Source organism: Alcaligenes sp. (genome assembly GCF_050255915.1).
In the GTDB taxonomy this organism is placed as follows: domain Bacteria; phylum Pseudomonadota; class Gammaproteobacteria; order Burkholderiales; family Burkholderiaceae_B; genus Alcaligenes; species Alcaligenes aquatilis.
Genome location: NZ_JBFWIQ010000015.1, coordinates 1 through 53664 on the forward strand (window position 1 = coordinate 1; position 53664 = coordinate 53664).

General features: G+C 57.3%; 61 protein-coding genes and 3 pseudogenes (1 of these 64 only partly in view). 20 read left to right on the forward strand and 44 right to left on the reverse strand.

Annotated elements, in window-relative coordinates; all coding sequences use genetic code 11:
* Positions 1-68: 68 nt before the first annotated feature.
* The 7 genes from AB7E06_RS16305 to AB7E06_RS16335 form a co-directional block, all read right to left on the reverse strand.
* On the reverse strand, positions 69-731 hold the full coding sequence (locus AB7E06_RS16305) for an AfsA-related hotdog domain-containing protein (protein WP_427957626.1): 663 nt from the start codon (positions 729-731) through the stop codon (positions 69-71).
* A gap of 29 nt (positions 732-760) precedes the next feature.
* On the reverse strand, positions 761-979 hold the full coding sequence (locus AB7E06_RS16310; protein WP_427957628.1) for a tautomerase family protein: 219 nt from the start codon (positions 977-979) through the stop codon (positions 761-763).
* A gap of 20 nt (positions 980-999) precedes the next feature.
* A complete protein-coding gene (locus AB7E06_RS16315) occupies positions 1000-1842 on the reverse strand; it encodes a hypothetical protein (protein ID WP_427957630.1) in 843 nt (280 codons plus the stop codon).
* Between the two features lie 67 nt (positions 1843-1909).
* Positions 1910-2527: a hypothetical protein gene (locus AB7E06_RS16320; RefSeq protein WP_427957632.1), complete on the reverse strand. Its 618-nt coding sequence runs from the start codon at positions 2525-2527 to the stop codon at positions 1910-1912.
* A gap of 57 nt (positions 2528-2584) precedes the next feature.
* Positions 2585-3760 carry an MFS transporter gene (locus AB7E06_RS16325; RefSeq protein WP_427957634.1) on the reverse strand — a complete coding sequence of 392 codons (1176 nt, stop codon included), beginning with the start codon at positions 3758-3760 and terminating at the stop codon, positions 2585-2587.
* Positions 3761-3807: 47 nt separating this feature from the next.
* Positions 3808-4197, reverse strand: coding sequence for a carboxymuconolactone decarboxylase family protein (locus AB7E06_RS16330; protein WP_427957636.1), 390 nt, complete (start codon positions 4195-4197; stop codon positions 3808-3810).
* Positions 4194-5177 carry an aldo/keto reductase gene (locus AB7E06_RS16335; protein ID WP_427957638.1) on the reverse strand — a complete coding sequence of 328 codons (984 nt, stop codon included), beginning with the start codon at positions 5175-5177 and terminating at the stop codon, positions 4194-4196. Before AB7E06_RS16335 ends, AB7E06_RS16330 begins: the two co-directional genes overlap by 4 nt.
* A 101-nt stretch (positions 5178-5278) precedes the next feature.
* On the opposite strand from AB7E06_RS16335, the gene AB7E06_RS16340 reads away from it, so the two are divergent.
* Entirely contained in the window at positions 5279-6166 is an 888-nt protein-coding gene (locus tag AB7E06_RS16340; protein WP_427957813.1) for a LysR family transcriptional regulator, read from the forward strand.
* Between the two features lie 431 nt (positions 6167-6597).
* On the opposite strand, the gene AB7E06_RS16345 is transcribed toward AB7E06_RS16340, so the two are convergent.
* On the reverse strand, positions 6598-6921 hold the full coding sequence (locus AB7E06_RS16345) for an H-NS family nucleoid-associated regulatory protein (RefSeq protein WP_427957640.1): 324 nt from the start codon (positions 6919-6921) through the stop codon (positions 6598-6600).
* Positions 6922-7263: 342 nt separating this feature from the next.
* Positions 7264-7935: a TetR/AcrR family transcriptional regulator gene (locus AB7E06_RS16350; protein ID WP_427957641.1), complete on the reverse strand. Its 672-nt coding sequence runs from the start codon at positions 7933-7935 to the stop codon at positions 7264-7266.
* A 288-nt stretch (positions 7936-8223) separates the two neighbouring features.
* On the opposite strand from AB7E06_RS16350, the gene AB7E06_RS16355 reads away from it, so the two are divergent.
* The 7 genes and pseudogenes from AB7E06_RS16355 (at position 8224) to AB7E06_RS16385 (ending at position 14065) form a co-directional block, all read left to right on the forward strand.
* A complete protein-coding gene (locus AB7E06_RS16355; RefSeq protein ID WP_427957643.1) occupies positions 8224-9549 on the forward strand; it encodes an NAD(P)/FAD-dependent oxidoreductase in 1326 nt (441 codons plus the stop codon).
* 59 nt (positions 9550-9608) lie between these two features.
* A complete protein-coding gene (locus AB7E06_RS16360) occupies positions 9609-9938 on the forward strand; it encodes a hypothetical protein (RefSeq protein ID WP_427957645.1) in 330 nt (109 codons plus the stop codon).
* Between the two features lie 17 nt (positions 9939-9955).
* Positions 9956-11353, forward strand: a complete 1398-nt coding sequence (locus AB7E06_RS16365; RefSeq protein WP_427957647.1) for an amino acid permease — start codon at positions 9956-9958, stop codon at positions 11351-11353.
* Positions 11354-11458: 105 nt separating this feature from the next.
* A pseudogene (kynA, locus tag AB7E06_RS16370) lies at positions 11459-12330 on the forward strand (tryptophan 2,3-dioxygenase).
* Positions 12331-12789: 459 nt separating this feature from the next.
* Positions 12790-13140 (forward strand): DMT family transporter, encoded by a 351-nt coding sequence (locus tag AB7E06_RS16375; RefSeq protein WP_427957649.1) that lies wholly within the window; start codon positions 12790-12792, stop codon positions 13138-13140.
* Positions 13137-13487 (forward strand): DMT family transporter, encoded by a 351-nt coding sequence (locus AB7E06_RS16380; RefSeq protein ID WP_427957651.1) that lies wholly within the window; start codon positions 13137-13139, stop codon positions 13485-13487. Before AB7E06_RS16375 ends, AB7E06_RS16380 begins: the two co-directional genes overlap by 4 nt.
* A gap of 5 nt (positions 13488-13492) precedes the next feature.
* Positions 13493-14065, forward strand: coding sequence for a TetR/AcrR family transcriptional regulator (locus tag AB7E06_RS16385; RefSeq protein ID WP_427957653.1), 573 nt, complete (start codon positions 13493-13495; stop codon positions 14063-14065).
* 255 nt (positions 14066-14320) lie between these two features.
* Here AB7E06_RS16385 and AB7E06_RS16390 read toward each other — a convergent pair whose 3' ends face one another.
* The 3 genes and pseudogenes from AB7E06_RS16390 to mobH form a co-directional block, all read right to left on the reverse strand.
* A complete protein-coding gene (locus AB7E06_RS16390) occupies positions 14321-14758 on the reverse strand; it encodes a PACE efflux transporter (protein ID WP_427957655.1) in 438 nt (145 codons plus the stop codon).
* Positions 14759-14999: 241 nt separating this feature from the next.
* Positions 15000-15230: pseudogene (locus AB7E06_RS16395) on the reverse strand (transposase); the annotation flags it as partial.
* Positions 15231-15506: 276 nt separating this feature from the next.
* Positions 15507-17360: a MobH family relaxase gene (mobH, locus tag AB7E06_RS16400; RefSeq protein ID WP_427957657.1), complete on the reverse strand. Its 1854-nt coding sequence runs from the start codon at positions 17358-17360 to the stop codon at positions 15507-15509.
* Between the two features lie 308 nt (positions 17361-17668).
* Between mobH and AB7E06_RS16405 the strand changes: the two genes are divergently transcribed.
* The 3 genes from AB7E06_RS16405 to AB7E06_RS16415 are packed head-to-tail and all read left to right on the forward strand — an operon-like array spanning position 17669 to position 18843.
* A complete protein-coding gene (locus tag AB7E06_RS16405) occupies positions 17669-17986 on the forward strand; it encodes a type II toxin-antitoxin system PrlF family antitoxin (protein WP_427957659.1) in 318 nt (105 codons plus the stop codon).
* Entirely contained in the window at positions 17986-18444 is a 459-nt protein-coding gene (locus AB7E06_RS16410; RefSeq protein WP_427957661.1) for a type II toxin-antitoxin system YhaV family toxin, read from the forward strand. Before AB7E06_RS16405 ends, AB7E06_RS16410 begins: the two co-directional genes overlap by 1 nt.
* A 27-nt stretch (positions 18445-18471) precedes the next feature.
* Positions 18472-18843: a DUF3742 family protein gene (locus tag AB7E06_RS16415; RefSeq protein WP_427957663.1), complete on the forward strand. Its 372-nt coding sequence runs from the start codon at positions 18472-18474 to the stop codon at positions 18841-18843.
* An 18-nt stretch (positions 18844-18861) separates the two neighbouring features.
* Here AB7E06_RS16415 and AB7E06_RS16420 read toward each other — a convergent pair whose 3' ends face one another.
* The 20 genes from AB7E06_RS16420 to AB7E06_RS16515 form a co-directional block, all read right to left on the reverse strand.
* Entirely contained in the window at positions 18862-20382 is a 1521-nt protein-coding gene (locus AB7E06_RS16420) for a conjugal transfer protein TraG N-terminal domain-containing protein (RefSeq protein WP_427957664.1), read from the reverse strand.
* A gap of 15 nt (positions 20383-20397) precedes the next feature.
* Positions 20398-20769, reverse strand: a complete 372-nt coding sequence (locus AB7E06_RS16425) for a hypothetical protein (RefSeq protein ID WP_427957665.1) — start codon at positions 20767-20769, stop codon at positions 20398-20400.
* Complete coding sequence (locus AB7E06_RS16430; RefSeq protein ID WP_427957667.1) at positions 20766-22163, reverse strand: integrating conjugative element protein; 1398 nt, start codon at positions 22161-22163, stop codon at positions 20766-20768. Before AB7E06_RS16430 ends, AB7E06_RS16425 begins: the two co-directional genes overlap by 4 nt.
* Before the next feature lie 10 nt (positions 22164-22173).
* Entirely contained in the window at positions 22174-23106 is a 933-nt protein-coding gene (locus tag AB7E06_RS16435; protein ID WP_427957668.1) for a TIGR03756 family integrating conjugative element protein, read from the reverse strand.
* The gene (locus tag AB7E06_RS16440; RefSeq protein WP_427957670.1) at positions 23103-23528 is read right to left on the reverse strand and encodes a TIGR03757 family integrating conjugative element protein; all 426 of its coding nucleotides are present in this window, start codon (positions 23526-23528) and stop codon (positions 23103-23105) included. The genes AB7E06_RS16435 and AB7E06_RS16440 overlap by 4 nt, the downstream gene beginning before the upstream one ends.
* A 239-nt stretch (positions 23529-23767) precedes the next feature.
* Entirely contained in the window at positions 23768-23980 is a 213-nt protein-coding gene (locus AB7E06_RS16445; protein ID WP_427957672.1) for a hypothetical protein, read from the reverse strand.
* Between the two features lie 155 nt (positions 23981-24135).
* Positions 24136-24627 carry a GNAT family N-acetyltransferase gene (locus tag AB7E06_RS16450; protein ID WP_427957674.1) on the reverse strand — a complete coding sequence of 164 codons (492 nt, stop codon included), beginning with the start codon at positions 24625-24627 and terminating at the stop codon, positions 24136-24138.
* The gene (locus AB7E06_RS16455) at positions 24627-24917 is read right to left on the reverse strand and encodes a DUF1778 domain-containing protein (protein ID WP_134587219.1); all 291 of its coding nucleotides are present in this window, start codon (positions 24915-24917) and stop codon (positions 24627-24629) included. Before AB7E06_RS16455 ends, AB7E06_RS16450 begins: the two co-directional genes overlap by 1 nt.
* Before the next feature lie 53 nt (positions 24918-24970).
* Positions 24971-25465, reverse strand: coding sequence for a hypothetical protein (locus AB7E06_RS16460; RefSeq protein ID WP_427957676.1), 495 nt, complete (start codon positions 25463-25465; stop codon positions 24971-24973).
* Positions 25466-25815: 350 nt separating this feature from the next.
* Complete coding sequence (gene radC / locus AB7E06_RS16465; protein ID WP_134587222.1) at positions 25816-26310, reverse strand: RadC family protein; 495 nt, start codon at positions 26308-26310, stop codon at positions 25816-25818.
* 164 nt (positions 26311-26474) lie between these two features.
* Positions 26475-27260: a DsbA family protein gene (locus AB7E06_RS16470; RefSeq protein WP_427957677.1), complete on the reverse strand. Its 786-nt coding sequence runs from the start codon at positions 27258-27260 to the stop codon at positions 26475-26477.
* A gap of 13 nt (positions 27261-27273) precedes the next feature.
* A complete protein-coding gene (locus AB7E06_RS16475) occupies positions 27274-30159 on the reverse strand; it encodes a conjugative transfer ATPase (RefSeq protein ID WP_427957679.1) in 2886 nt (961 codons plus the stop codon).
* A complete protein-coding gene (locus AB7E06_RS16480; RefSeq protein WP_427957681.1) occupies positions 30159-30599 on the reverse strand; it encodes a TIGR03751 family conjugal transfer lipoprotein in 441 nt (146 codons plus the stop codon). The genes AB7E06_RS16475 and AB7E06_RS16480 overlap by 1 nt, the downstream gene beginning before the upstream one ends.
* Positions 30580-31992 carry a TIGR03752 family integrating conjugative element protein gene (locus AB7E06_RS16485; RefSeq protein WP_427957683.1) on the reverse strand — a complete coding sequence of 471 codons (1413 nt, stop codon included), beginning with the start codon at positions 31990-31992 and terminating at the stop codon, positions 30580-30582. Before AB7E06_RS16485 ends, AB7E06_RS16480 begins: the two co-directional genes overlap by 20 nt.
* A complete protein-coding gene (locus tag AB7E06_RS16490) occupies positions 31982-32911 on the reverse strand; it encodes a TIGR03749 family integrating conjugative element protein (protein WP_427957685.1) in 930 nt (309 codons plus the stop codon). Before AB7E06_RS16490 ends, AB7E06_RS16485 begins: the two co-directional genes overlap by 11 nt.
* Complete coding sequence (locus tag AB7E06_RS16495) at positions 32908-33597, reverse strand: PFL_4703 family integrating conjugative element protein (RefSeq protein ID WP_427957687.1); 690 nt, start codon at positions 33595-33597, stop codon at positions 32908-32910. Before AB7E06_RS16495 ends, AB7E06_RS16490 begins: the two co-directional genes overlap by 4 nt.
* Entirely contained in the window at positions 33594-33992 is a 399-nt protein-coding gene (locus tag AB7E06_RS16500; protein WP_427957689.1) for a TIGR03750 family conjugal transfer protein, read from the reverse strand. The genes AB7E06_RS16495 and AB7E06_RS16500 overlap by 4 nt, the downstream gene beginning before the upstream one ends.
* A 13-nt stretch (positions 33993-34005) precedes the next feature.
* Positions 34006-34365 (reverse strand): TIGR03745 family integrating conjugative element membrane protein, encoded by a 360-nt coding sequence (locus AB7E06_RS16505; protein WP_427957691.1) that lies wholly within the window; start codon positions 34363-34365, stop codon positions 34006-34008.
* Positions 34366-34381: 16 nt separating this feature from the next.
* A complete protein-coding gene (locus AB7E06_RS16510; RefSeq protein WP_427957693.1) occupies positions 34382-34615 on the reverse strand; it encodes a TIGR03758 family integrating conjugative element protein in 234 nt (77 codons plus the stop codon).
* Positions 34612-34986, reverse strand: coding sequence for an RAQPRD family integrative conjugative element protein (locus tag AB7E06_RS16515; RefSeq protein ID WP_427957695.1), 375 nt, complete (start codon positions 34984-34986; stop codon positions 34612-34614). Before AB7E06_RS16515 ends, AB7E06_RS16510 begins: the two co-directional genes overlap by 4 nt.
* Positions 34987-35484: 498 nt before the next feature.
* Here AB7E06_RS16515 and AB7E06_RS16520 point away from each other — a divergent pair, with 498 nt between their 5' ends.
* A complete protein-coding gene (locus AB7E06_RS16520; RefSeq protein ID WP_427957697.1) occupies positions 35485-36774 on the forward strand; it encodes a Fic family protein in 1290 nt (429 codons plus the stop codon).
* A 63-nt stretch (positions 36775-36837) separates the two neighbouring features.
* Here AB7E06_RS16520 and AB7E06_RS16525 read toward each other — a convergent pair.
* Positions 36838-37320 (reverse strand): annotated as a pseudogene (locus AB7E06_RS16525) (TIGR03747 family integrating conjugative element membrane protein); the annotation flags it as partial.
* A gap of 235 nt (positions 37321-37555) precedes the next feature.
* Here AB7E06_RS16525 and AB7E06_RS16530 point away from each other — a divergent pair.
* The 8 genes from AB7E06_RS16530 (at position 37556) to AB7E06_RS16565 (ending at position 43404) form a co-directional block, all read left to right on the forward strand.
* Positions 37556-38023, forward strand: a complete 468-nt coding sequence (locus tag AB7E06_RS16530; RefSeq protein ID WP_427957699.1) for a helix-turn-helix domain-containing protein — start codon at positions 37556-37558, stop codon at positions 38021-38023.
* Complete coding sequence (locus tag AB7E06_RS16535) at positions 38020-38595, forward strand: PIN domain-containing protein (RefSeq protein ID WP_427957700.1); 576 nt, start codon at positions 38020-38022, stop codon at positions 38593-38595. The genes AB7E06_RS16530 and AB7E06_RS16535 overlap by 4 nt, the downstream gene beginning before the upstream one ends.
* A gap of 17 nt (positions 38596-38612) precedes the next feature.
* Positions 38613-39527 carry an AAA family ATPase gene (locus AB7E06_RS16540; RefSeq protein WP_427957702.1) on the forward strand — a complete coding sequence of 305 codons (915 nt, stop codon included), beginning with the start codon at positions 38613-38615 and terminating at the stop codon, positions 39525-39527.
* Positions 39524-39994, forward strand: coding sequence for a hypothetical protein (locus AB7E06_RS16545; protein ID WP_427957704.1), 471 nt, complete (start codon positions 39524-39526; stop codon positions 39992-39994). The genes AB7E06_RS16540 and AB7E06_RS16545 overlap by 4 nt, the downstream gene beginning before the upstream one ends.
* Complete coding sequence (locus AB7E06_RS16550) at positions 39991-40491, forward strand: HORMA domain containing protein (RefSeq protein WP_427957706.1); 501 nt, start codon at positions 39991-39993, stop codon at positions 40489-40491. Before AB7E06_RS16545 ends, AB7E06_RS16550 begins: the two co-directional genes overlap by 4 nt.
* A complete protein-coding gene (locus AB7E06_RS16555) occupies positions 40491-41393 on the forward strand; it encodes a CBASS oligonucleotide cyclase (protein WP_427957707.1) in 903 nt (300 codons plus the stop codon). Before AB7E06_RS16550 ends, AB7E06_RS16555 begins: the two co-directional genes overlap by 1 nt.
* Before the next feature lie 34 nt (positions 41394-41427).
* Positions 41428-42153 carry a CBASS effector endonuclease NucC gene (nucC, locus tag AB7E06_RS16560; protein ID WP_427957709.1) on the forward strand — a complete coding sequence of 242 codons (726 nt, stop codon included), beginning with the start codon at positions 41428-41430 and terminating at the stop codon, positions 42151-42153.
* 201 nt (positions 42154-42354) lie between these two features.
* On the forward strand, positions 42355-43404 hold the full coding sequence (locus AB7E06_RS16565) for a DUF3800 domain-containing protein (protein WP_427957711.1): 1050 nt from the start codon (positions 42355-42357) through the stop codon (positions 43402-43404).
* 159 nt (positions 43405-43563) lie between these two features.
* Here AB7E06_RS16565 and AB7E06_RS16570 read toward each other — a convergent pair whose 3' ends face one another.
* From AB7E06_RS16570 to AB7E06_RS16620, 11 genes are all read right to left on the reverse strand, one after another.
* Entirely contained in the window at positions 43564-44313 is a 750-nt protein-coding gene (locus tag AB7E06_RS16570; protein ID WP_427957713.1) for a TIGR03747 family integrating conjugative element membrane protein, read from the reverse strand.
* Entirely contained in the window at positions 44310-46502 is a 2193-nt protein-coding gene (gene traD / locus AB7E06_RS16575) for a type IV conjugative transfer system coupling protein TraD (RefSeq protein WP_427957715.1), read from the reverse strand. The genes AB7E06_RS16570 and traD overlap by 4 nt, the downstream gene beginning before the upstream one ends.
* 4 nt (positions 46503-46506) lie before the next feature.
* The gene (locus tag AB7E06_RS16580) at positions 46507-47049 is read right to left on the reverse strand and encodes an integrating conjugative element protein (RefSeq protein ID WP_427957717.1); all 543 of its coding nucleotides are present in this window, start codon (positions 47047-47049) and stop codon (positions 46507-46509) included.
* Positions 47046-47636 (reverse strand): lytic transglycosylase domain-containing protein, encoded by a 591-nt coding sequence (locus AB7E06_RS16585; RefSeq protein WP_427957719.1) that lies wholly within the window; start codon positions 47634-47636, stop codon positions 47046-47048. Before AB7E06_RS16585 ends, AB7E06_RS16580 begins: the two co-directional genes overlap by 4 nt.
* The gene (locus AB7E06_RS16590) at positions 47618-48343 is read right to left on the reverse strand and encodes a TIGR03759 family integrating conjugative element protein (RefSeq protein WP_427957721.1); all 726 of its coding nucleotides are present in this window, start codon (positions 48341-48343) and stop codon (positions 47618-47620) included. The genes AB7E06_RS16585 and AB7E06_RS16590 overlap by 19 nt, the downstream gene beginning before the upstream one ends.
* A 10-nt stretch (positions 48344-48353) precedes the next feature.
* On the reverse strand, positions 48354-49004 hold the full coding sequence (locus tag AB7E06_RS16595; protein ID WP_427957723.1) for a hypothetical protein: 651 nt from the start codon (positions 49002-49004) through the stop codon (positions 48354-48356).
* Complete coding sequence (locus AB7E06_RS16600; protein WP_427957725.1) at positions 49001-49576, reverse strand: PilL N-terminal domain-containing protein; 576 nt, start codon at positions 49574-49576, stop codon at positions 49001-49003. Before AB7E06_RS16600 ends, AB7E06_RS16595 begins: the two co-directional genes overlap by 4 nt.
* Positions 49577-49700: 124 nt before the next feature.
* Positions 49701-50714 (reverse strand): DUF6710 family protein, encoded by a 1014-nt coding sequence (locus tag AB7E06_RS16605; RefSeq protein ID WP_427957727.1) that lies wholly within the window; start codon positions 50712-50714, stop codon positions 49701-49703.
* Positions 50715-50811: 97 nt separating this feature from the next.
* Positions 50812-53094, reverse strand: a complete 2283-nt coding sequence (locus AB7E06_RS16610) for a helicase-related protein (protein ID WP_427957728.1) — start codon at positions 53092-53094, stop codon at positions 50812-50814.
* A gap of 100 nt (positions 53095-53194) precedes the next feature.
* Positions 53195-53506 (reverse strand): hypothetical protein, encoded by a 312-nt coding sequence (locus AB7E06_RS16615; protein WP_427957730.1) that lies wholly within the window; start codon positions 53504-53506, stop codon positions 53195-53197.
* Between the two features lie 78 nt (positions 53507-53584).
* On the reverse strand, positions 53585-53664 hold the end of the coding sequence (locus tag AB7E06_RS16620; protein ID WP_427957732.1) for a methyltransferase. It continues 247 nt past the right edge of the window; the window shows 80 of its 327 coding nt (coding positions 248-327); the start codon falls outside the window, past its right edge; its stop codon occupies positions 53585-53587.

Consider the following 53664-nt stretch of genomic DNA (forward strand, 5'->3'; position numbering starts at 1 on the left):
CACACGCGTGACTGGAACCCGATTGGCGAGGTGTGGTTAAACCCGCCGAAAGAAAGTGCCGCCGACGATCACAAACTCAGCCGCGCGGCATGAAGAAAACGGACATCATTGTTGACAAACACCGCGTGAAAACCTCGCTTATGAGCTTTTCTTGAGTCCTTATTAATTACCTTGTATTCGATATGTGCTGGAAGCGGGAAAGCAAACGAACTAAATCGCATTGCCATTGTCTCAATAACAAAATAGCGTTTCTTTGTCTTGTAGTCTTGGAGGAAAAACTCCTCGGTCACGGCCAAGAACATCTGACGGCATGCCTCAGTTAAGACCATCCCTTGCACATGCTGACCTGTTAAATGGTCCAGCATCAATTCGTTGTTTGAATTTAGATGCAAATCCGCTGAGTACAGTGTCTCCGATTCCTTACGCGGCCTGGAGATGAGAACATTCTCAGGAACATGCTTATGGCATAAGGCGCGATCAGCAGTAGTACTTACCTGCCACTCCCGCCAATGCTTAAACTCATGCTTCAAGCCTCGCCTGGCTGCCAAGCATTCAATGTGATCGATCTGTAATTCACCTAACCCCAACCCTGCAATAAACATGCATCCTTGCATTGGAATAAGCGCTGCTTCATCACCCTTGAGCAGGCTTAGGGCTTCCGAATATGAAATGCAGTTTTCATTTTTCGAGAAGTTCTCAAATGCTTCAGGCACAACGATTACTACACGCATAACGGCACCTTTGATCTATATTGATTGTGTTACTTAGATGTTCGACAGCTCAATGACGCAAATTCCGCGTTGGTTGCCATAACCCCAGCTTCCCCCCACCTTGCTTGAGGCACTTCGTGAATTACGACTGCTATCTTGTTCAGTGGGGCTCCAGTGGTTTTTGCAACCACGTCAGTCACGGCTTCAATAAGTGCGGTGGCCTTTTCGTCAGACGGCAATGGCCATGTTGTGATCGATATGAACGGCATGATTTACTCCATTAAGACAATTAAGAAACAGTGACGAACTCTGAAAAAGAGGCTCCTTTGAGCTTCAGCTGAGCATGAATGTCGCCTCCCAATCCAAACATGCCAATCGCACCACCATGGCTCATCTGGTAACTCATCCACAGGACTACTACATTAATTATTCTGTTGCTGAGTGGGTCTTCTTCAGAAGGGAAAGGGTTGGGTAGAACTGCCCGATAGCTACCATTTCCATCACTATCCGTTATGAAGACGTTAGGAATCCCAAGAGGCCCAGGCCTGGTAGGATTAGACGGGCTTAAATCTTGCTTACGCAGGGACATTACGGTGTAGAGGCTATTGGGTATCATTGACGAAAACACAAATTCAAACGTTGCATTACGTCGGTCAGCAGATACACTAACCAGCAGTTTTCCCTTAGCCTCACACCATTTTCCTAAAGTGATAGGATCTGTAATTTTTAGGCCATCCTCGAGCCTGGCGTCTGGTATGGGTACCGCATGAAACGGGTAGCTTGGAATCTTGGCCTCATGCGCTCCTGGGTATTGCTTAGGAGCAAACAACATGTTGTAGTTGTTGCAAGGCAATGGGATCGGCAACGTATATAGTTCGATCTTTCGGTCTGTATCTGGTAGTGATTCAGCTAATTCACGCAAGATCGTATACGGAGCCTGTTGCCCAAACTTAGGTACTGGACTTTCTGCTGAGACAATCGCACGACCCCAGGAGGCTTTAGTTACTCCTTCAAGGTCAGTACGGTTTATCTGGCCAATGACAATAAAATTTCCGTCGGCGTCCATCACCTCACTGGGTGGGTATGTCGGTCCCTGAGTGGTAATGCTAAGTTCATACGACTTGGTCTTCATCAATTTGACCTCCACATCCAAAACGCGATTCCACGGGATGATGCATTCGTAGGCACGAATTCCTTCGTTAAGAGATCAATTGATAAAGACGTGTGTACAGGCCTTTTTCGCCACCCGTTATGTATTGATTTCCGGCTTGTTGGACGATGTCCTTATACCGGTCGGAGTTGAATACCTTCATGTAGGAATCCACATCACCATTGAACCCTGATAAAAACATCACGCCAGGCTCTGTGCTGATCGCTGAGTGATATGCGAGAAATAACTCAATAACTTCAGCATTCCGTACTACATCGAAGATAGTTTCCTCTCTCCAATGACGATAAGCCTTATACATAGGGGGAAGAACTTCTACATGTCGCAGTTGGAGAAATTGCGTACTGGGCAGAAGTCCGTCAGTTTTTCTGGGTGCCTCAACAAATGATAATAGCTGCCGCCTAAAGTCACTCTTTAAAAATTCCCTTACTGCTTCTGTTGTTGTGTCAAAATACGATAGCAGTGATCCTTGCACATTCAATGAATTGAGCGCTACTATTTCTAAGACTGTCTCATCATCAGTGCTGCGATAAAAAACGCGCTGAAGGACATCCTCTGCAGGCGTTATAGAACGCCACTTCTCGACTACTTCTTGCGTTGTTCCTGAAGTGACGTCGATCTCAGTAATCATGATGAATTGTGCAGACATGATATGCCCTCCGTGAAAAGAGAAAAGTTGGTGTTGTGTGATGAGGTGTGAAGAGAATTAATTAATGGTTTGCTTTAAAGTGAGTACGGGGACAAGGCTTAAGGCCAACGCAATGGCGACACAGATCATCAGGCCGCTTAATGTTGTAATACCTAAAATTGACGAACCGATAAAAGCACCTGCTCCAATCGCGGCATTAAATATCGCTACATATATCGCTGAAGCAGGCAAAGCCATCGGCCCAGCCTGTTTAAGAATCCAGGTCTGAAATCCAACAAAAACAATGGCAACCCCTGCACCCCAGACTATTAGCAGGGCTCCAATCAGATAGACAGAAGCTTCTTTATTGCTCAAAGCCAAACCCAGCACGCCGATTGACATTGCCAAGAGCGCAATGGAAATCAGTGCTTTTAGATAACGATCAATTAATTTTCCAGTGATGATGTTGCCAAGGATGCCCGCAGCACCAAACGTAAACAGAAGTATGCTTAGTGTCTGACCTGTGACTTCTATGCTTGTTGAGAGCAACGGCTCAATGTATGTAAAGGCGGCAAAATGAGCAGTAATCGCGCAGGCGGTAGCACCATAGATTCTTATAAATAGCTTTTCTTTTAGCACTGCCCTTAATGCACCACTCTGTAAAGGCACCGGTGCCGGTAGTTTGGGGAGAAATATACCGATGGCGATCATACTGACAACGGCCAAAGCAGCGATGGCCAGGAACGCTGTGTCCCACACATATTCTCTTGCTAACGCATTTGTGATTGGTACGCCAATCACGCTGGCGACTGATACGCCACCGAAAATGATGGACGTGGCGACGCCAACATACCGTGCAGGAACAAGCTGAGCACCGACGGTTCCAATAATTGCCCAGAATGCGCCATGGGCGATTGCGCCGGCCATCCGGGCTCCCATCAGGGAAGAAAAATCTGGTGCAAATGCGGCTACGACATTAGACACGGCGAGGATGGTCATTAATGCGACAAGCAGACCTTTTCGCGGAAATCGACCGAAAAGGAAAACCGAAACGAGAGCGACTGCAGCTGCTAACCAAGCATAAACGGAGACAACCAATCCAGTTGTGGCCTCACTTTTTTGAAAGCTATCAGCAAGTTGGGAAAGAATGCCAATAGGTGCCAACTCTGTGGTCACAATAGTAAAGGTGCTCACACCTAATGCAATAACAGCTACCCATATTTGCCAGGGAACGGTTTCATTTGAAGCGTGCATACCTATCTTCTTGAATGTCAGTTGGATGTTGGACGATAGTGATTCTTTCAACTCTGTGCGTGTGCTGCGAAGGCCGCCTCGGCAGCAGTAATGCCGTTCATACACGCTGGAACACCGGCATAGACCGCAATCTGCAACAAGATCTCAATGACTTCCTCACGGGTGACGCCTACATTGAGTGCTGCACGGATATGGAACTCCAACTGTGAAGAGGCCGTACCCATCGCCATCAAGGCGGCAACTGTAAGCATCTCTCTGGTTTTCAGATCGATGCCTGGGCGAGCAACAATGTCTGCAAATGAAAAACCCAGGATTAGCTCAAGAAAGTCAGGGCTTAACCGATCAAGTCTCTTTGCCACTTTTTCAGGAGCATCCGGATCGAGCTTGCCTAGGAGCGCCAGTGCTTGTTCTCGTCGATCTACCGTACGATTAGTCATAGTCCTACTCCCTTCATGCCTTCTGGGGTATAACGCTCACCTGCCACACGAATATCTGAAATTTTGAGTGACAGCATGTCCAACTCGGCCTTTGTGAGTTTGACATTTACGGCATCGACGTTGTCGTGGAGATTTCGTAATGAGTTTGTGCCTGGAATTGGCACAATATCGTCTCCTTGAGCAAGTACCCAAGCAATGGCGATCTGCGCCGGGGTCACCTCTTTTTGTGCAGCCAGTTCAGAGATGACAGAGACAAATGATTCATTCTTTTTTGCATTTTCGGGTTGAAAGCGAGGCAAGGTAGCTCGGAAATCACTGGCTTCTATAGCGGTGCTACTTTGGAAGCGACCGGTCAAAAAACCTCGTCCTAAAGGTGAGTACGCTACAAAGCCGATACCGAGTTCGCGACATACTGGGAGCACGTCAGATTCCACATCTCTGGTCCAGAGAGAGTACTCGCTTTGCACCGCTGTGATTGGATGGACCGCATGGGCTCGACGTAGGGTGTCAGCATTAACCTCACTCAAACCAATATGTGCGATTTTTCCTTCTTGTTTTAAGTCCACAAGCCCTTGCATGGTTTCTTCAATGGGCCGACCAGGTTCAATGCGATGGACGTAATACAGGTCAATCTGCTCAATTCCAAGTCGTTTCAGCGAGCCTTCACATGACTGCCTAGCGTACTCGGGACTATTGTCAATAGCACGGCGCTGCTCACCGCCGTTTCGCACAATCCCGAACTTGGTGGCAATCTTTATATTTGGACGCTGAGACTTCAAGAACCGACCGATTAACTCTTCATTGTGATGAGACCCGTACATATCGGCTGTGTCTAGCATGGTCACACCCAGTTCAACGGCGCGTTGGAGTACCTGCATGGATGCTTCTTCATCACGAGGGCTGTAGAACTCACTCATGCCCATGCAACCCAAACCAATAGAAGACACACTTAGCCCATTGCCCAAAATACGGTGGTTCATATCAATTTCTCCGATAAAGACCAATGTAGTATCATCTTTCAAAAATGGAGTATCAATAGCAAATTACGGAAACTAGACTTCCGAAAACGGAATATATGGAGGTGGCCTTGAACTGGGATGACGCTCGAGTATTCTTAGCGATTGCTCGGACAGGTACGCTGACTCATGCGGCTGACAGGTTGAAACTGGGCGTGGCTACGGTGACCCGTCGCTTGGATAGATTGGAAACCGCACTAGGTGTCAAATTATTTTCAAGGCACCAAAGCGGTTACTTCATGACTGATGAGGGCGCAGCATTACTGAGTCGTGCCGAGACCCTTGAACAAGCAGGTCAAGCTTTTGAAACCACAGAAGTCAACCAGGTGATGGGGCATGTGAGGCTCGCAACGGCAGAGAACTTAGCAAATCCTTTGATCATTCCTGCATTGAATGAGTTTCTCAACACCCACCCAGACTTGACTCTCGAGTTCGTCACTGGATCAGACACGATCAATTTGCACCGTCGAGATGCTGATCTTGCGATTCGAATGGTTAAACCAACTCATGGCAATGTCACGCTTAGACGTATCGGTACACTAGGATTTGGACTCTATGGTTCGACGGAGTACCTTAATGGCCGCGTAGTCAGTACACAGGCTTCATCACTGGAATCAGATCATTTGATTGGTTGGATGGAAAACTATAGCCATCTACCTGCGGCACAGTGGATAGAACGTGCTTTATCAGGTCGGCCCGCCAGATTATTAACGAGCAGTCTAGCTAGCCAGCTTGCTGCAGCTACCGCACATCTTGGGCTGGCCGTATTACCCCATTTTCTGGCATGCCGGGCTGGCCTGAAATGTGTTCTTTCTGAACTAGGAATAGACCAAACCGTTTGGTTGGTCATCCACTCTGACTTAATACACTCACGTCGAGTCAGGGCAGTGGCTGATTTTATTATTGATTTGTTTGACCAGAAGGCTGATGAGCTGGCTTTTGCAAATGCCTGAGGGTTAGATGAGCACTGTATGTACTGCTACGACTTCAAGTTCTATTGTGTTCAGTACCAACCACTCTAAGACATGGTGGTGATGCGCACTATTACGTGGGTAACGATGAAGCGACTGCTTCAAGGCCGTCGTCAATGAGCTGATTCGAACAGGGTTCGTGCAGCGTCTATAACCGTCCATCCCGGCATGTGCATGGGGCTGACCATTACGCCTTTTGGAAGCAAAATCCTGTCACAGGCCACTCGCATTGTGGAGCGCCTGCGGACTGAAAATGAGGCACCTCTATCGCATCAGGAAGCCGAGGCCACCCAGCGGACTCTTAGTCGACTGCTCAATTCGTTGACCAACGAGGTGTAGACGGCGAATTCGCCAAGCATTTACGCGATGCGACATGCTCGCACCGCGCTATACATCGCCAATGGAACGGCAGGTTAAGCCAAAAGATCTTCGGCTTTTTTACCAGCCTCCAGCGCAGCCCGAAACCAATGAGGCCTGGGGCCTCGTCCGCTCCAAGTATTGCCCGTCCCGTCTGCGTACTTGACCGTCGGCTTTGCTTTCGCGCGACGTGTATTGACGGGTTTTTTTCGCTTGAGCGCTTGTTTGCCGAACAGATCTTCTACTGTGAAGCCGTAGGTGTCTATCGCTTCGCGAATCCGGGCAGCTACTTCGGCTGCTTCTTTGTCGCGAAGCTGTTGGGCTTCGCGTTGGAGGTGGTCAATTTCTTTCTGGATCTGAGCGTAGGTTCTTTTGGCCATTGCTGGAATGTACTTCTAATAGGGCTGTGCGGGGAAATTCATAGCATACAGGTGAAATGATCACTGTATCCCAAGTCCTTTTGATGACAGTCGGCATGGTGACATGGCGTGCGCCAGTTTAGGCGAATTCACGATAGTTGGCCAGGCGTGTACCAGGTCCGGCCAGTAGCTGGTGTCTGGCTCCTTGTACCGAGGCTTTGAACTCGCTGGTGTTGAACGAGAGCCTAGTAGCGTCGGCGGTTGAGTTGTGTTAAGGACTTTTGACTGCTTTTGTCTTCATACGCAGCGTGATTGTGGCAACTTTAAGGACGAGGTTGCCTAGCGATGATTGGCGCATAGGTGTCAGTTGGATCCCGCTCGTACGATCATTTGCGAGATTATTTGAAGGTCTTGCGCCGTCGCTTCTTCATCGATTTTGAACAGCCGCATCACTGCCAGGCCCCTCAATGCAGCAAACACGACCGCTGCAAAATGGTGGGGTTGTGGGTGCCGTTGAGATATTTCAGGGAAGACTTCGACAAACTGAGCAAAATACAGGGGGTCCTGTTCGGCTCGGTGTTGATCTATCCGCTTGAACAGCGGTGTAGCTTTACAGCCAAAGAAAAGACTCCAAGCCGCCACATAGCTAGGTGGCGCATAAACGCGCTCCCAAACCAGTCGCACAAATTCATTGGCGCGTTCCTCTAGCGGCAGATCCGCTGCATTTTTTGGCCATGCAGCGCCTACGGGCGCAAGAGGAGCCATTACTTCATCGACGATTCTTTCCATCAACACTTGCCGACTCCCAAAATGATGCTGCAAAGATCCAAGGGAGATTTTGGCCCCGCGGGCGATGTCGGTTAGAAGCGTGCGATGAAAGCCCACTCTTTGTAGCAAGCGTAGTGCGGAGGCAATGATCTTGCGCTGTGCTGCTTCGCTACGCTCGGCTTGGCTTCGGCGATGATGTGTTGATCGTTTATCGACACGAGGCAGATGGCTCATGTTCTGATCGTTTTGCATATTTTTATTAGCCATGAATTGCAAGAAGGGGCGTTATTGCATTGGAGAAGCATCGTTCACGCAGGGTGCGATGTCTAAGTAAAACATGGTAGATGCAGGGTCGCAAGATGGGTGTGTCGTTGTAGGAGAGCTGACAAAGAAGGTGCGTTGCACCTAGATTTGATTTCAACATCCTTCAATTTAGGGAAAACGATACGCAATAAACAATAATTGATTATTGTAAGTGTGGACCGTACCACCTAGAATTTGCTCAGTACCGATCAGGTTCCACCAATCCTGAGCATGCTTCTCCCTGGACTCGATATGCCTCGCTTCATAGACCGCCTTCCTGCTGACGACAACACCAATGGATGGAGCGCTTTGCTTCCCATGCGTCAGCCGCGCCTTTCTTTGCAGGGTGACCTTGCTGTTGATTGGGTCATTGTGGGAGCGGGGTATGCGGGTGTCGCCGCCGCACGGCAGTTGGCACGGCGGCATCCCGATAGTTCGATTGCTGTAGTAGAAGCGGGAGTCGTAGGGGAAAACGCTTCAGGCCGTAACTCGGGTTTTGCTATTGACCTGCCACATACACCGGGGGTGTCTCCCGAAGCAACGGAGTTGGGTCGACGCGCTATTCGTGTAGGACACTTTGCGCTCGATGAGCTTGATAGCTTGGTCCAGCAGCACAACATTGATTGTGACTGGGAGAGGCGAGGACGTTATCACGCTGCGGTGACGGATGAGGTGGCTAATCAAGCTCTGCGCACGTATGCCGTTAACCTCGATGCCTGGCAGGAACCCTATCAGTGGATGGACCGCAAACAATTACAGGATCGGTTGGGAACTGATTATTACAGCGCCGCCATTTATACCCCTGGAACCTATCTGCTGAATCCGGCGGGTTTGATTCGTGGCTTGGCTGACAGTCTGCCTGAGCAGGTAAAGCTCTATGAGAATTCCGCCGTTATCGAAGCTGAGCTGCATGGGGAGTCACCGTATATTTGTACCGACCAAGGCCGTATTTGTGCTCGCAAGGTGATCCTGGCCGTCAATGCGTTTTCGCAGTCGTTTGGTGTGTATCGCGAATGCCAAGTGCCAATCCTGTTGTTTGCCAGCCTGACCCCAGTGCTGAGTGACGCGCAACTGGCGCACCTAGGGTCGGACGCGACGTGGGGCGTGACACCGGCACAAAGTATTCCGGGGTCCACGCTGCGGTTGACCCGTGATAAGCGCTTGATGATTCGCCAAGGCTTTGAGTACTCACCGAAGCTTCGGACTACCGACGCTCGGCGTGCCAGGGCTAAGGCAATGAATAGGGAGTTATTGCTAAGTCGCTTCCCTCAACTTGGCGATATTGGGCTGGAACACTTCTGGATGGGCTGGCTCGCTATTTCGCGAAATCATGCACCTGCCTTTGGTCAGATTGCAGAAAACACGTATGCGGTGTCCTGTTGTAATGGCTCGGGCATCGTGCGACACACGGCTGCTGGGATGCTGATTGCGGACTTGGCACTGGGTTACCAGAACCCGCTTATAGACGACTTTCTGAGCCAAGGCATGGCCAGTTATATCCCCCCACGTCCACTTCGCGATATTGGCGCCCGCCTTTCGCTGATGTGGGAAATGTGGCGCGGTCGTACCGAACAATAAATCTTTAAAACGTGGGGGCAGGCCGCCCTCCATCCACCATCCTTGCGAGGAGACATAATATGAAAACCGTAAGACTCATTGCCGGCAGTGCCATCGATACTCAGGAGCGCGACGGCGTGTCCTCAGGAGCTGCCGCTAGTATTTCATGGGCTAAACGAGATGACGAGGGGGCTGTTTTGCCATGTGGTTTTGGGGGGTGCAATGGCGTGACACAGCCCAAGACGTTGGCTTATGACGAAGTCATTCTCGTGTTGGAAGGTACATTCGGCGTAGAAACCGATGAGGGTATGCGAGTCGAGGGCAAAGCGGGTGATGTAATTGAGTTACCCAAGGGGGTTACTGTCTCGTATTTTGGCAAGCAAGCGCGGCTGTTCTTCGTCACTAACTAGACTAAGTGAGGCAGAGCATGCATGCGTCTTCTTCTGGGTATCTGGAGCGCAAGCTCAAGAACCGTCATATTCAGCTGATTTCCCTCGGTGGCACGATTGGTACAGGCTTGTTTTTAGGGTCTGCTGGCATCATCGAGCTTGCCGGGCCGGGCATTGTGTTGGGTTATGCCATCGGTGGCTTAATTGTGTTTCTTATTATGCGTTTTTTAGGAGAGATGCTGACCGAGGAACCCACTGCGGGTTCGTTCAGTTATTTTGCTAATCGCTATCTGGGTCGTTTTGCTGGTTTTCTCTCGGGTTGGAATTACGTGGCCATGTGCGTGCTCGTGTGCATGCTTGAGTTGACGGCTGTCGGAAAACTTATCCAGTATTGGTGGCCGGATGTTCCGGTTTGGGTGACGGCAGCCGTTTGCTTTGTATTAATTAATGGGGTGAACTTTTTTAATGTCAAAGCGTTTGGTGAATTTGAGTTCTGGTTTGCACTGATCAAACTTGTCGCTGTAGTTGCAATGATTGTGATGGGCTCGTATCTGCTGATTACTACCGATGATCCTGGACAATCTGTGAGTAATCTGTGGTCACATGGAGGCTTATTGCCTAATGGTATAAGCGGGCTGGTAATGGCTTTCCCTTTTGTCATGTTCGCCTTTGGTGGAGTGGAGACTCTGAGCTTTGCTGCGGCCGAGACAGAGAACCCGCGCAGGGTCATTCCTAAAGCTATCAATCAGATTATTGTTCGTGTGCTGATGTTCTATGTGGGGGCATTGGTAGTTCTGCTCTCGCTCACACCTTGGGATGCCCTGGTGGCCCAGCTCAAATTAGGAGGGGGCACATATAGCAGTAGTCCGTTTGTTTTAGTCTTTTCAGGGCTGGGCGAGCATGTGGCCGCACATCTGCTCAATTTCGTGATTCTCACGGCTATGTTGTCGGTTTATAACAGCATGGTCTATTCGACCAGTCGAATGCTATATGGAATGGCCCAGGAAGGTAATGCTCCCAAGTCGCTGGCATTAGTCAACAAACGCGGGGTACCCGTGCGAGCTATTGCGTACCCAGCGCTTGTCACAGCGTTATGCGTGGTCTTGAACTATGTGGCTCCTTCAGGAGCATTGGAAATGCTCATGTCGCTGCTAGTGGCTGCATTAGTTATTACATGGACGATTATTATCGGAGTCCATTTAAGCTACCGTAAAAGACATGATGCAAAAGGTACCGTACGCTCTTTCCCTGCGCCGCTATCGCCACTGAGCAATTATTTGTGTTTGTTTGCTTTAGGTGTTTTGTTGGTCGTTATGCTGATTACGCCCTCTATTCGGCCATCAGTGTTTGCGATACCGGTCTGGATTGCCGTCGTCTATGGATTGTTTCGGTGCAGTCCCCAATCGAAGTTGCGGGTTGAACCGGCGCTTTTTTGAACTACCAGCATCCGACGCTCGCGATACGGATCGCGCTGTCAGGTTATCGCTAGAGAGAGCGTGATACGTGCTGGATGTTCTTATTAAAATACTAGGAGACAAAAAATGGGTGGGACTGAAGGACACACCCCGGATGCGCTCGGCGTAACGGAACGGATCGTTGTGGAGGAAAAGGCGCAGCTGGATTTTAGCCAATCCATGAGTTACGGTGACTATTTGCACCTTGATGAAATTCTGGGGGCTCAGCATCTGTTGTCGCCCACGCACGATGAGATGCTTTTATCGTCCAGCATCAGACCAGTGAGTTGTGGATGAAACTCATGCTCCATGAGTTGCAGGCAGCGCAGGACAGTATCGTCCAAGAGCAAGTGGCCGCCGCGTTCAAGATGTTGGCACGTGTGAGTCGCATTATGGAGCAGCTTGTTGCAGCCTGGAGCGTGCTCGCGACCATGACACCGACTGAGTACACCGCCATGCGGCCATATTTGGCTAGTTCCAGTGGCTTCCAGAGTGCGCAGTACCGCTGTATTGAGTTTGGTCTGGGCAACAAGAATGCCGCTATGCTCAAGCCTCATGCACACCGTCCCGAGTTGTTGGCGATGGTGGAGCAGGCTTATCGTGCCCCTTCGCTGTACGATGAGTCGCTGCGCCTGTTGGCTCGACATGGTTTGGCAATTCCTGACGATCACCTTGAGCGCGACTGGACGCAGCCTTATGTCGCCAGCCCTGAAGTCGAAGCCGCCTGGTTTGAGGTATATAGAGACCCTTATAAGTATTGGGATCTTTACCAGCTCGGTGAGAAGCTCGCCGATATTGAGGATGCCTTTCGCCTCTGGCGTTTCCGCCATGTCACGACGGTGGAGCGTGTTATTGGTTTCAAACGAGGGACGGGAGGCACGGGTGGTGTGAGCTATCTAAGAAAAATGCTTGATGTGGTGCTTTTCCCCGAGATATGGACGGTGAGGACCGCTCTGTGAGTGCGCCTGTTTTTATACCCTCTCTGGAGTGTTGCGAGCGTGAGTATTCGCCTAGTTCGTGTATTGGTGGCGATTATGAACCTTGTCTGGATGCGTATGTGCGCCATAGTTGGATGAGCGATAGTCAGCTAGTCGTGTACTTGGTGCGGCTAGTAGTAGGTAAGCATTAGCCGACGGCGCTTCCGAGAAACTTCACTGGCATGATCAAGCAGTCGCCATGCAGGCGCCGCGTCTTACGCGGCCCCGATACTTCGTATGCCCCGATGTTCGCCTAGCTGGGTGGCTTGCGATGCACCCAAGCCTTCTTCAAAGTACGTTTCCAATCATTGGTAGTGTGCGCAAGTTCTCTTGCGCTCTGCGTCACCCATCCTCGGGCTTGGTGACGAGCACTATTACCTGGACAACGATGATGCGATTGCTTCGAACTAATGATTCAAATCGACAGGCGACGGCAAAGATATGTACACTAGTACACTTATCTGTGTAGGAGGTATTGTGGTTGTACCGACGCTGGTCTTCGGGGCCCTTTGCAGCACCTTGGGTACGTTGGCCCTAAAGAGATCCAAGCAATTCAAGAAACCAGTGCCGACGGCATTGGCACTGCTGTGCTATGCCGGCTCGACGGTTATGTTGGCGCGCGCGATGACCTTGATGCCTGTTGCTCTTGCGCATGCGGTGTGGACAGGACTGGTTGCGCTCTCTTTGCTGGGAATCGACCGCTGGGTTTTCGGTTTATCTCTGTCTGGTAGTCGCATTGTGGGTTTTGTCTGCGTCCTGGCGGGTATCGCTGTGTTGGGGGCATGGGCATGACCAAATTCACTTCGCTGCGCACGACATGGATGTTGTTGCTGATGACAGTATTTGCCGAGGCGGGCGCGACTTCTCTATTGAAGTATTCTGATGGCTTCCAACGAGTAGTTCCCGGCCTAGTGTCCTTTGGCGTCTATGTATTGGTACTTTTTCTGTTCTCTCATGTGCTGACGAGGATTCCTGCCAGTGTGGCCTATACCGTGTGGGCTGGCTTGGGGACTTTGCTCCTCATCCTGTCTGGATGGTTGTTTTTCGGTGAAGTAATGACCTTGACTAGCTTGGCAGGCATTGCCTTGATCGTTGTCGGGGTGATTCTGATCAACCGGAAACAGGCACAACCATCGTGACTAGGATGCAGGTCAAGAGAGGCGCAGGCGATCCTGGGCGACGCGACCGTTTGGTCGAGGTTGCGCTGTCCATCATGCTCACCAGTGGCGTTCAAGGAGTCAGTCACCGTGCTGTTGCCACGAAAGCGGGTGTTCCCCTTGGCTCAACTACCTACTACTTTCGAGATCTCGATGCACTGTTGATTGCCTCCATAGAGCGGCTCACGCAACGTCGCCGGATGCAGATGGAGGCTTGGAGCACACCGATTGCGTCGCTGGATGAATTGGTTGGTCAGTTGGCTGAGCTGATCGTCATTCGCCTGACACGGGATAGGGCGGAAACCACGCTGTCCTACGAACTCTATTTTTTGGCGCTACGCCGCCCAGCTTTCAGTTTCTATAGCGAGGCATCTACTCAGGTATTGCGCGATACGATACGGAGATTCGCTGATGAGAGAACCACCAAAGCTCTCACTATGCTAGTTGATGGATTGGTTATCGACGGGCTTCTGTCCAGCCGCATTCCGACTCGTGAGGAGGTGCATGCCCCGATGCTTGCTCTGGTAAGAGGGACAGTGGCTGGAATGGCAGGTAGCTGAATCACCTGCGAGAGCCTCTCCACTGCCGCGCGTGGTCGGTGACCGGCGCGTCATGGCGGCCGTGCGCGTGCTGCCGCAATGGGATAAGCCGCTCCTTTGAAGCACAGCATCGTGCGTGCGCGAGGCGAACCCGTGCCGGCTGACATCGCTCAATGATTTTCTGTTCGAGCGCTGGTAGAGTGCGCCGCGGGATCGATGATAATGCAGACAATCATCGCGACCCCGGCTATGCTTTCATTGGTTTTAAAAACGTGGCTAGGCGCTTACTCTTTGATTGCCAGGGAGCGAAAAAACTAGGTCGAATAACCAAGTGAAAATGAAGGTATAGAGGAGAAAGAATGCCAAAATAGCTGCCTCCATTGTGAAGGCGCGCCATGGGCCAACCTCGTACCACCACATATAAAGAGGAACTGTAAAAAGAAATAGTCCGACTTCAAAGAGGGCTGCGTGGGCAACACGCGTATAAAAATTTCGGGCGGTTCTTCGGTTAAAGCGTTCCCAGAATTCAAACGCAGTGTTGAAAAGGTAATTCCAAATTACGGCGATCACTGACACGGCGACAGCAACAGGCAGCGATTCTTTGGCATCGCCATCACTAAGGAACATTAAGAGGAGTGTGGATAAGATGATCGCTATTGCTTCGAACAACGCAACATAAACGATGCGACGAACAACCGGACTTAGAAAAATCATTTGTCACTCGGCTCAATGAATAATTTCAAAGAACCGGTCCGTCCCGGTCGATCTTTTATTGTGCCACGAGGCAAGCCAAGCCACGGTTTCCGCTTGGAGTGTCTTATGAGAGGCTATCAAAATCCCGTGTTTACGTCAAACAGGGGTGGCCATCGCTTTACCACTGTCGCATGCCAGCTATGATCACGATGAGGGGCAGAGGTTTTGAAGCGTAGGGAGCTGGGGGCAGCGTTAGAGCGTGTTATGAACTTCCGCCCGGGAGCATGTTGGTCAGCATGAGCATGGCAAACACGACAAAGTGCAGGCCGGCGAGGGTTTCCGGCAGCCGCTCATAATCTCGGGTCAGTCGCCGAAAGCGGTTCAGCCAGCCAAAACTGCGCTCGACCACCCAGCGGCGCGGCAGCAGGACGAACCCTTTCTTTGCCTCGGGCAGCTTCACGATATGAAGATCAATGCCTTGTGCCTGCGCGGCCTGTGCCGGATCGGAGAACGTTCCGCCGATGTTGACCCCTGCTCTGCATTCAGGGCCTTGCTAGTTCATTGTTCGAATTTCACGAAATGTTTGTTGTTCCGATGCATGCGCAATCATCCGCAGGCCCCGCGGTTTTTACAACCAAGAAAAATTTAGAGGGAGGGTAAGGATGTCTTGCCCTGAAATGGTCAATCCGGGATTGGCAGTTCGTCTTTCACAGACAGACCGCACCACCGGCCTCTCTGTGCTCGATGCCCGCAGGGCTAGAGCGTCTTGTCATGACGGTCGCAATGCCAAGTATGGATTGTTCGGTGGACATTCCTCGAACAGGCCTGTTGGAGTGTGTAGCAGGTAACCATGTAGCCGGCGGGATTTACGAGGCCCGGTTACCTCACACGTCCAGATATTCAGGCCATTGGGCTGCTTGCGATGCAACTGCAGCTTCTCGAATCGCTTTTGTACCCATTGCCAATCTTGCTGTGTTTCATGTTTGGCCAATGCGCTGATTTGGGGATGTTCCTGCGCGTATCGCTGGAATATGCCAGGACTGACCAAGTACACGGTGTCATCCACGGTATGCAGCAGCGCTCTGGCGTCATTGATAATGAGCCGTCGCGAGAAGATACCCTGATGCAACCATGTCATGAAGTGCTCTGCAGTAGGCTGTGTGACCGTGGGTGCAGGTGTCGGTGACGGAGGTTGGGGTATAGCAGGAGAAGCTATAGGAGTTTCGGCTTCTTCCAAACGTGTTTCACCTGAGGCGTCTTCTGTTTCCGTTCGGGCAACAGGCAGGTCTCCTATCCCTACCATCGCGAGCATGTCTTCCATGACATCGGGCTTGACTTGGGCGGCCAGCGGGAGAACCGTTGCAGCGGTGCCGCCGCTGTCATCCCACGAAGGAGGGGGCTGATTCTCGACGGCTGAAGTTGCCGTGATCGTTGGTAATGGCGCAGCAACATCGCTCTCTTTGTCAGCCGGTGTGGTGTCGATCGCTACTGTTCCGGCGAACGGCTCTGGCCGCTCAGCTGGCTCCCAAATCAGCGCAGGTGCCAGCCGTAACAGAGTGAACGAATGGGACCAGCCGGTGGAGCTAGTTACCGTTGCGCGCCAGATCGCCTTACCGTCCTGTGTGGGTTGCAACATGCCGTGGTCCTGGAGCACGTTGAACACGGCTGTGTTGTTCGCAGGAATGCCGTCGATACCCTGCGACAGCAAGTGCGCACGGAGCTTATCGGAAACGGTCTTGCTCACCAGCCACAGGGCATCCTCGGTGACCCAGCCATCGGAGGCTTCGTTCTGGTTCAGCTTCAGTTCCTCCTTGAGGAGATAACGAAGCCCATCGAGCAGCTTGCGTTGCAGCGCGTGCTTGGGCGCGGCCATAGCGCGCGCCGGATCGCCGCCCAGTTCCTGGGCCACAGAAGCGCGGTCGGCCTGTACGACAAGTTCGCCCAGGACGCCAGCGTGTTCGTACTGTCCGGCTAGGACATAGAGCAACGATGCCCATAAGGACGGATAACCGCTGAGCCAATCCAGCATGTGGCAGTCAAGCAGTTGTCGGTAGACCAAGCCTGCCGCGGCACTGTGGAGCCGATACTCGCGGTCGGGATTGTAGCGAAAGCGATAAGGTTGGCGCAGTGGACCATGCCATGGGTGCCAGGTGCTGCCGTCAGCCAGTTCCACATGTAGGTCGACGGCAATCTTGCCAATGTCGTGCAAGAGGGCCGCATAGGCGACGGCTGCCGTCCAGGCCTCCGATTGTGCGGCTTGGTCTTCTGGGCTCGCGCCGATGGGCAACAGATGGGATTGCCGCAGTTTCAGGCTGAAGGCGACGATTTCCAAGCCGTGGTCGAGCATGCCGCCGGGGTAGGCATGGTGATGCGCTTCGGAGGCTGGGAACGCCTGAACCAGCTCGGCGTAGCGTTCCAATGGTGTGCGATACAGGGTGTCGAACTGCTTTCGCGAGAGCGATGTGCGCTGCCAGATGTGTTCCAGCAGCTTGCGTCGGCGCGGCGTGGACAGCAGCGATGTGGCCGACTCCGGCCGCATCAACCCTTTCGGGAGATCGACGGCGGGGGCTGGCGACGGCGCGGCAGCGACCGGGGGCCGTTTTCGCTGGAACAAGGAGAGCATGTCGGTGTCCTGATGGCGGGCTGGGCGGGAGGCCTTTTGGCCTTTTCAAGGTAGGGCCTTTCCCCTTGCACCCCATTCCCTTGGCCTTTCGGCCCTTTGCCCCTTTACAGCCTTTGGGTATAGGGCGACGAGGCTGTTGCCGTCCACCATCAATACGGGGCGCAGCAGGGCCGAATTGATGCGAGAAGGCAGGCTGTTCGGCCTCTACGATGAGCCGATTCCTAGACTCGGGAGGCACCATAGAGCTTCATATTGGCTTGGTAAGGGATTTTCCTTACAATGCAGACATCGCTTTCAGGAGAGCCGCCATGCCTGCCATTCATGAAATCGCCACACTGACGTCCAAAGGACAGATCACGCTGCCCAAGTCCATTCGGCAAGCGCTTGGTGCCGATACCGGCAGCAAGCTCGCGTTCGAGCTTCGTGGCAGTGAAGTCGTCGTGACGCGCGCCGACGCCGAGCACGAGGACCCTGCCATTACCGCGTTCCTGGCCCTGCTGGCCCGCGACATTGAAGCGGGTCGGAATGTTCGCGGCCTGCCCGAGGAACTGGTTCGCACGATGCTGGAGCATGCGGGCCACAACGTCACACTGGAAGACGACTTCGATGAGGATGTGCACATCTGATGCAACGGCATGGCTGGACACTGCTGTTTCATGACAACCTGATCGAACAGATGAAGGAGCTGCGCGCGGCGGTGCTGCGCGCGCAGGAGAACGACCCGGAAGGCTTCGGGTCAAACGCCAACGTCAAATTCTTCCGGGCCTTGGTCCAGTTGATACAAGACGGCGTACCGGGTGACCCGGCGTGCGACGAATATCGCCAAGGCAACACCATGGGGCCGGCCTATCGCCACTGGAGGCGTGCCAAGCTCGGAAGGGGCTACCGGCTGTTCTTCCGGTACGACTCGAAGGCGAAGGTCATCGTCTATGCTTGGGTAAATGACGAGCAGCCCCTGCGGTCATCGGGCAGCAGGTCAGACCCGTATGCCGTATTCGAGAAGATGCTTGGACGGGGAAACCCGCCAGATGAATGGAATGCCTTGGTACAGGCAAGCAAGAAGGATTGGATCAAACCGAGATAGGCATTCCTCATGTAGCAGGAGACGACCATGAACACCACGACCCGCACCAGCATCGCAGAACGCCTCGGCCGCGCCTTTGGCCGCGGATGGCGCGCCTATGTGCGCGGTGAACGGCGGGCGTCGAACTGGTTGGTATCCAAGAGGGTGCCGCGGGCTGGCGTTACCGTAGTTGTGTGGGGAGTCAAGCTGGTCGTGCTCGGGGTTCTGCTCTACGTCGCCTTCTGGTTCGCTCTCGTATTGTTGGGTGTGGTGGTGGCAGGATGGGCTATGAATCAGCACCATCCCGATGAAGAACGGTTTGAACTGCAGTACCCAACCATTGAGGAATTGCGGGCCACGCCTGGCTACGATCCCAACCTGTACAACGATACATCCCACGAGATGTATCAGGACGACTGACGCCGAAGGTCCATTCGATCATTTGAGCTTGCCGCCTGAGACAGCACCTGCTCCTTTGCCGCCTGCACTTCCTGCATCCTTTGTCGCAGTAGCGAAGGTGTTGGCGATCGCGCCGGCGCGTACACCGACCCAGGTGAGTGCACCAATCCAGAACGTAGGGAGGACCATGAACATGGAGCCCATGACGAACATCAGAAGCATGTCCCCGAAGGCGTTGTTCAAGCCTACCAGCGGATCGAAGTTGGTGTGCGGCCGATTCCACCCGAAGCCCCAGCCGTAAAGCGCGTCGAGGATGGTGCTGTCGATCCAGCGTGCGAGCTGGAACCAGAAGTCCGTGAAGAACAGCGCGAACTGCACGACGCTGACGGTGACGACCGTCTTCAGGTCATAGGTGCCGATGACCAGCACGAGTGGAATGCAGATGACCAGAGCCATCTTGAGCAAGGAGAGGACCATGGGCAGAGCTTGTCTTACAACATCGATGGCCGGAAACGCGGCAATTGCACCGACCGCCATTCCTACGTCGCCAGCAGCTCGCGTCACAACGTTAGGTAGCGTCTTGTCGATCTGCCCGCCGTAGTCCGTATAGACGCTCCCTTGATTCAGTTTCTGCTGCCTTGGTGATGCGACGGTGCGGATCACCGAGTCGTCCACCTCGGCCCGGCTCAGGAACCCAGCCCATCCCGCCAGGCGATTCAGCAGGGTCGGGTCCACTTGGCCCAGCAGCCGCGCGCGCAGTCCGTTGCTGCCGTCTGACCACCACTGCCTGCAGGTCGGGTAACCGCCACCGTTAGCAACCTGCGCGAGCCCCGCATCGCGGGTGTCGTCATAGGGCCATGCCTCGCGTGCCGTGCTGGAGCGGTAGCTGTCGTAGTAGCCACCGGTGTCCGTGAAAAAGCGCGACCCGATCCAGGTCACGTCGTGCATCTGCTGCTCATCAAGGTCTGGGCGCTGCATGAACAGTTTGGCGCGCGCAGGCCCATAGCAATCCCGCGAAAAGTCCGCGACCTCCTGGGCAAGCACCGGGTCGTCAATGCGGGTCGCGTCGATCTCCATCCTCATCTGCCGCAGGTCTGTGCCGCACGGGATCGCCGCTACCGAGGCGCTCGTGACGGCGCGCGAGAGCGTGTGCATGAAGGCCCACCAGACCGGCACCTTTGCCGACTGGTTGTTGATGGTGCTGAAGGACTGCGACCAGCCGGTATCTGTGGGCTGAGGCACGCTGACCTGGCATTGCGCCGAGCGCGAGCTGTCGTACTGGATGGTGTTGAGGTCCACGTCGATGAAGGGGATACCCGCGAACATCACGACCACGATGGCGACGAATACCCGATTCTCGATGCGCGCGGCGCTCAGAACGCCTTTATTGCCCTCGTCGGCACCTTCCGCACGGGCCTTCAGCCACTCTTGTACGATGATGGCGATGAAAGGCAGCGCGAACACCCCGCTGGACACCAGCACGGCCCAGATGCCGTTGTTGACGATCCAGGATACGAGGGTGAGGTAGTACTCCAGGTAGTCGGTCGTAAAAAGCGTCATGGCTTTGATCTCCCCTCAAGCGGCCTGCATCAACAGACTGGCTTCCAGTGCGACGATGGCGACGACGCCGGCGACCTCGGTGCGGATCAGCCGGCGCCGCGCCAGCCCATCTGTTGCGTTTTGGTCTTCGCGAGCCAGCAACCGACGGTGCATCCAGAGCCATCCATAAGCTGTTGCCGCGTACACGCACAGCCGCCAGATGAAGAAGTACGCTGCGGAGGCCGTCAGCCACCGCTCCCAGGCTGCAACACTGCCGACCAGGTAAATGCCGGCGACGTTGGCCCCCAAGGCGGCGGCAACAATCAGCACAAGCCACAGCAGGGTTTTCGCTGCGCGCCGACTGAACAACCAGCGTGATCGCAGCCGGTTTGAGCGTATCGGGTTCATGGGGTGCCTCCTGGATTGCCATTGTGCAATTGATTGAGGCGGTCGGGCACTGGGTCGCCCTCGTAGATGCCGCGGGAGCCCGCCGCTCGTACGCCATGGCGCTGGATGATCGCCATTGGCGAGTTGTTCGCCAGCTCGCGGCGCAGCTCCAATTCCGTTTTAAGGTTGCGGATCTCGTGATCGAGTGTGTCGCTCTCCTTGTTCACAGCGTCCACAGCCAGCTCGTTGGCCGCGACGTTGGGCTCCTTCTTACCCGTGAGCAGTGTGCGCTGCAGGAGTAGTGCCTTCTCCAGCACGGACGCCAGCGCGACCTCGGATGCCAGGCGCTGCGACAGCAGGTGCTGGTCGGGCTCGTCGCGCAGCGCCTCGATCACGCCGCGCGTGATCGGCAGCGATGCACTGCCGGCTTCGCGCAAGTTCTCCGGCGTCGTGTTCTTCGCCGTGGAGACGAGATCCTGAAGCGCCTGTAGCTTGGTTTCGTATTCTTCCTGGATCAGAGGGGTGAGGCCGACGCCAGGCACTGTCTCGGTTTTTGTGCAGGAATCGCATGTGCGCTGCTCTCGCTCTCCAAGCACTCGCGTGGCCCAATCGACCGCTTGTTGCGGCGAGGTCCAGGTCTGGCACGATAGACTCGCGCAACTGGCTGTCGAGATTGAGGATGTGTCAGTTACCCCACGCCCATTGACCAAGTTATAGCCTGCACGAGTGACGTCACCAACCACGCGGATGGCTGGCTGGCCCGCGCCACCGGCATTGTTGCCGCCCACCCAGGGTACACCGTCGTTGCCCCGGCGACTCTCGGCCTGTTCGATGGCTGATACTGCATCGGCGCTTGCAACCGCGTCGCGCAGTGCCATGCCTTCGGCCATCTGGCTCCATCCAAGCTGGCCACCCGCCACGTCGGCCATCTTCTCGGCCATGGCTCGGCAGGTCAGCTTGGAGCGGTCAAAATCCAGGCGAGCTTGCAGCACGCCATTGGTAAGCAGGTTGTAGAGGCCGGGATCAGCACGCTGGATGATGAGGGCAGGTAGAGACGCAACGGCGCTGGTGGCGCTTTGGATTACGTTGCTCATGATCTGCTGAAAGCCGTTGGTGATGCCGTTGAGTTGATTACGCAGTGTGGTCTGAATGCTCATGTCGCCGCAGATCAGATTGCTGTTCCAGCCCACGCCGACCCCGATTGAGCGCATCCCCGCTGCACGTCCCATTGACACCGCGCTGCCGCCGCCGATCGAGTACATCACGTCATCTCCTATCACGCTGCCACTTGACTGGAAACCGCCGCTCTGGGCCCAGGCCCAGCCACTGGTCATGGCAAGCGCACCGACCAATACGACGGCACGCAAGGAGCATTTGGCGAGATGTGGGTGATTGGAGCTGTCAGGACGCTTCATAATGGTGTTCTCAGTTGAAATCCACGCTGCCGAGGAAGGTCTGCCCGCGGCGCTGGCAGCAGCTGTACGGGCGCCAGAGCGCCCAGGCGTAATCACCCTGTTGCGCTTGTGGTAGTGACTCGGCATGTGGAAATACAGTGCAGGTATTTGAAAGGCGTGGCGTCAGTTGCTGCCACTTGCCCGAGTTGGCATCGCCCTCAATTAGCTCACCAGCCGGCCAGTAGCCATCGCGTGCATTAGCTAGCAGTGGCTGATACACATGCAGTTGTCCGCGGCGGGTTACGATGTCACCAGCTCGCTGCGCGATCACCGCCCCGGACTTGTAGTCGTCGGTCTGATGCAGGAAGCCGCCGCGCGGGTAGACGTTACCCCAGAGGTTCATTCCGGCGCGGGTGCCGATCTCGCGCATGCCGGGAATGAGTGATTCGGGATACACAGATTCGGGCACGTTGTAGCGCCAGGCCAGCGTGTCGAGCGTGCTGAGCAGGTTTGGAGTAAATGCGGTGCCCGCTCCTTCGCAGATGTAGCCGGATGCCGAAGCAAACTGACGGAACACCTGGCCGCCTGGATGGCCGATGACGTCGGCGTTCTTGAACTTCGCCAGGTTGTTCTCATGATCGTCGTTGGTTGTCCCGTCTCCGCCAGCCTGCGCTGTGGAGTTCGGTGTGCTCATTAGCCGCACCTCGACCCAGGGGTTTTGCCCTGTGTTGCTGTAGCTCGATACTACGGCGTCGGGAATGTAGTGGCGCACCTTAATCGACGTACGCACAGTACATCCGCCCCAGGAGCAGTACAGCCAGTAACAGATCCCCGTAACGCGGTATTCGAGGCAGTCCGGCGACAAGGTAGAGGAGATGATGGTTGCGGTGTTGAGGGCGAAGCTCGCCGTAGTGCCGCATAGCAGTGCAGCGGCGGCGCCGAGACGTAGGCAACGGGAGATCATGGCCGCCCCTCCCGGTGCTGCTCGATGCGAGCCAGCGCCCGGTTGAGCTCGTTTTCCCCATAGACGATGTAGCGTTGATCGACGATTACCGCCGGGATGCTGGTGATGCCGAGGCTCCAGGCATCGGTCACGCCTTGGTAGGCCTCACGCAGTTGCTGTTGCAGTGCGTGGCCGCGTTCGTTCAATCGGCGTTGGACGAGCACTGCGGCCTGTTGAGGATCGTCTGGCAATTGGGCTGACAGTTCTGCCTCAATGGTCTGTGCCGCATCAAGTTGAATGATGCGATCCGCCGCTTGGGCACCGGCCACAGGGTGGTGAGCGTCTGTCACGACCCAGATCTCCACAGCGGCCACGTTGCCGGTGATTAGCAGTAAGGCCGACAGGGCCAGCATTGGGCCAAGGTAGCTAAGGAAGGCAGGCATGGGGCTCGCGTCTCAGGATGAATGACCCTGATAGTCGAACCTAAGGTGCAGGCATGCACCACGAACAATGCGACTTTGCGTGATCCCTATTCTCGTGGTGCAATCCTTCGAGAGGCGTTGCGAGTGACGATCACGGTAACAACGCTAGGCCGCTTACACGACGGCCTAGAGGTTACCGGGCATGGTGACAGCGATGTGATGCTTGGCGAGACCCCTCGGGCGTCTATCTCGTGCCTTGCCTAGCGTGCGTCGAATTCAGTTGAGGCATCGCGCTCAAGCGCCGTCTTCATTGCGGCAAATAGTCCACCCACCGATGTGCTCAGATAGTCGAGATAGCTCTCGTTGGCCAGTGTCTTGGCGACGGTGATCGAGTCGATAAAGCGACTCATTTGCGCCATGAATTCCCGACTTTTTACGATTTCAGGTAGTTGTGCGATCGTCTGGTCAAGCAAGCCAGGATAGTTCCTCACTCCGTAGTCCCCGATCTTTGCAATCACCAATTCTGGGACAAGTTTGGCTCCGCGAGTGGCCAGCCAGGCTAGATCCCAAATATCGCGATGCCGAATCGTCGCCGAGTCAACCCCGACCGGCTTGTGACTTGGACCCGCTACAGGCTGGCTTTCAGGTCGGCCAGCGTGGTCATCAAGGTCATGGGGTCGAGCGCGGACGGCTCGAAGCCGATGCGTTCGTAGAACGCCTTGGCTTCTGGCGAGAGCGCGTGTACAAGCATGCCGCGAATGCCAATGGCGTCCGCAGCCTGGATGACACGGCGACCAGCGTCTTGCACCAGCGCTCTGCCAAAACCCTGGCCCTGCAGCGATTGATCGACGGCCAGCCTGCCAAGCACCACCACTGGGATCGGGTCTGGCATGTTGCGGCGAAAGCGACCGGAGGCCTCGGCACTGATGACCGCGCTCGATGCCAGTGCGTAGTAGGCCAGTACGCGCTTATCTTCGCAGACGACAAAGGTTCTGGATGCGCCCGTAGTCTGGTTCTTCAGGGCACGGCGCTTGAGCCACTGATCCAGGCTGTCAACGCCGGAAGAAAAGGACTGGATGTCGTGATGCGCGGCCAGCGGCTGCGGCGCTGAAAGCGGCATCACTTTTCCCAGGGAGCGGGTGTGCGCATGGTCTTGCGCAGACGCTCGTTCGGTTGCGGCGGCATGTCCAGACGGGCCAGGAAGGCAGCGTAAGCCTCCTGGTCAACAGCAATGATGGACTGGTCGAGCAACGCTTCCTCGGCCGCCGCACGCGCGGCTTCCAGCACGAAATCCGTGCGGTTTTTGCCCCGTACCTTGGCTGCGCGATCAATCAAGCTGCGTTCTTCAGGTTTGATACGCAGGTTCAGTGTTTCGCGCTTGCCTGGCGTGATGTTCAATGTAGTAGACATGGCCCAATCTCCTGTGATTGAGCACATTTTAGCACCGCGTACTGTCAATGTCATTACGCTTTCTGAGTGGGAATTGGCTGAGTGGCGTTGCGCATGGCACGCATGCGGCGCACCTCCCGCTGCTTCAAGACCTTGCCGGCCTCACCACGCCACAAGGGATCGACCAGTCGTCCGCTCAGGGCTTCTTCGCAATCGCACAACCGATCCAGTGCGCTGAAGGAGTCCAGATTGTCCTGACTCAGGATTTCATCACGAAGACGCACACACCGCGCATGCACCAGCTTGGCCTCACCAGGGGTTTGCACAGGCGGGCACCAGTCCACGACCCGGCTCAGTACCAGTCCACACAGAACTAAGCGGCCATCCTCGTCGCTGAGTTCAACAAAATGAGGAACGAACACGCTGGCGTCCGTCAACTGAGGCTGATCGACACATTGCCGGGCGAACTCTTCTACCAGTTCGATGCAGTCCTCGATCTTACGCGCACCGCGCAACGCAATATTGCGCCATGCCGGCTCGATTGGGTGGGGAACTGTATCGGTCTTCACCAGGATGCCGGTGCAGATCAACGAATGCAGGCGTGGCAGTTTTCCGAATTGTACAACGGCAGTGTTTTTGTGTTTCCTGGTGCGCTGGCGGCGTGATTGGATACTGGCACTCATCGTTGCGTACTCCCGAAAGTTGGTCAAAACCCATGGTCAACCACTGATGAGGACTTTCCCATCAACAATGCGCAACGCGATCACCCGCATATCTGTTTGCCAGCATGGTATGGAGTGGCCACAAACAACTCCTCGGAAAAGAAAACGCGCAGGACGCCCCCTGTGCCTGGGCACTCGGGACGATCCTGCGCGGGATGAGATAGCCGTGCTCGGATGGGCACGGCGGGGAAACGTCGCTACAACAGGCCGTATTCAGCAAACGAATACGGCTCGCCCTGGCCGACGATGATGTGATCCAGCACTCGTACGTCGATGAGCGCCAATGCATCTTTCAATCGCTGGGTCATGCTGCGATCCGCGCTCGATGGTTCAGTAGAGCCTGATGGGTGCTGGTGTGCCAAAACTGCAGCTGCGGCGTTCAGTTCCAAGGCACGCTGTACGACAACACGCGGATAGACCGCAGCCGAATCAATCGTGCCTCTGAACATAGGCTCATAGGCCAGGACTTCGTGACTGACATTCATGAACACGATGGCGAATACCTCGTTCGGCTCAGCGACGAGCTTCAGGCGTAAGTAATCCTTGACGGCTTGTGGCCGATCCATGCACGGACCACGTTTGAAAACCCGCTGCTCCAGCAGTGCGATAGCTTGTTGGATGATCCAGTCATCGGTTTGGGATGCAACGGCGGAAATCGACCCCAGGCAGGAATCGTTGACGACAAGAGACATGGCGAACCTCCAGAAGAAATCGGAAAGCACGCCCCCAGTGAGGGCGAGCCCTCCTGGGTTGGGAACGGAACAAGGTGCATCCACCACCGCGCTGCGGTGATTGTTCGCGGCCAGGATGCGAAGCGAACGGGTAACAGTCAGCACGGCAAGCCGTGCCGTAGCCTTTAAGACTGCGGGCTACCTGGGATGTCGCCAACATCGTCGGCAGGCATTTCGGGGATGGGTGCGTCTGGTGTCGTATCAGCTTCGCCTGCGGCCAGCATGTCCATGGCCGACAGCAACAAATCGCCTTCGATCGGCCCCTTCAGCAGGATGGACTGAGCGGTCTGGCGGTCGTGCAGACGCACTGAGGGCGTGCCGCTCACGCCGCTGCGCATGGCTTGCTCGGCCTGGGCGCGAATGACGGCATCGGGCCGCTCGCTTGCCAGGCACTGTTCGATGGCTGGTGTCAGGCCGGGATAGCGCAGGCCATCGGGCAGCCCCTGGCCGTCACCGCGTGTATTTGCATAGACCCACTCGACGGCTTGCCAGAATGCCGTGTGCCCAGCCGACTCAGCGGCGCATTCAGCCAGACGCGCCTCGGCGGACGCTGCTGGTTCGTGTGCGGTCAGTGGCAAGTGGTGCCAGTGCAGCGTTACATCCGTGTTATCGCCCACCCAGCGCTTGATCTGCGGGAAGTAGGCGCGGCAAAACGGACATTCGAGGTCGGCATAAAGGGTCAGCGTGAAACGGCTCTTTGGATTGCCCGTTTGCCAGGGCGGCCCATCCACCAGTACCTCGGCCGTCGGCACGGCTGGTCGTGGCGAAAACTCGCCAGGCGAGCGGGACATAAGCCAGATCAGCAGTAAAGTGACCAGTCCGACTGTCAGGACCCATAGCCAGCGCCGTTGGCGGTGTGGGCGGCGGCAGGTCTCGACCTGCAGTGGGATGGAAAGGCGCTTGTGCTTCATGCTGTTCTCCGGGCTACTGCGGCAGGTTTAGGATTGGCGTCTCGATGCCGCGTACCCGATCGATTTTCTCGGCTACCTTGAACGCCGCTTCCAGTTCGGTGCAGCCATGCTGTTGCATGAGTTGGTAGCGCTCGGCTTTCTCTTCCGGTTCCGTTTGTGCAAGTGCGAGATACAAACTCGGTGGCACAGCGCGGAAAAGGACTTCCATGCTTTTTGATAGGATGACCCCCTCGGTGAACTTTCCCGCCTCTTTGCGGGCTGAGAGCATCAGTGCCTTCTGCGCTGGACTTAGTTCTCGGAAACGTGCAATCTTCTCTACCTCATCTGGTGGCATGGACAGGCATATCCACCATTCGATCATATTGAGCATTGGCTCTGCTGCTCGTGGTAGATCGTCGATGTTCTGCGTCGCAAGCCAGAACCATGCGCCGAGTTTGCGCCACATCTTGGTGATCTTGACCACGTACGGTGCAAGCAGAGGGTTCTTCGTGATGATGTGACCTTCGTCGGTGACGTTAATGATCGGGCGCCCTAGAAACTGATCTCGCTCGGCGATATTATTCACGGTGCTGATCAAGCTGATGTAGGCGATCGAGAGCTGCGCGTTGTAGCCTTCGCGGGCGTATGTCGCCAGATCGACCAGAGTGATGTCAGCCTCGGGCCAAGGTGTGCCGTCACGGTCGAACATTTCGCCGTCTGTGCCTTGGCAGAACATGTCCATCGCGTCCGCCATCTCCAACAGCCGGACACGGCGCGTCTCGGGCAGAGTAGGGTCCTGGCCGCGGGTGCGCAGCGCGTTGCGCACGTCGCGTGTGAGCACTGTGCGTTTCTCGGCTACGCAGTGTTCGGCGGCATCTAGGATGCACTGACGGATCAGAGACCGGTCAGCTCGCGTCATGCGGGCTTCCTCTTTATCTTCGCCGCCTGTGATCATCAGGCGGGCTGTGATCTCCAGCTCTCCTAAAACGTCTCGTTGTTCATCAGCCTCCATGGCCGAAGCATCCGAAGACGGCTCCTCGTCCAACGCATCAGCATCAAGCGTTCGTACGTCGCTAGGGGTTTCGATCAGCCGGCGCGCGTCAGCAAATGGAGCCAGGCTGATGCCCGAGCCAGGAGATAGCCTGACACGGTTCACGGTCAGGCCTAAGCGCTTGGCGAAGTCGCTGAACAAACCGAAGCTGTTGCCGGCTTCCACGATGAAGAGCCGCGGGCGGTAGATTGCCGTGACTTGGTTCAAAAGGTTGTTGAGCGTGGCGGACTTGCCTGAGCCCGTGGGTCCGAACAGGAACAGATGGGCGTTCATCTGCCGGTCCAGACGATTAAGTGGGTCAAAAGTAATCACGCCGCCGCCGCGGTTGAACATCGTGATGCCGGGGTGTCCCGTACCCTGAGCGCGGCCCCACACCGGTGACACGTTCGCTGCATGCTGAGCAAACATCAGTTGGGTGTACCAGTTTCGCCGATCCTGCGCGGGGTTGTAGCAGCATGGCAACCAGCGCAGGTAGCTGTTGAGTGGAGCTACTTCATCTTCTTCTCGAACAGGCTGTAACCCAGCATTGAGCATCACGTTGGATAGATCAAGGCCACGCCGGTCAAGTTCAGCCTCGTCGCGTCCGCGCAGATAAAATGCCATCGTCCCACGGTATAGCTTGTGTGCGCTGCCGATGAGTGAGCGTGCTTCTTGGACGTCCTTGAGCGTTTGTTCTGATGCTAGCGTTTCGCCCACTGCCTTCTTCGCCAGATGGTTCAGGTGCGCTTCGAGCGTGTCCTGGGGTGTTACCACTAGCGTCAGACACATGGTTGTGTCCTCGGGCATCTGATCGAAAAGTGTATTGATCGCATCGCCCTTACGGGTTTCCCCGGTTAGATGGCCTGTGCTGGGCGGCGTACGAAGGCGGTCTGTGACAAGGACGCGGTGTGGCATGTCGTCAAAGTACCAGGCACCGTGCACAGCATCGGAGCGTGGCTGGCCGAAGAACAGTCTCTGGCTGAAATCTCGTCCGCTGGCCAGTTCAATTTCTCCGCCCTCTACCTCATCTGGGTAGCGCGTCAACGCATAGAAGCGTTCCCGGCTCTCAGCTCCGGGCCCAAGTAGTGTTGGTCGGGGGTTGAACCACCGCAGCAGCCAGTCATGAATGTCTGCTGCAACCATGCGCTGTGTCTGGATGCCAGCGTTTGCCAGGCCGCCGCACAAGCGGTCGCAGACGATGTTCAGCATCTGCTCGGGAGTCTGCCCGCGGCGGTTCGCCTGCCCGGCTGCACGGCGATAGACGACCATCCGCACACGTCGCATCTGGCCGCGCCAGCGTAGTCGTGTAACTACCGTGTCCTCGAACAGACCTCCAGGCTTGGCCACAGCACGTAGGTGGTGGTCGAAGAACCGAAGGTAGAACTCGGTGAAGGCGGTATCCCGGGCGCGTGCCTGCACGTATTCACGCAACTTCTGCATGTACTGGACAAAGCTGGTTTCGTCCTGGGCGTAGAGCTGAAGCACCCAGGGGTTTTCGTCAAGTTCGTCGAAGCTATCTTGCAGAGCGTTTTCCAAGGCGTCACGGGCTTGCGCAAGCCAGTCCGCCTCGCGGCCCTCGGTACCCAGCGGCACCAGCTCGAAAAACGCCGCTACCGATTGTCCGTCTTCCAGCAACATGGAATTTGACTGCGGCAGAAACTCAACCCATGGCAGTAACTCCACAAAGGACGGCGCGACGCGGTACAGCGCCTGCTCGTCGGCTAATGTCACCGGCGTGCGGACTTGGGCTGCCGTGCCAGGCTCTGGGATTCCGGCTTGGCGCAAGGTATCGACATGCTGTTGCCAGGCATCAGGTTGATCGTGAGTGCTGAAGTCGGATGGAGTCTGCTTTGACGCAGAGGCCTTCGACCATGGGAGTGTCCATCGCATCAATAGTCCTCCACGCGTTCACCCGGCATGGCGTACTGGATGCGCTGGTACAGGGGGAATACTGTTGTGTAGCCGGGTACAGGAACGGGGTCCGTGCCCGCCAAGTGCGGGTACACGTACATAACAAGATCGGGGTTCGGTAGTCTGTGGAACTGGCTATGGATCTCGTTGCGTGCGGTGCGCGTGTAACTTATCTGCTCGGCAGACGCGGCCTGCACGTCGGCCTCGGTCAGCGGCCGGCGCAGGCTCTGGCGGGCATCGAGCAACCGCTGGCGTGCCGCCTGGCCGGAGCTCCCACCGCCATCGCCGGCGTTCTGTTGCCAGATGTCCATCATTGTGCTATCGCCGTGGGGCAGCAGCTTTTCCTTGTTGGTGGCGCAGCCGCCGAGGAGTACGACGGCAAGGGCCAGCGCCAGGCCCTTATTCAAGTTCGAGAGCATGGGCTTCTCCTGCGCGGTAATCGACCTTGCGGCCTTCGGGATCGAAGTCGATGGCGAGCGGTTTTTCGAGGTGGACGGCGACCTTCGCGCCGGGCTTGACATAGATGGCCGCGAACGCCTGCCCGTACAGCTTGTTCACCCAGTCCGCCATGTCGCGCACGCCACCGGCCAAGATGCGGCCCACGGCTTCGTTGCCTGAGATGCCGACGCTGCCGATGGAGCCGTCGGCGCCCACGTAGGACATCTGGCCGCTGTCGCTGTCGATCAGCGAGGCCACGCCGGCACCGGCTGCGGTGATCAGGGCCTGCGAGCCGAGGTATTGCTGGGCGTTGCTGCGCCGCTCACCGCTGACGCAAGGAATGCCGTACGGGTCGCTAATCCAGCCCAGGCCATCTCGCTGCTGGTTGTTCTGCTGGTTGCCGTCGCGGTCTTCGGGGATGGTACGGATAGTCCCATCGTGAAAGACGAAGGTGATACTGCGTACTTGACCGCGTACGCACGAGAGTGTCCAGTCGCCTGATGCAGTGCCGCTGAAGACAGCCCCGGCGACATCGGGAATGTCGATGCCATTGGCAGTGAGGTTGTCGGGACCGACCAATACCTTGAAGGGATAAGGATCGTTGACGGTTCCGTCGATCGGCACGCGGCCGATGAGTGCTGTCATCGCTACGGAGCCCATGAGCGTCGAATTGCTTGGCACGGTATAGACGGGCTTGGCGCTCTTGATGCCGGCGGCGCGTGCGCCGGCGTTTGCAACGGTTTCCGCCGTGGTTTCCAGTGCGCTTTGTGCAGGGCCGAAGCTCGTTGGGAAGCTCATGCCGCTGCCCGTGCCACGACTGCCGTTGCGGCCCTCGGCCTTCTTCGCGTCGTCCGGTTCGACCCACCGCATGCCGCCTTCCATTCCGGCCTCGTCGCCGTCGCGTAGGCCCAAGCCCACAGGAAGATCAGCATGGCCGCCGCCACCGATGCTGTCCAGGCGCCGTTGAAGGTCGGCGAGTAGCCCTTCGGTTTGTTGGCGCGCATTGGCTGCTTCCTCTTGGTCGCGACGTAGGTTGGAGCGCTCGGTTTCCAGCGCAGAGCTGATGCGTTGATCGATTGAGGATTCTCGCTGGCGCAGGCGCTGGTTCTCCTCACGTTGCGACCTGTTGTCCGAGAGTGCGGTTTGAAGCTCGGTACGCAGTTGCTTCACTTGGGCGACGAGCGTCGCCACGGTATCGCGGGGGGTGTCACCCTCGATGCCCAACGCTTTCATTTCCTCAGGGCTGAGTTGGGCGCTGGCATCCGTGATATCTGGTGCCGACGCGCCTGTCCCGGATAACAATCGGATAGCGACAAACACGACGGTCAGCGCCACGGGGATCATCAGCCACTTGAGCAAGCCGTTACTGCGCATGGCGGGCCTCCTTGACGTCGCCGGCTTCCGCTTCCGATTGTGGCAGATGCGCGGTCGGGTCGAAGCGGTTGATCGCTGGCAGCAGCGACTGCGCCAGCCCGCGTCCGCGCGTTACCAGATATAAGACTGTCGTGTCCTCGGGTGTTCCGCGCGGTCCGAGTGTTCCGTGCTGGAAGGTCGCTGTGAGGAAGTCACCTTGCAGGACGCGCGGGTCCAGTGTGACCCAGTCGGCACCGGTGTTGGTCAGGCGCACGGCAGAGACCCACTGATCTTCCAGACGCCACGACGCGAGCGCGAGCGCGCGAACTGGTAGCGTTGGCATTAGCGTGGTCAGATCTATGTCGCGGCGCAGATTGACTCGCATGACGCCGGGCAGTGGCTCCACGGTGCGTAGCGGCGCGTAGAGGTTCTGCGCGGCAAAGCGCGTTAGCACGACCGGCACTGGCGTTTCGCGCCGCACTGCCCGTGTACCTGCTGGGGTTTGGGCTCGTGTTGCGGCCTCGTTGGTACCATTGGGCTGATCGCCGTAGCGCGTCGAGGAGCCGTTTCCCTCGATGATGCGCACAGGCTCCAGTTCGGTTTCGCCCTCCTTGGCAGGTTCAGCGGCAATGTCCAGCAAAATTAGCGTGCCTGTGTCTGCGTCTTGCAGTTGTAGCCTAGTCGGCTCAATCGCTTCACTTGCGCGCAGATACACCGCACCGCCAGCGCTTTGTACCCGAAGTCGTTCTCCAATGCTGGCTGGCACACCTACGCGAACGTTCCGGTCAATGAACACGATTCGCTCCTGACCCACTTTCAACGGCACCGCGAGCGGGACGCGTTCCCAGCGAAGGATTTCTACCGCCTGGGATGCGGGGGATATAACCACTGTGGCAGTCACGGCCAGCAGACCCAGCAACGTGAGTACAGGGTGCTTCATGGGGTTTCTCCTTGGGGCACTTGCGGAACCAAGCCCCCTGAGGCTGGTCGCGTCGGCTCTGGGACGCTGATGCGTTGGGGAGCGCTCTCGTAACAGTCAAGTGCCAGACCGAATGGGTTACGCGCTGGATCGACATCCACGCGTGTAACTTTGATGGGGTAGCGCACCAGCGCGCGCTTGACCTGCTCGGCGCCGTAGTATTCGTCAGCGCTGATGTCCAGCGTCACCACCCAGTCGCGGTCGGAGATCACGCGCACGCGCGCAGTAGGGTTGTCGCCGTATCCGCGGCCAGGGATTTCATAAATTCCGCGCACGCGCTGCCTTAGCTCACCCGTGCTGCGCCGATAGTCATAGTCGGCTCGTAGGAAGGCCTGGCAGGATGGCGTGAGATACGGGGAGAGCGTATGGAGGTTGCGCGCGTAGTCTTCTTCGCCATTCGTTGGCCAGCGATTTAGTTGCTGGAACGCATAGAACGTGAAGGCGTAGACTGATTCGGGTGGCACTTCCCACCACTTTCGCGTGCTTCCGGAGCGCAGGTCGGGCGGAACATGAATGGTGAGATCGCGTGGCGCGCTCCACCAGCCTCCACCCATGACCAGAGCGACGATCACTAGTGCACCAGCACCCAGGCGAAGCGTCTTGATGTGCGCCTTCAGATGGGTAATCTCGTTCTTGAAGCGGCTCATCGGGTACTCCTGCGCGTGGTCCAGAAACCCGAACGCGAGATCAAAACATGACCGCCCGCCCAGCCGGCCATCAGCGGATAGCGCGTGGCGATGCGCCACTGCAGTTGTCGGTAGAGCCAAGTGTCGGGCCTGCCGCGTTTGAGACGGCGAAGGAGGCCGCCTCCTACGAATACGCCCAGGGCCACGCCTAGGACAACGAAGGTCGGTGCGAGCGCGATCGTGCGGAATATCCAGGACAGCGGCGCACCGGCTAGCAGACCGGCGCCGCCGGACAGGCCGCAGCAAATCCACAGCTCGTCGGCGGTGAGACCGCGCACGACCACTGGATGTCGGTTGAGCCGATGCGGAAGGAAAGTCACTGTTCCATCGGCACGAACGTGCTGCTGCTCGGACATCTGTCGTCCTCGCTTACAGAATGCCGGTAGCTTCGGTGAGCAGCCAGATGCCGATCACAAGCAAAACGGCCCCGATGGCGACGGTCAGTCCGAACTGGCCCCAGGTCTTACGACCCGTATGGATTTCTGCATAGGTCCCGTAGGCGTGGTAGCAGACGCCGATAAACATGGACGCTACCACCAACAAGGCTACGAGCATCACAATGTCATAGCCGTAGTTCCTGATCGTTTCCATGATGCCGTTGCCGGTGCCGCGGGTCGGGTTTTCCAGCTGCGGCAAGCCTTGCGCAAACGACAGCGCGGGCAGCGCGGCGGCGCCTAGTGCCACAGCGGTGCGCTGGACGAGACGGGAAGTGAAGGTGCGATTTTGCATGGTCAGTCCTTTCAGGTCAGGAGAGGAGGAAGTAACTTAGGACGAGATACATCGCGGCAAAGCGGATGCAGACAGCAAGGAACTGGCGCCGGTTCAATTGGCTTTCGGACCATCCTACGTAGGCTGTTCTGATGGCCCAGACGCCCCAGACAAGTAGCACCGCGAACACGATGCCAATCAGTACGGTTGCCATTGCAGAAGGCGCGATGCCGCTGTTGGCTTGAAATGCTGAGACCTGGGTGCCGTTCATGGCTGGCCCTCTGTCAGTTCGATAGTGCTGGGTCGTTCAGTGCGGTAATCGCCAGCCAGCTCGGAGGGGTCGCGCGGCTGGGCACGGGAAGGGGTGAGGTGCGCTTGGATGCCGGCTTGCACGCGTGCTAGGTCAGCTAGCAGCCGCGGGTAATCGAAGTGGTAGCGCTCGCCCGGCTGGACGGGGGCACGCGCGGCGCTGTCGGCGACGGCACGCTCCAGGGCGTCGAGCTGGCGCAGCGCGGCGACCAGCTCCTGGCGCTGTGCGGGGGACTCGGCCAACGCCATCGGGTACTGACCCAGCAGCAGGGCCGTCACGAGAATAATGGGCACGCCGCGATGCGCGGCGCGCTGCCAGATCGGAGCCAACATCGTGCCATTCCTGTGTGATCAGCAATGGCTTGATCATGGAGGTCAGGGCGACTTCAGGCCGCAAACAATAGGAATCTGGCGGCGACTGGATTGATGACGCTATGCTCCCCGGAAGCGTCTGAATAGGTGGGAGCGCAGAGGTGAGGGTTGCGCTTTCAACACAATAACCTAATCATTGCGTAGCACAAAAACCTAAGATCGGTTAATCTCAATAACCTAATTTTAGTGACGCACAATAGCCTAACGAGGGTCTCCGTGGCCGTACCATCCGACAAACTTGCTACCGCCTTGGTCGCCCTCAAGCAGCTTCAGGATCAAGGCAGCGTTGCCATACGCAGCAGCCAGCTCAGCCGCATCAACAGGGAGCGGCTTCAGAGCAGCGGTTTCTTGCTGGAGGTGATGAAGGGCTGGTACATCCCCGCGCGCCCGGACGAAACGCAGGGTGAAAGCACAGCTTGGTATGCCTCCTTCTGGGCGTTCTGCAGCAGCTACCTGACCGTGCGATTCGGGTCTGATTGGTGCCTGGGGCCGGAGCAGTCCTTGAGCCTGCTGACCGGTGACTGGACCGTGCCTCGCCAACTCTTGATTCGCGCGCCCAAGGGCGGCAACAAACCGCTGCCGCTTCCGTACCAGACGTCCATCTTCGACATCCGTGCGGATATGCCTTCGGCCTCCGACATCGAAACCCGGGAGGGCGTGCGTATCTACACCCTTCCGGCTGCATTGGTGGCTGTTGGAGCAACTGCATTCCAGGCCCAGCCTGTGACGTTGCGCGCGGCCTTGGCCATGGTTCGAGATGCCTCGGATGTGCTGGGTCGCTTGCTTGAGGGCGGCCACAGCGTTGTCGCCGGGCGACTGGCGGGGGCGTTTCGCAGCATGGGTAGCGATCAGATCGCCGATGACATCGTCGGCGCCATGCGCGCTGCGGGTTATGCCATCAAGGAAACCAATCCGTTCACGGACTCGACTCCGCCCTTGCTCAGTCTGAAAGCCTCATCGCCCTACGTGAATCGGCTGGAGATGAGCTGGCAAGGCATGCGTGAGCAGGTGCTGGAGCATTTTCCCAGACCACCCATGACGCCCGTGGACAAGGACGTCTACCTGCGACGGGTCGATGAGGTCTACGTCACCGATGCATACCATTCGCTCTCCATCGAGGGCTACCGTGTCAGCACGGAGTTGATCGAGCGTGTGCGTTCCGGTTCCTGGAATCCTGATGACCGAGCGGTTGATCGGAGCCATCGAGACGCGCTGGCTGCGCGTGGCTATTGGCTCGCGTTCCAGCGGGTCAAGCAAAGTCTTGGCGCCATCCTGGATGGCCGCAATCCCGGTGAGGTCGTGCAAAAGGATCATGGCGCTTGGTACAGGGAACTGTTTGCGCCCAGTGTCACCGCGGGCATCTTGCAGCCGGGAGACTTGGCGGGTTATCGCAGCGGCCCGGTCTATATCCGCCGCTCCAAGCATGTTCCTCCGCGCCATGAGGCCGTGCGCGAACTGATGCCAACGTTCTTCCGGCTCCTTCAGCAAGAGCAGGACCCAGCCGTCCGGGTGGTGCTGGGACACTTCGTGTTCGTCAATATCCACCCCTATGTCGATGGCAACGGCCGCATGGGGCGCTTCATGATGAACGCCATGCTGGGGGCGGGCGGCTATCCGTGGACGGTGGTTCCGGTGGAGAGGCGCAGCGACTACATGGAGACGCTGGAGGCTGCCAGCGTCGAGGGCAATCTCGTTCCTTTCAGCCAACTCATCGGGCAATTGGTTGAACGTACACGTCGTCAAAAATAAAGTCTTGGTCAGGACGCGCGCCGAGATTGCGTGCATCGCAGGGGTTGTTGCCCGGATGGCTCATCACAGGTATTTCTTGAAACTGCCAGCGGTCAGGGATACCGCCAGCCCCAGCAATGCGGCGCTGGGTAGCAGGATCAGCAGTGGATGCATCGAGATCGGCAAAGCCAGGTACGTGACCCAGGGCAGCACGGCCAACGGCTTCAGGCTCGCCTTCGCTCGGTGGTAGATGAAGCTGGATTCCCGGCCTGCGCCGAACCGGCGCACCAGGCCGTCGATCAGTCCAACGAACGTGGCGGTGAAGATCAGCGGCAACGTGAGCACCAGAACCAGCAGGCGAACCAGGAACGTGAGCGTGGTGAAGGCAGCGGCAATCAGGTAGTTCTCGGCCCAGACATAGACCTGGCTGATGTAGTAGCGGAAGTTGCGCGTCTGCCCGTGGCTGGGTGCGCGGGCGCGCCCGGCGGTCTGGCTCATGCGCTCCAGCAACCCGGAGCGAACGAATACCCATTCGTAGCCGGTATCCACCAGTTTGTGCGCGGCGCGCTGCCAGATCGGAGCCAACATCGCGCCATTCCTGTGTGATCAGCAATGGCTTGATCATGGAGGTCAGGGTTGTTTTAGACCGTAAACAATAGGAACCGGCCCGTACCCTCAGTGAGCGGTTAGGAGGGGTCGCCCGCAAACGCAGGCAGCAGGGGAGGTCCGTTTCGTTTATTGCGGTTTTCGAATATTTCGAATACAATGATCTCTGCAACCTGTTTTTGCCTAGGAGATAGCCATGATCACTACTGCCCAATCCAAGATAGCCCTGCCTGCCGCGGGGGAGATGAAGGCAGCCGTGCAGGGGCAGCGTGCCTTGGCGGCCTACTTGGCAACGAAATTCGAGACACAGCACATCCAGATCTTCGATGACCGGAAGCAGGCGCACCAGGTGGAGTTACCTACCTCCGCGCTGCGATTGCTGGTGGACATCCTGGCCGAACTGGCCGATGGAAACGCCGTGAAGGTGGTGCCTGTCCATGCGGAGTTGACTACCCAGGAGGCGGCAGATCTGCTCAACGTGTCTCGCCCCCACTTGGTCAAACTACTCGAAGAGGGCGTATTGGCGTTTCATCGAACCGGCAAGCACCGTAGGGTGAGATTTGCCGACTTGATGCAGTACAAGGAAGTGCGTGAGCAAGCGAGCGAGCAAGCCATGGCCGAGCTCGCCCAGCAGTCACAAGAGTTAGGAATGGGGTACGAATGAGGCATTCCCCCTTCACAGCCGTTTATGATGCATGCGTCCTCTATCCTGCACCTCTGCGCGACTTCCTCATGTGGCTGGGCCTATCCGGTCGATTTCGGGCGCGATGGAGCCAGGCCATCCATGAGGAATGGAAGCGCAACCTGCTACTCAATCGTCCCGACCTCACTAGGGCACAGGTCGATCGGACATCGGAGTTGATGGATCGCGCTATCCCAGACGGCTTGGTTGAGGGCTACGAAGCATCGGTCGCAGGCCTGGAACGGCCAGACCCAGACGACCGCCATGTGCTGGCTGCAGCGATTCGCTGCGGGGCAAGCGTAATCGTGACGTTCAACGAGCGCGATTTCCCCGTAGAGATGCTTGCGCCCTACGGTATCGAATCACAGCATCCCGATGAGTTCGTGGACAACCTTTTGGACCTCGACGCAGCTGCGGTTGTGACGGCCGCACAGCGCCAGCGCGCTCAACTCAAGAATCCGCCAATGGATGTGGACCGATACCTCGAAATCTTGCTTCGCCAAGGTTTGGACCAAACCACCAAGGTGCTTACCACTTACCGAACCATTCTCTGACTTACCGAGAAACACGGATGACAAAGAATCCCCCGACAGACACCTCCCTGCCGAAAGGCATCCACCGAAACTGGAAGCTACCGGACGCCTCATTGGGCGCATTGTGGGATTCCATTGTGATGGACGAGGCGCGCAAGAAGCAGTTGCTTTCCCAGGCGATCGTCAATTTTACTGTGCGTCCCAAGGTCGAGCGCACAGTGCTGCCCCTGCATGGCGTGATATTGCTGGTGGGGCCGCCGGGAACAGGGAAGACCTCCTTGGCGCGGGGCTTGGCGCATCGCGTGGCTGAGTCTTTCCCTTCGGTGAAATTTCGCTTGCTCGAAGTCGAGCCACACACGCTGACCAGTTCCGCAATGGGCAAGACGCAGCGCGCTGTGGCAGACCTCTTCTCACAATCAATCGCTGAGTCCGCAGCCGTAGGGCCGACGATCGTGCTTCTGGATGAGGTCGAGACGCTCGCTGCTGATCGATCAAAGCTTAGCTTGGAAGCCAACCCGATCGATGTTCATCGTGCCACTGATGCTGTCCTGGTGCAGTTAGACATGCTCGCCGAGCAACACCCACATCTTCTGTTCGTGGCGACCAGTAACTTCCCGCAAGCGGTCGATAGCGCCTTCCTCTCGCGTTGCGACATGGTGATGGAGGTGCCTTTGCCAGATAAGAATGCATGCAAGCAGATTCTCGCTGACTGTCTGAAAGGGCTGGCCAAGACCTTCCCCAACATAGGCAAGCTCGCAGCCACCACCAAGTTCGACGCCTGCGCTGGCGAATGCGTGGGGCTGGATGGACGCGCTATTCGCAAGGTCGTAGCGAATGCCCTTGCAGCAGATCCCCAGGTTGCTATTGATCCAAATAAACTGTCCATTGAGCACCTGAGCGAGGCGATCGATCAGGCTAAAGAAGTGCGCATTCAAGGAGGAAAGCAACAATGACCACTGTCGTGAGCCGGACGTTCCGCGGTTCTCCGCATCGTGATGCGTTGGAAACCTGGGACGCCATCGTTGAACTGCTGACCCAGGGCAAAGACAGCACTGCCCGTAAAGAGCTCAAGGCCGTGGCAGGTGTCGCTGCCAGCCTGATCAGTGATCAATCTCCCAAAGGTGCACCTATCGTTGCAACCTGCGATGGGCCTCGCACACGGATCTACTGTCTCTTCGACGAAGATGCGATCGATGGCAGCGATGCCAGTGAGGATCCTCTGGGATTCGAGCCATTGAAGGGTGAGTGGGCAGTCTCGCTTCCATGCTCAAAGGAACAGCTTGCTTGGGTTCAGTCTGCGCTGAAGAAGCATAGCAGTCGTATTAGCGCGCGCGATTTGGAACAAGGGATTGCGACAGAGGAAAAAGCGATGGCCGGGCAGGCGCTTTCGCTCGACCTTGGAGGTTTCCTAAAGTCATGAGCACGGTCGCTACTTACTCATACACCCACTCGGTTACCTATGTCACCGACAACATTCTCAAGAGTCTCAAAGACATCATTCTCTTCAGCGGCCTAGATCCTGAGCATTTTGTTGACAGTTGGGCTAGTAACACCCGGGCCATCAAAACATGGCTTGGTACCGGTGACCTGCGTAGGGTCGTTCTGGAAATATACGATCCCTTCACGGACAAACTCATCATTCGTTGGGATATCGACATCGTTTACGGGTGGTCGGAGGGCGATGGTAGCTTCTGGACCGATACCGAGCAATTGAAGTACGCCATCAAGAAGGCTGGGCTGTTACCTTGGCAAGCTAAGTACAAAGTCATGCTCGACACCAGGCCTGGGCGCCCAGATGTTGAGGGCTGGGGCAATGGGAGCTACCGTTCTACAGAAGATATGGTCAAACAAAGCCTTGGCTCGACTGTCGAACATAGTGGCCTCGCGGGTCAGGCCGGATACTGGAGGCAACGCTGATGCTGTCTATTGAAGAAGCTTTTCGGAAATTCAAATCGCGCCTTGAGCTTAACGAGCGCGAGCAGAAGAATGCCTCGCAGCGTCAGAATGAGGTGCGCGACTACCTGCAGACGAAATTCGGGATTGCGCGTAGCTTCCTGACGGGGTCGTATGCGCGCTACACCAAGACCAAGCCGCTCAAGGATATTGATATCTTCTTCGTAATGAAGGATTCTGAGAAGCATTACCACGGCAAGGCGGCGACGGTTGTGTTGGACGATTTCTACCAAGCGCTGGTCGACAAGTATGGTGAGGCTGCTGTTCGCAAGCAGGCTCGATCGATCAATGTGGACTTTGGCATCCACATCGACGCCGAGGACAATACGGACTATCGCGTGGTGAGTGTGGATGCTGTGCCTGCATTCGACACCGGCACGGAGTACGAGATCCCGGATTCAGCCTCGGGCAAATGGATCAAGACGGACCCGGAAATCCACAAAGAAAAGGCGACCGCCGCACATCAGGCCTATGGCAATGAGTGGAAAGGCCTCGTGCGCATGGTGAAATATTGGAACAACAATCCCAAGCATGGCGATCAGAAGCCGGTCAAGCCGTCATTCCTGATCGAAGTCATGGCGCTGGAATGCCTGTACGGCGGTTGGGGCGGTTCTTTCGATCGCGAGATTCAGTCGTTCTTTGCAACGCTTGCCGACCGTGTCCATGACGAATGGCCCGATCCGGCAGGTATGGGCCCTGCAATTAGCAACGACATGGATGCCGCACGCAAACTGCGAGCGCAGGAGCTGTTGGCGCAGGCAAGCCGAGACGCGTCTATCGCCATCGACCATAGCCGTCGGGGCCGCAATCTGGAAGCACTTCGGGCCTGGCGCGCGCTATTTGGGCCGAAGTTCCCATTGTCCTGACTTCAAGGCACTACTACCAACTGAGGAAAAAAACATGTCTCAATGGTCGCTCTCCCAGCTTCTTTCGTCATTGCATGACGACATTCAGCAGCGCTTGTCCGTCGTACGCAGGAGTTTTGCGCACCCAGGTACCAAGGGTGATGCCAGTGAGAATGTTTGGATCAGCATGCTGGACACATATCTACCCAAGCGCTATCAAGCGGCCAAAGCGCATGTGGTAGATAGTCTGGGGAACTTCAGCCAGCAGATAGACGTGGTGGTGTTCGACCGGCAGTACTCGCCCTTCATTTTCACCTATGAAAACGAAACGATCATCCCCGCCGAAAGTGTGTACGCTGTGTTTGAAGCGAAGCAGACCGCAGATGCCGCTCTGGTCGCTTATGCCCAGGAAAAGGTAGCCAGCGTTCGTAAGCTGCATCGAACGAGCCTGCCGATCCCTCATGCTGGCGGGACTTATCCGGCGAAGCCTCTGATTCCCATACTTGGCGGTCTGCTGACCTTCGAGAGCGAATGGAGCCCTGCTTTGGGACCGTCGATGGACAAAGCGCTGAAAACCGATTTGGGTGACGGGCGCTTGGACATCGGATGTGTTGCTGCCCACGGGCACTTCTTTCACGACTCTGCTACAGGGAATTACAACTACGTCAACGAAAGCAAGCCCGCTACAGCGTTCTTGTTCAAGCTGATTGCGCAGCTTCAGTTCAGCGGAACGGTACCTATGATCGATGTTGAGGCCTACGGTCAATGGTTGACAAAGTGACCTTATCAATTACAAGCATATTTTGAAGCTGCCTGCCATCAGGCTCGCGGCCAACCCTAGCAAGGCGGGGCGGGGCAGTAAGACGTTTTATGGTGCGACTCCGTCAGTCGAGCACATCGTTGACCGCTTGAGCGAGTTGGAGCGGGAAATCTCGGTTTAGCCGACAGCATCGCTGTCGCCATTATTTCAGGGAGCAGTTAAATGGAGTGCTTTCGGATTGACGAAAGCGGCTACACCGGTTTCGACCTGTTGAATGCTGCGCAGCGCTTCCAAGGAGCGGCCGCGATCGCCATTGAGGATGACGATGCACGTTGTTTGATCCGGGAGCATTTTCCATCGCTTCAAGCCGCCGAACTCAAATACAGTGCTTTGGCTCGCCGTCCCGCCAATCACCCTCGCCTGTTGGCTCTACAACGTGATCTACTGACCCACTATAAATGTGTGACTTACGTTTGCGACAAGCGCTACCTCTTACTTCTGATGTATCTTGACTACGCGGTGGAGCCCTTCTACTACGAGCGCGGACACGATTTTTACGCCGATGGTCAGAACTACGCGCTGGCCTCACTCCTACACACGGCCGGCCCCACGCTCTTTGGCAAGAGTGCATTCGAGCGTTTACTAGCCTCGTTTCAGCGTGCCGTTAAGGAGAAGTCACCACAGGCTCTTGGCGCTCTGGTGCAGGCTGCTCGGAGTACCAATTGGCAAGCTTTGCCGGAAGCCTTGGGGCCACTGGCACAGTTTGCTGCGCCGGAGTGTTTGCAAGCTATCGCTACGCCCGGTGTCAGCACCGATGCTGCTTGGGTGGTGTTGCAGTCGCTTATAAGCCGCATGGAGGTTATGGCTGACAGCGCGTACCGCGTTGAGCACGATCAGTCCAAGAACCTGCGTACATACCACGACCTGCTGCAAAGATACATCGATCACGATGAGGAAATTACTTTCCGCCAGACTGAGATCGCGAATCTCACGTTTCCGCTTAAGCTCCAGTCAGTGATACTGGTGGATTCGAAGAGTAGCCCAGCGGTTCAGTTGGCTGACGTCATGATTGGTGCTGTCGTCGAGGCGATGAATACTCTCACTGGGCAACGCTCACGAGGCTTAGATGCGCTGGAAGTCATATCGCTGTACTCGCACGAACAACTGATCCATATGTTACCGTCGACTGATTTCGATCAGCAGAAGCGGTTTCGTCAGGGTACGCAGGCGTCAGAGGTCATTGATTATTTCGCTTCTCATTTCTACAAGTGAATGACGCGACCGTAAGTATGGGCATGCAGTACATTCCGAAGAAAGCAGAGTCAGTGTAGGCTAGCACCTGCTAGGTGAGTATCGTTGCCAACTTGGGTCTGTAGCGTTCGAGAACGAGCAAGATTCGCCCAGAGCAGACAACATTATGCTGTTGTCTTCCTACAGGTATTTCTTGAAACTGCCAGCGGTCAGGGACACCGCCAGCCCCAGCAAGGCGGCGCTGGGCAGCAGGATCAGCAGTGGATGCACCGAGATCGGCAAGGCCAGGTACGTGACCCACGGCAGCACGGCCAGCGGCATCAGGCTTGCCTTCGCGCGGTGGTAGATGAAGCCGGATTCCCGGCCTGCGCCGAACCGGCGCACGTCCCGCCGCACAAGACCGTCGATCAGACCGACGAACGCCGCAGTGAAGATCAGCGGCAACGTGAGCACCAGAACCAGCAGGCGCACGAGGAACGTGAGCGTCGTGAAAGCCGCGGCGATCAGGTAGCTCTCGGTCCAGACATAGGCCTGGCTGATGTAATAGCGGAAGTTGCGCGTCTGTCCATGGCTGGGCGCGCGGGCGCGCTCGGCGGTCTGGCTCATGCGCTCCAGCAGCCCGGAACGCACGAACACCCATTCGTAGCCGGTGTCCACCAGTTCGTGCGCCGTGCGGCCCGGCTCCTGTACCACCACGCTGCGCGTGAAGTGGCTGGACAGGTGCCCCAGCTCGTACTGCAACATCTGCTGGGAATGGCGCCAGCCCTGGTCCTGCCAGAACAGGTGCATGCCGACGCACTCCACGACGATCGAGAACAGCAGCGAGCCGATCAGCACCCCGAGCAGCCGGAACGGCAAGGTGATGGTGCCGACGATCAGGCCCTGGCGTTGGTTCTGCTCCCGTTGCGCAGTCGAGGCGGCGTCCTTCATGGCGAGGTCTCGTTGCCGGTGTCCTCGTCGGTGGCGATGGCCACCGCGGGAGGTTCGGCCGCAGCGGCGTCATCCAGCAGGTCGTCGGGCAGGCCCGTGTCCTGCAAGGCCGGGGAACTGGTGAACTCCCACCATTGCGTCGCTTCGCTGTAGCTCTGGCGCATATATCCGGCCAATTGCTGCAAGTCTGCCGGCATCACCTCGTCCGGGTCCGGCGCTGGCAGCGGCATGCGCACTTTCCAAAGCTGGCCGCCCTGCAGCAACGCGAAGCACTGGCCTTTGGGCAGGCCGACGACGTGCGACGGCTCGATCATCGGCACGCTGGACATGCTGATGCGGTCCTGGGTGTTCGACGTGAAATCCGTAGCCCCGCGAATGTCCGAGCTGTCGGTCGCGCCGCTCACGATGGTGGTCGTATAGACCTCGACCTTCGGCAATTGCCGCGTCAGCAGTTCGGCGGTGGCCGTTTCGCGCACGCGCAGCATGAACAGGTTGTTGAAGTTGCCGATGACCTGGCCGGCCTTGGCGCGGTTGCCGATGCGGGCCTCGATGTCCGAGAGGGTCTGCGTGTACGCGGTGACCTGCAGGCCTGCGCCACCGCCCTTGTTGATCAGCGGGATGAACTCGTCGCCCATCAACTCGTTGAACTCGTCGGCGTGAACATTGATCGGCACGCGCGTGCCGGCCGATGCGCCCGGAAGCCCGTCGTCGATCCCGTGCTTGTAGATGTGCCCGGCGACCGAAACGAGATCGCTGAACATCGAGTTGCCGACGGCTGCGGCGACCTCCGCGTCGGACAGTGCATCCAGGCCCACATACACCACTGCACGTTTTCGGATGACTTGCATCCAGTCAAAGATAGGCCTGGGATCCGTCAGATCGGAGTAATTCGGGGCCAGGAGCTGGGCGATCTTTCCGCTGGTGAGCTTTTCCAGCAGCGGTAAAAGGCTGGCGACGATCTTGTCGAAGTACGTCTTGTCGTAGCGAACCGCCGAGCGCAGGCCATCCAGCACCGGGTCATAGTTGCGCGCCTGCGAGAGGTACTGCTCCAGCGCCACCACGCGCTTCTCGCGCCCGATCATGTTGCGCGGGATGTTCTTCTCGTTGAGCCTAGCCTCGATCTGGACGATCACCTCCCAGGCCTTGGGCTCCGTCTTGGCAAAGAAATGTTGGGCATACTCTATGAACAGCGCATCGATGTTAATGACATGGCGTTGGATCAGCATATAGTCTGGGCGCTGCCCCAACTCAACGAGTGCTCTCGCAATGATGTTGACGAAGCGCCAGGCGAACTCGCGGAACGCCGCGCTGTTACCTTCGCCGGAAAGTTGCCCCGCGATGCGGGTGGCTACCTCGCTAATGCGGCCAAAGCGGCCCACGGCGTTGTAGCGTGCGGAAATTTCTGGCCAGCCCAAATGGAAGACATAGAACTCGCCGTCACGGCCTGCGCGCTTGGCCTCGACGTACATTCGTTTCAAGAGGTCGGCGTCGCCCTTGGGATCAATGACAATCACGACCTCGTGCTCGCCCGCCGCGTTCACGCGGCGGATGTCCTGTGTCACGAACAATTCAGCCAGCCTGGTCTTTCCCACGCGCGTGGTGCCTAGCACCAGCGAGTGCCCAACGCGCTCGCCCAGCGGCAAACTGACGTCCACTTCGTCGGGTTCAATACCGTGCAGGCGCGGCAAACCACCCACGGGCGGTAGCGGCCGCACTGGGTTGAAAGGTACGTCCCAGCCGGTGAGCTTTGACAGCCGGGACAGCGGGAATGGTGAGAATTCCAGCCGTTCTTCCAGGCGCCGTGCTACGCGGTAGGCTCGCGTCGGCTCGACGTAGCGGCGGAATTCAGGCCGGTACGTCTGCATCAACCTATGGGTGTGCTTCTGTTCCCACGCGAATCCGCGCCCCACGAACAGACGCTGCTGACTGACCGGCACGTCCTTGCTCGTCATCACGTAGCGCGGCAGGCGGCGGATGTTGCGCCGGTAGCGCAGGATGATTCGGGCATTGCGGTAGCGGATCGCGCCGTAGGCTCCGAACGCCAGCGCACTTCCGACGCCCATGGAGGGGCTTAGCGCGAGCGACCATGGCGCCACCAGGGACAGAAACGCGGCGCCTGCACACGCCGCGACGGTATATAGCTCCACCGCTGGGCGAAGCAGCACCTCAACCGGCTGTTTCCCTGACATGGCTTCATTGCTCGATGCCGGTCGCCGTGATCAGAACCGGATAGTGCCGAAGGCCCAGGCGCTCGGCCAGGTCGTCTCCTGACGCAGGTGCGAGCGGCACGCCGGGCGCCAGGGCGCGCAGCCGCGCCAGATCCTGCACGGTCTCTACGTTGACCACCAAGCCGACCGCGCCGCGCTCGCGTAGCGCCGCCGCCTGGCTGCGCAGCCAGGCCCGAGATGCCTCATCGTCGCCGACGACCACGAAAGGACGTAGGCCCGGTGCCTCAATTACTCGCCGAGCAACGGTGCCTGGTGTAAGCTTGGCGCTGCGTACCGGCAGCATGGCGGCCTCGTCCGCCGGCGTGGTGGGAACCTGGGGCGTCGGGATTGGGGGGCGGGCCAGCGTTTTGGTGCGTGGCTGGAGGTTGAGGGCCTCGTAGTATGGCAGCGCCGACACGCCGCCACGCTCCTCCACCACGATCAGCGGTTCGCTGGCATACAACACCAGTGGCAAGCCCGCGAGCGGCACTAGTAGGCCCCACAAGGGCAGATGAGGTTTCTTTTTCATGGGGATGTCTCCTGGCGCGTGAAAAGCGCCGGTGCGGTTGGGTGCGTGCCCTGCACTCGGGCGAGATGGCGGGATACGCTGCGGCGGTAGCGGGCAGCAGGTTCGCCGCCCGCGGGCCGGTGGTAACGACCGATCGCCAGCAGCCAGTCCTCGCCCGGTACGTGTTGTTCCTTCAGGATATCGGCAGCGATGGCGAGGTTGCGATACGGATCGAGTAAGTCACACGCGTGGGTGTAGCGATGTTGCTGGTAGCCGAGGTTGATCTGACCCAGGCCCGCGTCGATGCGTTTGAGCGGCGTGACGCGCATGGTCTGTTGTAGCCCGGCGCAGGCATCGGCGCGAGTGGCGAAGCGGCGGGACTTGCCAGCGATATTGAGCGACCATGGCCACGGCACGATGCGCCCATTTCGTCGGATACCACTCTCCTGCAAAGCCACGGCATAAAGGACAAGCGACGGAATACCCGCACGCTGCGCGGCAAGCTGATAGGCCGGTGGAGGAACCTCCTGTGCATGGGCAGCGCTGACGAACACGCCGATTGCAAGCACCAGGGCGCGCAGGCACGTGATCATGGTTGACGCTGCCATTGGCCTTGCACCTCATACACGACTGCTGGCAGGTCGCCGGGCAGGCCGAGTGACAGCCAACGCCCGCCGTCGTGGTTGAGCGTGATGCTGCCGCTGCGTACACGCGCCGGATCGACGTTTGCGCGCTTGGCCCAGTCCCGAATACGAGCGTCGTCCTGGCGGCTGCCGACCATATATAGATCGAACTCAGCGCCCGATGATTGCAACCGTTGCACGAGCTGGCCGCAGGCTTCGCAAGCGTCTTTCACGAACACCGCCGTGCGCTCACTGCCGGGCATGGCAATGGTGCCCGGCTTGTCATTGGGCAGATTTACGCGCTGCATACCAGGGTTCAGACGCTGCCAGGCCTCGTCGTAGGCGCGTTGATACGCCAGGAGCTTCTCGACGCGACGCGCTTCGGCCTGCACCTGCAACTCGGCATAGCGCCGCCGCTCTTCATCGGTGCGGGCCTCAATGCCCAAAGTCGATAGCGGATCCAGATTGGGCGAATAGACGCCGATCGGTCCTTCCATCAGCTCGCGGTAACGGGCGAACTCGTCGTCGCGTAGCCCCCATTGCTTGGCCAGCTGTGCGTCCCGGTTGTGTGTGATCTGGCTCTGATTGGTACGGGCTGGCTGGATGCTGGTCGCTTGCTGAGATACCTGCTGAGCCGACACGGGCAGATGCAGAGCCGTCAGCAACAGGATGAGAATGGGACGATGTTTCATCGCATTGACCTTAAGGAATTGCCACCCGGCGGGTATGGCGGCCGACCTGGAACACGGCGGTGCTGCCTTCGATGGTCTGCAAGCGCCACGGGCCGACCGCATCGCCCGGCAGCAGCACCTGAAGCTGGTCGGGCGCGAAACCCCTAGTGCTTGGCGCAACGGAGACGCTGCGCTGGCCGGCACGCAGCTCGGTACCGATGACGTGGAATGGCAACCGTGGTGGCTCAGCCTTGGGGGTCGACTTGCTGGGCGGATGCGGCTTGGTGGGGGCTACTACGCGAGTGACGGGCGCAGTCGTTTGGTGTGTCTTGATCTGTTCGACTTCCCCGCGCAATGCCTGGAGGTCAACGGCTGTGGCATGATTACCAAGCGCCTGCTCGACCTGGACAATGCGTGCCTCCAAGGCTTGGCGGGTGTCTTGTAAACCAGCGAGCGTTGCTGCCGCAGGCCGCTGCTGCAAGGCCTGGGTGGTTTCGGACAGCGCGGATACTTGCGCTTCGAGTCGTTGCAGGCCGGAATCGAGCCGCTGCTGGTCGGCTTGGTCGTTCATCGCCTGGTAGCCGAAGGCTACGAAGATGCTGAGGCCGATCAGCCAGAGCCAGAGCAGGCTTTTCATTACTACGGTGGTAGTGGGGTGCCGCAGAGAATGCGAGTCGATCATGGCTGACCTCTCTGAGTGGACGGCATCAGCGGGAAGGTCTGCACCTCCTTGGCGACGGGCGGCTCTTGTACGGGGTCGGCGCTAGCGCCGTCGCGAAGGGGGCGCTTGAAGCAAACTTGCCGTGCCCGGTCATCTGTGTGTAGTTCCCATGCCTGCCCGGCCAGGGTGAGCAACGCATCGCGCACGGTCATGGGGCCAAGATGCAGGTGCGCTGCCGGTAGCGGCAGCGAGTACAGCTCAATCACGGCATGTGTGGTCTCGCAAAGCTGGTACCCGCTGCGTTTGAGCGCATGCCGCAGCCCGTCGCCTACCGTTGCGCGGGCTTCCTCGGGCATGGATATGTCGATGATTTGCAGCAGCAGGTCGCGTTGCGCTGCCGCGGGTGCCAGTTCGACTAACGTGTATCGGCCGTAGCGTGTTACGGGAATGAACTCAGGCGTTTTAGCTTCGAGGACTGGCGCAGTTTCCTCGATGGGCGGTAGTGGCGTCGAGGTGGTGGCGCAGCCACCGACCAGGGCTGCGGTCAGCAGGCTGGCGCAGACCTTGCGTCGGTAATTGGGGAGTGCGGACATAGCATCGGCTCTTCGTGATTGGATGAGCCGATAGATTCACCGGGTGTGGCGGGGCGGTCAGTTGTTAATGCGAACTTGGATCCTCCCTATTCTCTGTGCACGTCGTTTTGGATGATCGCCAGGCCTAGTCGTCATCGGCAGCGACCCAGGGCATGGCACCATAGACAAAACCCAAATCGTTTACGACTCGCCGACGCATGCTCCAGCGAAGCTCGATAGTCTCCTTATCGCCATGGCGGTTGTAGCGAAAAAGTGTCGACTCACCGTGCAATGCTTGGTTCCATTGCACGGTACCTTCTTGCAGACCTGCTCGCCTTAGTTCCAAAGCAGCTCCACTCGGGGTCAAAGCAACGCCAGCATCGTGTCCATTGATCAGTACTTTGTAGTAGATATCGCCACCTGAAAGCGATGGCTCAGGGACAATGTCTGGATCAATCCATTCAATGCCTGTGTTTACACCATGCTCGGTCATAAGGCGACCTATTTCAAACAACATGCCTGGCTCTTCATCCTCCGGCTGAGACAATCGTGCTCCATCATGGGTGCGTAGGAAAGATAGGCCGTCATATCGAACATGTGGGTAGAGAGGCGACAAATCCTGTACATCTGTAGAAGTAACAAACCCTTCCCCATCCGCTATCCCAGCAGCCATGGAGTGATTTCCTCCTAATACGATGCCCAGGCCAATGGGAAGCAACAGTGAAACTCGATGATTATCGTCCTCAACCCAAGCACCTTGCCGCTTACCAAACCCAATAGTGGCGAGAGCATTAGCCAACCGGCCTCGATGCCATGGCGTCGCCAATACAGGATCAGTTCCAATCCGCAACTTAAAACATCTATCAGGCCGTCTACCAGATATCTTGTCGGCGCGTTTGCCATCTGGGGTCACTGGCAAACTACCTTGAAAGAATAAGCTACTGAAGCTATCTGCCCGACGAGCATTATGGGGAGTGGCGTATGCAGCAGACGTGACCACCTTTGCCTGCAAAGGCGCTGCAACAAGCCTGGTCAAAGTCTGTAATCCAACCGGATCTATGTTGACTATATCGTGCGCCAACTCCATAACTTGTTGGAAGCGAGATACTCGTTCCTTCCGGGTCAGCTTGTTTTTTTGATTAAAGAAAGGAAATTGCATATTGTCCTGCGGCGATAAGTATTGAGATTAATGTTCGCACAATCTACGAAAAAAAAGCCGACGTTCTTTTACGAACGTCGGCCAGTAATGAAAAACCTCAGGCAGCGACCAGTTGCCGGGCTAACGCAACCTCGACGGAATCACCGTCTTGGTTGAGCACATCCAGCCCGGATTCGGGTACATCGCCCGACGTGCTTTGGGACACAAGAATCTTCTTGGCCATCAACGCAAGGCATGCCATCTGCGATGAGGCGGCATATCCCAGATAGATCACTTTTACGGGCTGCTTCTGGCCGATGCGCCATGAGCGGCGCGCAGCTTGCTGCAGCGTGTAGACGTTCCACCCAGATTGCAGGAACACGATCGTGGGGAATTCGAGCAGATCCAACCCCGTCTTGACGAGTTCGGGATTCGTGATGAGTACGTCGATGCCCCGGTCGATCTGCTCGGCAATCCAGTCCTCGCGTTGGCTGGCATCCACGCTTGCGCGCAGCACCGCCACCTTGAAGCCTTCCTGCTCCAGCAGCATCTTCAGCCGACTCGTGGTGTCCCGCGTGCCGGTATAGACCGAATACACCAGGGTCTTGCGACCCGCCTCCTTCTCTTGGCGGCAGATGTTGATCAGTTCGCGTTCCTTGGGCATCACCTCCAGCTCGTTGAACTGGGCTGGGGTGAATGCCAGCACGTCGCGCGTTCGCGGATGGCGGACCGTCTCTGCCCTGAAGCAGCAGTCGGGCCATGCCAGCAAGGTGTTCAGGACCACGCCCAGAAGGGTCGTATCCCGTTTACGCAGGGCCTCCTTGAGCTGCAGCGTCAGACTGGAGGCCAGCTTCTGATAGGCCTCGCCTTGCTCGACGCTCATCGCCACGTCCCGGAACTCCTCGTCATACGGTGGCAGCACGCCACCGATGTCTCGAAGTTTCAGGAAAATGGTGAATGGCAGGATGCACCGCAAAACGCCTTTAGGCCCGAATCCGGGCGCCTTGACCGTTCTGATCGTGACCTTGCTGCCCTTGGCCGTCTTGTGCGCAGGCCCGTCGGACTCCGAATAGATGTCTTTCAGGACGCCATGATCCCTCATGAAGGCCATCGCGGCAGCATTCATGCTGCCGTTGCGACCGGGGACGTAGCCGTCTTCGATCATGCGCCCCGGTAGTGCCCGGAACAGGAGATGGAACAAGTCCTCCGCATAGCCGCCCATCAGCGTGCCAGTGAGCGAAACTGTCTTGCGGACCCTGGAAGCGATGACACCCATCGCCTGGCCTTGCGCCGAACCGCCCGTTTTGTATTCGTGCGCTTCATCGGCTATGAGCAGATCGAATGTGCTGCGCGGAAGATATCTCTTCACGTACTCCGAAGGTTGATAACCACCTTCGCCAAACCCGAACTCCATCGAGGCCATTGCCCGCTCCATCCGGTTGGCCTGGCGATCGGAGAACACCAGGTTTCCGCTGGCGTCCATGAGGTTGATGAAGTTGTGCAGGTTGTCACCGAGTATTGAGGCCAGGAAGCTGTCCCCGAAAGTCTTCATCAGCTTTCTGGCGGTGGCTTCCCCGATGGTGGGAATCCTCTTCAAAGCACGCAGCACGGCTGAAGACTGATCGCTGCCGGACAATGCGCGTGGACGCATCAACGTCCACAGCGCACCACCGCAGCCGCTGCACTTGCGACGAGAATCCTCCGACTCAAGTTCTTGAACACCAATCGGCTCACCGTCAAGGTTGGTGATAACCTCTCCGCAATGCGGGCAGCATCCTACATAGCCGTGGCGAGTCTGTTTGCGGGCGAAAGCGGGCTTCCAGTGGAACCCCATCCTCATGCGGACACGACCTAATATGAAAAATTCCTGCGCTGGGGAAGGTACGCCAAGCTGCTCGCGCAGCTTGATGAGCTTGAGCAGCGTGTCCGGGCCGTTGAGCACCCAGACTTTCGCACCAGCGACGGTTTCGAGGATTTCCCGGCGCCACTTGTAGACAAGATGCGGAGGGCTCAGGACGAGCGTGCGGCGGTAGCCTTCGGCATGCAGGACTGCGGCCAGCGCAATGCCGATCGTGGTTTTACCCGTTCCCATCTCTCCATTGACGAAGACAGCCCGCTCACCTTGGTTGATGAGCAGTTCCGAGGCCGCATGCACGACCTCGGCCTGGGCGGGGAACAACTGGCGTTTCAGGCCAGCCAGCACCAATTGGCGGTGCGGGCGCGGCGTGCCGCTGTAGACAGGCGGGTTCGCCTGGTTGAGAGATTCCAGCAACTCGTCACCGAACTCGGAAACGAAGTCTTGGAGGCTCATGGATAACTCGGACGATTCCTGTTCGAGCAGGTCGCCCTCAAGGGATGAAGGATCTACGGCTGGGACCGCTTCGATGGTTTGCGTGTTCATGGTGATGTTCCAAAAAAATGGGGCATGCACCACTGCCCAAGGGGCGGTGACATGCCCCAGGGGGAAAGACGAACTGGCGCTTGGCCGGGAATGAGGAAGATCAGTATTCGCTGGGCAAAAGCAGCGTGGTGACGCTGCGATCCCATTCGGTGATGATCCACAGCTTCAGATCAGGTGCGATCTGGTACGAGGAAAACAGGCGATCTTCACCTGACCGCAATGCAGCGTCGTTTTGTTGACGGTCACACGCATCGAGATCACCCCAATCGCCAGCAAGATGACGACTCAAATAGACAGCGGGGTCAATCCGTCCTTGCTGAATCAGGGTTTCGACACCCATTGTCATGACAGCTTGACCCGGTTCAAAGCGGGGTTTCAGCTTTGGGTTGAGAAACAATATTGCGGTAGCCATGAGGCCTCCTTGAAGCAGAAGACGAGGACATGGCCCTCAACGGGGCAAGGGTCCCCGTTGGGTGAATTAACAGTAGTTTCAGATGTTGATGTGCTCACCGGTTAGCTTGATGAGCGTCAGGTCGCGGTTTTCGTCGGTCGTCACTGCGACCGTTAAAC

What these genes read in the sequence shown, in the direction of transcription:
- AB7E06_RS16515 (WP_427957695.1), bottom strand. Translation starts at nt 34,986, where the DNA reads ATGTTGGCTCCGATCTGGCAGCGCGCCGCGCATCGCGGCGTGCCCATT.
- AB7E06_RS16450 (WP_427957674.1), bottom strand. Translation starts at nt 24,627, where the DNA reads ATGCCGCTTTCAGCGCCGCAGCCGCTGGCCGCGCATCACGACATCCAG.
- radC (WP_134587222.1), bottom strand. Translation starts at nt 26,310, where the DNA reads ATGTCTCTTGTCGTCAACGATTCCTGCCTGGGGTCGATTTCCGCCGTT.
- AB7E06_RS16415 (WP_427957663.1), top strand. Translation starts at nt 18,472, where the DNA reads ATGAACACCACGACCCGCACCAGCATCGCAGAACGCCTCGGCCGCGCC.
- AB7E06_RS16385 (WP_427957653.1), top strand. Translation starts at nt 13,493, where the DNA reads ATGCAGGTCAAGAGAGGCGCAGGCGATCCTGGGCGACGCGACCGTTTG.
- AB7E06_RS16380 (WP_427957651.1), top strand. Translation starts at nt 13,137, where the DNA reads ATGACCAAATTCACTTCGCTGCGCACGACATGGATGTTGTTGCTGATG.
- AB7E06_RS16490 (WP_427957685.1), bottom strand. Translation starts at nt 32,911, where the DNA reads ATGAAGCACCCTGTACTCACGTTGCTGGGTCTGCTGGCCGTGACTGCC.
- AB7E06_RS16440 (WP_427957670.1), bottom strand. Translation starts at nt 23,528, where the DNA reads ATGCCTGCCTTCCTTAGCTACCTTGGCCCAATGCTGGCCCTGTCGGCC.
- AB7E06_RS16405 (WP_427957659.1), top strand. Translation starts at nt 17,669, where the DNA reads ATGCCTGCCATTCATGAAATCGCCACACTGACGTCCAAAGGACAGATC.
- AB7E06_RS16430 (WP_427957667.1), bottom strand. Translation starts at nt 22,163, where the DNA reads ATGAAGCGTCCTGACAGCTCCAATCACCCACATCTCGCCAAATGCTCC.
- AB7E06_RS16580 (WP_427957717.1), bottom strand. Translation starts at nt 47,049, where the DNA reads ATGAAAAAGAAACCTCATCTGCCCTTGTGGGGCCTACTAGTGCCGCTC.
- AB7E06_RS16470 (WP_427957677.1), bottom strand. Translation starts at nt 27,260, where the DNA reads ATGAAGCACAAGCGCCTTTCCATCCCACTGCAGGTCGAGACCTGCCGC.
- AB7E06_RS16390 (WP_427957655.1), bottom strand. Translation starts at nt 14,758, where the DNA reads ATGATTTTTCTAAGTCCGGTTGTTCGTCGCATCGTTTATGTTGCGTTG.
- AB7E06_RS16605 (WP_427957727.1), bottom strand. Translation starts at nt 50,714, where the DNA reads ATGCAATTTCCTTTCTTTAATCAAAAAAACAAGCTGACCCGGAAGGAA.
- nucC (WP_427957709.1), top strand. Translation starts at nt 41,428, where the DNA reads ATGTCTCAATGGTCGCTCTCCCAGCTTCTTTCGTCATTGCATGACGAC.
- AB7E06_RS16540 (WP_427957702.1), top strand. Translation starts at nt 38,613, where the DNA reads ATGACAAAGAATCCCCCGACAGACACCTCCCTGCCGAAAGGCATCCAC.
- AB7E06_RS16325 (WP_427957634.1), bottom strand. Translation starts at nt 3,760, where the DNA reads ATGCACGCTTCAAATGAAACCGTTCCCTGGCAAATATGGGTAGCTGTT.
- AB7E06_RS16310 (WP_427957628.1), bottom strand. Translation starts at nt 979, where the DNA reads ATGCCGTTCATATCGATCACAACATGGCCATTGCCGTCTGACGAAAAG.
- AB7E06_RS16335 (WP_427957638.1), bottom strand. Translation starts at nt 5,177, where the DNA reads ATGAACCACCGTATTTTGGGCAATGGGCTAAGTGTGTCTTCTATTGGT.
- AB7E06_RS16565 (WP_427957711.1), top strand. Translation starts at nt 42,355, where the DNA reads ATGGAGTGCTTTCGGATTGACGAAAGCGGCTACACCGGTTTCGACCTG.
- AB7E06_RS16550 (WP_427957706.1), top strand. Translation starts at nt 39,991, where the DNA reads ATGAGCACGGTCGCTACTTACTCATACACCCACTCGGTTACCTATGTC.
- AB7E06_RS16480 (WP_427957681.1), bottom strand. Translation starts at nt 30,599, where the DNA reads ATGCTCTCGAACTTGAATAAGGGCCTGGCGCTGGCCCTTGCCGTCGTA.
- traD (WP_427957715.1), bottom strand. Translation starts at nt 46,502, where the DNA reads ATGTCAGGGAAACAGCCGGTTGAGGTGCTGCTTCGCCCAGCGGTGGAG.
- AB7E06_RS16315 (WP_427957630.1), bottom strand. Translation starts at nt 1,842, where the DNA reads ATGAAGACCAAGTCGTATGAACTTAGCATTACCACTCAGGGACCGACA.
- AB7E06_RS16530 (WP_427957699.1), top strand. Translation starts at nt 37,556, where the DNA reads ATGATCACTACTGCCCAATCCAAGATAGCCCTGCCTGCCGCGGGGGAG.
- AB7E06_RS16615 (WP_427957730.1), bottom strand. Translation starts at nt 53,506, where the DNA reads ATGGCTACCGCAATATTGTTTCTCAACCCAAAGCTGAAACCCCGCTTT.
- AB7E06_RS16535 (WP_427957700.1), top strand. Translation starts at nt 38,020, where the DNA reads ATGAGGCATTCCCCCTTCACAGCCGTTTATGATGCATGCGTCCTCTAT.
- AB7E06_RS16485 (WP_427957683.1), bottom strand. Translation starts at nt 31,992, where the DNA reads ATGCGCAGTAACGGCTTGCTCAAGTGGCTGATGATCCCCGTGGCGCTG.
- AB7E06_RS16570 (WP_427957713.1), bottom strand. Translation starts at nt 44,313, where the DNA reads ATGAAGGACGCCGCCTCGACTGCGCAACGGGAGCAGAACCAACGCCAG.
- AB7E06_RS16545 (WP_427957704.1), top strand. Translation starts at nt 39,524, where the DNA reads ATGACCACTGTCGTGAGCCGGACGTTCCGCGGTTCTCCGCATCGTGAT.
- AB7E06_RS16330 (WP_427957636.1), bottom strand. Translation starts at nt 4,197, where the DNA reads ATGACTAATCGTACGGTAGATCGACGAGAACAAGCACTGGCGCTCCTA.
- AB7E06_RS16355 (WP_427957643.1), top strand. Translation starts at nt 8,224, where the DNA reads ATGCCTCGCTTCATAGACCGCCTTCCTGCTGACGACAACACCAATGGA.
- AB7E06_RS16305 (WP_427957626.1), bottom strand. Translation starts at nt 731, where the DNA reads ATGCGTGTAGTAATCGTTGTGCCTGAAGCATTTGAGAACTTCTCGAAA.
- AB7E06_RS16595 (WP_427957723.1), bottom strand. Translation starts at nt 49,004, where the DNA reads ATGATCGACTCGCATTCTCTGCGGCACCCCACTACCACCGTAGTAATG.
- AB7E06_RS16590 (WP_427957721.1), bottom strand. Translation starts at nt 48,343, where the DNA reads ATGAAACATCGTCCCATTCTCATCCTGTTGCTGACGGCTCTGCATCTG.
- AB7E06_RS16510 (WP_427957693.1), bottom strand. Translation starts at nt 34,615, where the DNA reads ATGAACGGCACCCAGGTCTCAGCATTTCAAGCCAACAGCGGCATCGCG.
- AB7E06_RS16365 (WP_427957647.1), top strand. Translation starts at nt 9,956, where the DNA reads ATGCATGCGTCTTCTTCTGGGTATCTGGAGCGCAAGCTCAAGAACCGT.
- AB7E06_RS16350 (WP_427957641.1), bottom strand. Translation starts at nt 7,935, where the DNA reads ATGGCTAATAAAAATATGCAAAACGATCAGAACATGAGCCATCTGCCT.
- AB7E06_RS16505 (WP_427957691.1), bottom strand. Translation starts at nt 34,365, where the DNA reads ATGCAAAATCGCACCTTCACTTCCCGTCTCGTCCAGCGCACCGCTGTG.
- mobH (WP_427957657.1), bottom strand. Translation starts at nt 17,360, where the DNA reads ATGCTCTCCTTGTTCCAGCGAAAACGGCCCCCGGTCGCTGCCGCGCCG.
- AB7E06_RS16495 (WP_427957687.1), bottom strand. Translation starts at nt 33,597, where the DNA reads ATGAGCCGCTTCAAGAACGAGATTACCCATCTGAAGGCGCACATCAAG.
- AB7E06_RS16375 (WP_427957649.1), top strand. Translation starts at nt 12,790, where the DNA reads ATGTACACTAGTACACTTATCTGTGTAGGAGGTATTGTGGTTGTACCG.
- AB7E06_RS16360 (WP_427957645.1), top strand. Translation starts at nt 9,609, where the DNA reads ATGAAAACCGTAAGACTCATTGCCGGCAGTGCCATCGATACTCAGGAG.
- AB7E06_RS16610 (WP_427957728.1), bottom strand. Translation starts at nt 53,094, where the DNA reads ATGAACACGCAAACCATCGAAGCGGTCCCAGCCGTAGATCCTTCATCC.
- AB7E06_RS16455 (WP_134587219.1), bottom strand. Translation starts at nt 24,917, where the DNA reads ATGTCTACTACATTGAACATCACGCCAGGCAAGCGCGAAACACTGAAC.
- AB7E06_RS16425 (WP_427957665.1), bottom strand. Translation starts at nt 20,769, where the DNA reads ATGAACCCGATACGCTCAAACCGGCTGCGATCACGCTGGTTGTTCAGT.
- AB7E06_RS16410 (WP_427957661.1), top strand. Translation starts at nt 17,986, where the DNA reads ATGCAACGGCATGGCTGGACACTGCTGTTTCATGACAACCTGATCGAA.
- AB7E06_RS16345 (WP_427957640.1), bottom strand. Translation starts at nt 6,921, where the DNA reads ATGGCCAAAAGAACCTACGCTCAGATCCAGAAAGAAATTGACCACCTC.
- AB7E06_RS16585 (WP_427957719.1), bottom strand. Translation starts at nt 47,636, where the DNA reads ATGGCAGCGTCAACCATGATCACGTGCCTGCGCGCCCTGGTGCTTGCA.
- AB7E06_RS16475 (WP_427957679.1), bottom strand. Translation starts at nt 30,159, where the DNA reads ATGCGATGGACACTCCCATGGTCGAAGGCCTCTGCGTCAAAGCAGACT.
- AB7E06_RS16600 (WP_427957725.1), bottom strand. Translation starts at nt 49,576, where the DNA reads ATGTCCGCACTCCCCAATTACCGACGCAAGGTCTGCGCCAGCCTGCTG.
- AB7E06_RS16500 (WP_427957689.1), bottom strand. Translation starts at nt 33,992, where the DNA reads ATGTCCGAGCAGCAGCACGTTCGTGCCGATGGAACAGTGACTTTCCTT.
- AB7E06_RS16435 (WP_427957668.1), bottom strand. Translation starts at nt 23,106, where the DNA reads ATGATCTCCCGTTGCCTACGTCTCGGCGCCGCCGCTGCACTGCTATGC.
- AB7E06_RS16320 (WP_427957632.1), bottom strand. Translation starts at nt 2,527, where the DNA reads ATGTCTGCACAATTCATCATGATTACTGAGATCGACGTCACTTCAGGA.
- AB7E06_RS16420 (WP_427957664.1), bottom strand. Translation starts at nt 20,382, where the DNA reads ATGACGCTTTTTACGACCGACTACCTGGAGTACTACCTCACCCTCGTA.
- AB7E06_RS16555 (WP_427957707.1), top strand. Translation starts at nt 40,491, where the DNA reads ATGCTGTCTATTGAAGAAGCTTTTCGGAAATTCAAATCGCGCCTTGAG.